47 protein-coding genes and 1 riboswitch (2 of these 48 cut by a window edge) are annotated in these 57671 nt (G+C 37.5%); of the genes, 25 read left to right on the forward strand and 22 right to left on the reverse strand.

What is annotated here, in order from left to right; genetic code table 11:
• The 3 genes from Q763_RS17495 to Q763_RS11030 all read right to left on the reverse strand — a co-directional run.
• Positions 1-502 carry the 5' portion of a response regulator gene (locus Q763_RS17495; RefSeq protein ID WP_198133464.1) on the reverse strand. 2504 nt of this gene lie to the left of the window's left edge, so 502 of the gene's 3006 nt are visible here — the first part of the coding sequence; its start codon is at positions 500-502; the stop codon falls past the left edge of the window.
• A 670-nt stretch (positions 503-1172) separates the two neighbouring features.
• Positions 1173-1775, reverse strand: coding sequence for a hypothetical protein (locus Q763_RS11025; RefSeq protein ID WP_035134201.1), 603 nt, complete (start codon positions 1773-1775; stop codon positions 1173-1175).
• 590 nt (positions 1776-2365) lie between these two features.
• On the reverse strand, positions 2366-3136 hold the full coding sequence (locus Q763_RS11030; RefSeq protein WP_035134203.1) for a M90 family metallopeptidase: 771 nt from the start codon (positions 3134-3136) through the stop codon (positions 2366-2368).
• 374 nt (positions 3137-3510) lie between these two features.
• On the opposite strand from Q763_RS11030, the gene Q763_RS11035 reads away from it, so the two are divergent.
• The 8 genes from Q763_RS11035 to Q763_RS11070 all read left to right on the forward strand — a co-directional run bounded on the left by Q763_RS11035 (position 3511) and on the right by Q763_RS11070 (position 10946).
• Positions 3511-4947, forward strand: a complete 1437-nt coding sequence (locus Q763_RS11035) for an anthranilate synthase component I family protein (RefSeq protein ID WP_052123399.1) — start codon at positions 3511-3513, stop codon at positions 4945-4947.
• On the forward strand, positions 4922-5491 hold the full coding sequence (locus Q763_RS11040; RefSeq protein ID WP_035134205.1) for an anthranilate synthase component II: 570 nt from the start codon (positions 4922-4924) through the stop codon (positions 5489-5491). The genes Q763_RS11035 and Q763_RS11040 overlap by 26 nt, the downstream gene beginning before the upstream one ends.
• 94 nt (positions 5492-5585) lie before the next feature.
• On the forward strand, positions 5586-6572 hold the full coding sequence (gene trpD / locus Q763_RS11045) for an anthranilate phosphoribosyltransferase (protein ID WP_035134206.1): 987 nt from the start codon (positions 5586-5588) through the stop codon (positions 6570-6572).
• Position 6573: 1 nt separating this feature from the next.
• Positions 6574-7392, forward strand: a complete 819-nt coding sequence (gene trpC, locus Q763_RS11050) for an indole-3-glycerol phosphate synthase TrpC (protein ID WP_035134208.1) — start codon at positions 6574-6576, stop codon at positions 7390-7392.
• Complete coding sequence (locus Q763_RS11055) at positions 7382-7999, forward strand: phosphoribosylanthranilate isomerase (protein WP_035134210.1); 618 nt, start codon at positions 7382-7384, stop codon at positions 7997-7999. The genes trpC and Q763_RS11055 overlap by 11 nt, the downstream gene beginning before the upstream one ends.
• Positions 7996-9195: a tryptophan synthase subunit beta gene (gene trpB / locus Q763_RS11060; RefSeq protein ID WP_035134212.1), complete on the forward strand. Its 1200-nt coding sequence runs from the start codon at positions 7996-7998 to the stop codon at positions 9193-9195. The genes Q763_RS11055 and trpB overlap by 4 nt, the downstream gene beginning before the upstream one ends.
• Positions 9179-9970 (forward strand): tryptophan synthase subunit alpha, encoded by a 792-nt coding sequence (gene trpA, locus Q763_RS11065; protein WP_052123401.1) that lies wholly within the window; start codon positions 9179-9181, stop codon positions 9968-9970. Before trpB ends, trpA begins: the two co-directional genes overlap by 17 nt.
• Positions 9948-10946, forward strand: coding sequence for a bifunctional 3-deoxy-7-phosphoheptulonate synthase/chorismate mutase (locus Q763_RS11070; RefSeq protein ID WP_035134214.1), 999 nt, complete (start codon positions 9948-9950; stop codon positions 10944-10946). The genes trpA and Q763_RS11070 overlap by 23 nt, the downstream gene beginning before the upstream one ends.
• An 89-nt stretch (positions 10947-11035) precedes the next feature.
• Here Q763_RS11070 and Q763_RS11075 read toward each other — a convergent pair whose 3' ends face one another.
• Entirely contained in the window at positions 11036-11902 is an 867-nt protein-coding gene (locus Q763_RS11075) for a DUF808 family protein (RefSeq protein ID WP_035134216.1), read from the reverse strand.
• 227 nt (positions 11903-12129) lie between these two features.
• On the opposite strand from Q763_RS11075, the gene Q763_RS11080 reads away from it, so the two are divergent.
• The 4 genes from Q763_RS11080 to Q763_RS11095 are packed head-to-tail and all read left to right on the forward strand — an operon-like array spanning position 12130 to position 17236.
• The gene (locus Q763_RS11080) at positions 12130-12801 is read left to right on the forward strand and encodes a TetR/AcrR family transcriptional regulator (protein ID WP_035134218.1); all 672 of its coding nucleotides are present in this window, start codon (positions 12130-12132) and stop codon (positions 12799-12801) included.
• Positions 12802-12808: 7 nt separating this feature from the next.
• A complete protein-coding gene (locus tag Q763_RS11085) occupies positions 12809-14482 on the forward strand; it encodes a peptidase domain-containing ABC transporter (protein ID WP_035134220.1) in 1674 nt (557 codons plus the stop codon).
• Positions 14475-15842, forward strand: coding sequence for an HlyD family secretion protein (locus tag Q763_RS11090; RefSeq protein ID WP_035134222.1), 1368 nt, complete (start codon positions 14475-14477; stop codon positions 15840-15842). Before Q763_RS11085 ends, Q763_RS11090 begins: the two co-directional genes overlap by 8 nt.
• A 2-nt stretch (positions 15843-15844) precedes the next feature.
• Positions 15845-17236: a TolC family protein gene (locus tag Q763_RS11095; protein WP_035134224.1), complete on the forward strand. Its 1392-nt coding sequence runs from the start codon at positions 15845-15847 to the stop codon at positions 17234-17236.
• Here the strand turns inward: Q763_RS11095 and Q763_RS11100 are convergent.
• Positions 17233-18339, reverse strand: a complete 1107-nt coding sequence (locus tag Q763_RS11100; RefSeq protein ID WP_035134226.1) for an NAD(P)/FAD-dependent oxidoreductase — start codon at positions 18337-18339, stop codon at positions 17233-17235. The genes Q763_RS11095 and Q763_RS11100 overlap by 4 nt on opposite strands.
• Complete coding sequence (locus Q763_RS11105; protein WP_035134228.1) at positions 18339-21425, reverse strand: LodA/GoxA family CTQ-dependent oxidase; 3087 nt, start codon at positions 21423-21425, stop codon at positions 18339-18341. Before Q763_RS11105 ends, Q763_RS11100 begins: the two co-directional genes overlap by 1 nt.
• 243 nt (positions 21426-21668) lie before the next feature.
• Between Q763_RS11105 and Q763_RS11110 the strand changes: the two genes are divergently transcribed.
• From Q763_RS11110 to Q763_RS11130, 5 genes are all read left to right on the forward strand, one after another.
• Positions 21669-22943: an MATE family efflux transporter gene (locus Q763_RS11110; protein WP_035134230.1), complete on the forward strand. Its 1275-nt coding sequence runs from the start codon at positions 21669-21671 to the stop codon at positions 22941-22943.
• Positions 22944-23538: 595 nt separating this feature from the next.
• Positions 23539-24357 carry a uroporphyrinogen-III C-methyltransferase gene (cobA, locus tag Q763_RS11115; RefSeq protein WP_035134232.1) on the forward strand — a complete coding sequence of 273 codons (819 nt, stop codon included), beginning with the start codon at positions 23539-23541 and terminating at the stop codon, positions 24355-24357.
• A complete protein-coding gene (locus Q763_RS11120; protein WP_035134234.1) occupies positions 24347-26059 on the forward strand; it encodes a diflavin oxidoreductase in 1713 nt (570 codons plus the stop codon). Before cobA ends, Q763_RS11120 begins: the two co-directional genes overlap by 11 nt.
• A 12-nt stretch (positions 26060-26071) precedes the next feature.
• The gene (locus tag Q763_RS11125) at positions 26072-27721 is read left to right on the forward strand and encodes an NADPH-dependent assimilatory sulfite reductase hemoprotein subunit (protein ID WP_035134236.1); all 1650 of its coding nucleotides are present in this window, start codon (positions 26072-26074) and stop codon (positions 27719-27721) included.
• Positions 27722-27723: 2 nt separating this feature from the next.
• On the forward strand, positions 27724-28311 hold the full coding sequence (locus tag Q763_RS11130) for a precorrin-2 dehydrogenase/sirohydrochlorin ferrochelatase family protein (protein ID WP_035134237.1): 588 nt from the start codon (positions 27724-27726) through the stop codon (positions 28309-28311).
• A 17-nt stretch (positions 28312-28328) separates the two neighbouring features.
• Here the strand turns inward: Q763_RS11130 and Q763_RS11135 are convergent, their stop codons facing one another.
• Positions 28329-29021: a response regulator transcription factor gene (locus Q763_RS11135; RefSeq protein WP_035134239.1), complete on the reverse strand. Its 693-nt coding sequence runs from the start codon at positions 29019-29021 to the stop codon at positions 28329-28331.
• Entirely contained in the window at positions 29014-30501 is a 1488-nt protein-coding gene (locus Q763_RS17500) for a sensor histidine kinase (protein WP_052123403.1), read from the reverse strand. The genes Q763_RS11135 and Q763_RS17500 overlap by 8 nt, the downstream gene beginning before the upstream one ends.
• A 234-nt stretch (positions 30502-30735) precedes the next feature.
• On the opposite strand from Q763_RS17500, the gene Q763_RS17505 reads away from it, so the two are divergent.
• The 4 genes from Q763_RS17505 to Q763_RS11160 all read left to right on the forward strand — a co-directional run bounded on the left by Q763_RS17505 (position 30736) and on the right by Q763_RS11160 (position 36521).
• Complete coding sequence (locus tag Q763_RS17505; RefSeq protein WP_052123405.1) at positions 30736-31557, forward strand: GLPGLI family protein; 822 nt, start codon at positions 30736-30738, stop codon at positions 31555-31557.
• 17 nt (positions 31558-31574) lie between these two features.
• Positions 31575-34283: a TonB-dependent receptor gene (locus tag Q763_RS11150; RefSeq protein ID WP_035134241.1), complete on the forward strand. Its 2709-nt coding sequence runs from the start codon at positions 31575-31577 to the stop codon at positions 34281-34283.
• A 12-nt stretch (positions 34284-34295) separates the two neighbouring features.
• The gene (locus tag Q763_RS11155) at positions 34296-34709 is read left to right on the forward strand and encodes a hypothetical protein (protein ID WP_035134244.1); all 414 of its coding nucleotides are present in this window, start codon (positions 34296-34298) and stop codon (positions 34707-34709) included.
• 120 nt (positions 34710-34829) lie between these two features.
• On the forward strand, positions 34830-36521 hold the full coding sequence (locus tag Q763_RS11160) for a carbamoyltransferase family protein (RefSeq protein ID WP_035134246.1): 1692 nt from the start codon (positions 34830-34832) through the stop codon (positions 36519-36521).
• Between the two features lie 5 nt (positions 36522-36526).
• Here the strand turns inward: Q763_RS11160 and Q763_RS11165 are convergent, their stop codons facing one another.
• The 14 genes from Q763_RS11165 to Q763_RS11230 all read right to left on the reverse strand — a co-directional run bounded on the left by Q763_RS11165 (position 36527) and on the right by Q763_RS11230 (position 52525).
• Complete coding sequence (locus Q763_RS11165) at positions 36527-37219, reverse strand: aspartyl/asparaginyl beta-hydroxylase domain-containing protein (protein WP_035134248.1); 693 nt, start codon at positions 37217-37219, stop codon at positions 36527-36529.
• A 119-nt stretch (positions 37220-37338) separates the two neighbouring features.
• A complete protein-coding gene (locus Q763_RS11170) occupies positions 37339-37920 on the reverse strand; it encodes a PhnA domain-containing protein (protein WP_035134250.1) in 582 nt (193 codons plus the stop codon).
• Positions 37921-38022: 102 nt separating this feature from the next.
• Positions 38023-38928, reverse strand: coding sequence for a hypothetical protein (locus Q763_RS11175; protein ID WP_035134252.1), 906 nt, complete (start codon positions 38926-38928; stop codon positions 38023-38025).
• Between the two features lie 80 nt (positions 38929-39008).
• Entirely contained in the window at positions 39009-39719 is a 711-nt protein-coding gene (locus tag Q763_RS11180) for a HesA/MoeB/ThiF family protein (RefSeq protein WP_035134254.1), read from the reverse strand.
• A gap of 9 nt (positions 39720-39728) precedes the next feature.
• Complete coding sequence (gene thiH / locus Q763_RS11185) at positions 39729-40847, reverse strand: 2-iminoacetate synthase ThiH (RefSeq protein ID WP_035134256.1); 1119 nt, start codon at positions 40845-40847, stop codon at positions 39729-39731.
• An 8-nt stretch (positions 40848-40855) separates the two neighbouring features.
• The gene (locus Q763_RS11190; RefSeq protein WP_035134258.1) at positions 40856-41626 is read right to left on the reverse strand and encodes a thiazole synthase; all 771 of its coding nucleotides are present in this window, start codon (positions 41624-41626) and stop codon (positions 40856-40858) included.
• On the reverse strand, positions 41614-42240 hold the full coding sequence (locus Q763_RS11195) for a thiamine phosphate synthase (protein ID WP_035134312.1): 627 nt from the start codon (positions 42238-42240) through the stop codon (positions 41614-41616). The genes Q763_RS11190 and Q763_RS11195 overlap by 13 nt, the downstream gene beginning before the upstream one ends.
• Positions 42230-42835, reverse strand: coding sequence for a thiamine phosphate synthase (locus Q763_RS11200; protein ID WP_035134260.1), 606 nt, complete (start codon positions 42833-42835; stop codon positions 42230-42232). Before Q763_RS11200 ends, Q763_RS11195 begins: the two co-directional genes overlap by 11 nt.
• A 4-nt stretch (positions 42836-42839) precedes the next feature.
• Positions 42840-44660: a phosphomethylpyrimidine synthase ThiC gene (gene thiC, locus Q763_RS11205; RefSeq protein ID WP_035134262.1), complete on the reverse strand. Its 1821-nt coding sequence runs from the start codon at positions 44658-44660 to the stop codon at positions 42840-42842.
• 31 nt (positions 44661-44691) lie between these two features.
• On the reverse strand, positions 44692-44898 hold the full coding sequence (gene thiS / locus Q763_RS11210; RefSeq protein WP_035134264.1) for a sulfur carrier protein ThiS: 207 nt from the start codon (positions 44896-44898) through the stop codon (positions 44692-44694).
• Between the two features lie 71 nt (positions 44899-44969).
• Positions 44970-45067: riboswitch (TPP riboswitch) on the reverse strand.
• A 102-nt stretch (positions 45068-45169) separates the two neighbouring features.
• A complete protein-coding gene (locus tag Q763_RS11215; RefSeq protein WP_035134266.1) occupies positions 45170-46489 on the reverse strand; it encodes an efflux RND transporter periplasmic adaptor subunit in 1320 nt (439 codons plus the stop codon).
• Positions 46490-46495: 6 nt separating this feature from the next.
• Positions 46496-50836, reverse strand: coding sequence for a CusA/CzcA family heavy metal efflux RND transporter (locus tag Q763_RS11220; protein ID WP_035134268.1), 4341 nt, complete (start codon positions 50834-50836; stop codon positions 46496-46498).
• Between the two features lie 91 nt (positions 50837-50927).
• The gene (locus tag Q763_RS11225) at positions 50928-51245 is read right to left on the reverse strand and encodes a DUF6660 family protein (RefSeq protein WP_157499413.1); all 318 of its coding nucleotides are present in this window, start codon (positions 51243-51245) and stop codon (positions 50928-50930) included.
• Between the two features lie 191 nt (positions 51246-51436).
• Positions 51437-52525 (reverse strand): formylglycine-generating enzyme family protein, encoded by a 1089-nt coding sequence (locus Q763_RS11230; RefSeq protein WP_035134272.1) that lies wholly within the window; start codon positions 52523-52525, stop codon positions 51437-51439.
• A 262-nt stretch (positions 52526-52787) separates the two neighbouring features.
• On the opposite strand from Q763_RS11230, the gene Q763_RS11235 reads away from it, so the two are divergent.
• The 4 genes from Q763_RS11235 to Q763_RS11255 form a co-directional block, all read left to right on the forward strand.
• Complete coding sequence (locus Q763_RS11235) at positions 52788-53393, forward strand: hypothetical protein (RefSeq protein ID WP_035134275.1); 606 nt, start codon at positions 52788-52790, stop codon at positions 53391-53393.
• A 634-nt stretch (positions 53394-54027) separates the two neighbouring features.
• The gene (locus Q763_RS11245; RefSeq protein ID WP_052123407.1) at positions 54028-54798 is read left to right on the forward strand and encodes a sensor histidine kinase; all 771 of its coding nucleotides are present in this window, start codon (positions 54028-54030) and stop codon (positions 54796-54798) included.
• Positions 54791-55462: a response regulator transcription factor gene (locus Q763_RS11250; RefSeq protein ID WP_035134279.1), complete on the forward strand. Its 672-nt coding sequence runs from the start codon at positions 54791-54793 to the stop codon at positions 55460-55462. The genes Q763_RS11245 and Q763_RS11250 overlap by 8 nt, the downstream gene beginning before the upstream one ends.
• Positions 55463-55579: 117 nt before the next feature.
• On the forward strand, positions 55580-57671 hold the 5' portion of the coding sequence (locus Q763_RS11255; protein ID WP_157499414.1) for an FAD-dependent oxidoreductase. It continues 1679 nt past the right edge of the window; 2092 of the gene's 3771 nt are visible here — the first part of the coding sequence; the start codon lies at positions 55580-55582; its stop codon lies off the right edge, out of view.

Consider the following 57671-nt stretch of genomic DNA (forward strand, 5'->3'; position numbering starts at 1 on the left):
ATAATATTAAGTATGATAATAGTAAACTGACAACCGTAAGTTGGAAAAACAACCTTCGTATCATATAACTACCTATTCTTTTACTGGTAAAAAGTTCTGTTATACCATGTTTAGGAATAGTTAGTGTAATTGCAAGCCCAGCTATAAAAAAGCCTATAGCGGTATGAATCGCCATTGATGATATAAACCTTACTTTATCAAAAGCAGGAATGTTATATATAAACGTAACAATAGCAAAAAATGAAATTACAATTACTATTAAGGACAAATAGGAAGCGCCCTTTTTTGCCTTATCATTATTAAACTTTACTAAGCCAAGGGAAAAACTTAAAAGGGAAAAACATAATGAAGTTGCCATTGACATCCTTCCGGGTGTAGGGTTTCCTTTAGCAACACCTTTATGGTCTGTAGCTGCAAGTTGGTCAATTCCTAAGTTAAAATCGCCTGCATCCTGCAAAAATGTTACAAAAGCAATAGTAAAAAGCAGCAGGTTTAAAACCATTGAAATTTTAGAACACCTACCCTCCCTTGTACAAAAAATAACAAATGCCAATAGGAAAAAACAAAAGGCAGTGTTGAACTTCATTGTAGGTAACTCGCTGTGAATCTGTGTAAAGATTTCTATATGAAAAATCCAGCCTAATATTGCCAATAATGAAACACAACAAAGTACAAAAGCAATATACCTGATAAACTTTTGATAAAGATTCACTTTTACCATACCTAAACTTAAAGCGGAATTTAATTTTAAAGATAGTAATTTATTTATTACATCTGTTAAAATTTAAGCGCCAACCCTTAAAAATAAAGACTTCTTTTTAAGCTTATCAAAAACATTTGTCTATTCAAAAAATAATTAACTGATTTTATGAATAATACAGAATGCTTACATAATTAATATTTTCTATTTAATAAGACCTGGTTACATGTAAAGGTTTTGCCGTCCATGATAATTTAATAATCGTAAACGATAAAAGTAATCCTCTACTAATCTCTTTTATATTTTTGAATATTGTATAACTTAAATGAACTCATAAGTATCTTCATCAAGAGTAATAAACGATTGTGAGAAAACAGGAGTAAATATTAGTAGAAATAAAAGTGAATAAATTATTTTTATAATACTATTTTAAATTAAGCCCGGGCTCAGAATTTTGCCCGGGCTTAATGTTTTATGGATTATATGTCTCTCCACATGGAACCTGTGCCTGAACATAATTCCCATTATCATTAACTATCATTGTAGGTCTTGTTTTACCTAATTTAATACCTAAAAAGTAAGGTGTTTGATAAACTCCCTGAGTACATCCATCAGGACCATATACAGGAGATCCATAAGAGTATCTGCTACCCATTGTAACTGGCTGTCCCGGATCTGGTTCCTCAAAACCAGGTTCCTCAATAACTCTTATAGGATCAAAATCATCACCATCGTAATATTTATTAAAGCCTTCTAAATCAGCAAAACGACGAACACTTTGCCTTTCCTCATCAAAAGTAGTAACCTCAAATGTTGTCTCTTCAATATTCATAAAGTAAAGCGCATCATCTGAAGCTGTCAGACTAACCATATAGCCTAAAGGTCTATTATTTTCTCCTAAAAACACTTCCGTCAGATAATACTCATCAACAGTTGTAGATTTTAGAAAACTAGTTGTATTAATACCAGATACAGCATTATTATCTGTTTCATTGTCAGCAGAACAGCTAACTAATAAATTTCCGCCCATAATAAGGGCAAATGCAACTAAGCATGTTGTTTTTAAAAATTTCATTGGAATTGGAATTGGTTATAATTTTGCCTACTGTCGTTACTGGGTGTCTTTTCGGCTTAATCCCCAAATACAGCTTTGTTATCTTCAAAAGAATTTGAATAGTAAAACTATATTCGAAATTTCTAAGATCGTGAGAATAAAATTCTTAAAAAATTATCATAATAGTTTTGCTTAATCAAACAATACTTCTGGCTATAATATGGCTGTAATATTTTAGTTATGTAGAATTGTAAATAATTTAGAAGTAATGATAAGAGCTTATAGCCAAACTAATCTCCTCCAAATTTGTAATTAAGTAGCCTTAAAAACAATTTTAGTTTGTTCTTCAGATTTATATAGCTTTTCTTATCATCTATTTTATCAAACTTAACAAAACTGTTATTGAAATTGATATTTTGAATAGTATCCATAAAGGAAGGTGTGTGTTAATTTCACAAAACAAATATAAATAAAATAGTTAAAAAAACACATTAAGCTAAAAAAAATACAATAAATGATAAACATTATTTAAAAACCAACTTCAATCCTTCCTTTATTAGTAGTATTGTAAATAATTAAATATTATTTAATTATTTACATGTATTTTAATACTATTTTTTGGTATTAAAACACATTTCCATCATTTTATACAATTCCGGGTGCTTACGTTTCAATAAATCAGGACGTTCAAAAAAATACTCTGATGCTACCGCAAAAAACTCTGCCTGATTTGTACCTCCATACTGGCGAATATCTGACTTGTCATCATTAATAGCTTCCATTTTTTTATGTATCAAATCTAACCACGGTATTGAATATTGATGTCCCAGTAGTTTTTCGGGAACTCCGTCTACAAGTCCGTCCATTTTATCAATTAAGTGCACAAACTCGTGTATACCTGTATTCCCTTTATCTGTAGTATTAGAAAAACCGTGATATAAAGCTTTTCGGGACAAAATCATTTGGTTTTCAAACCTACCTGTACCTACCAGTCCGCCTATATTACGTGATTGGGCAGTATCGGCAAATTCAAGGTCTTCATTAAAATAATCAGGATACAGCAATACACCGCTAAGGTTATAATAATGCCATTCGGTAAAACCAAAAACAGGAATAACCGCACTACAGGCTACCAGTATTTTATCTAAATCGGTTACCTCAAGCTGTACACCTTCAATATACACCTCACTAAGAAACTGCATAATACGCTTTTGAAATTCGGCTTGTCTCTCAGGTGTCAGATTACGATAAAACAATACATTATCCAGTAATAACTGATGCCAATGTGGCGGAAAAGGTTTTGCAACTGCCTTTTTAGGCTTTTTAAGAATAAAGAAAAGTGCGATGATTATAATTATCGCAACAGGTATGATGTAGTTCATGAATGCTTATTTGCCATAAAGATAATATTAAGATTTTATATAGGATTAAATTTATCAATATGGCATTAAGTAAAAAACCATTCCTTATTTTAAAAATTGCCATTATAGTAAAAGTATTACAAATCACTTTTTTCGACAGGATTATTACTTTTTCCCACCAAAAAAATAATAAAGTTTTTTGATATGTAATTTATTTGTTTTAATGTTGCATTAAATATGACAACAAATATCCTAAATAATAACTGGTGGTGGTTTACAATAAATATTGTGAACAGCTAAGTTATTATATACACTCAAAGGATACCAATATACACGGGCCCGCTGTTCACTAACAGCGGGCTTTTTGTTTTTAATTCACTCCTAAATCTAACGATATGAACACAAAAAAAATGTATTCATGCTATAAAAAAATTTCTTCAGATACGCTGACTCCCATACAGGTATACCTCAGGGTAAGGGATAGTTTTGAGAAACCGTTACTGCTTGAAAACTCAGAAATACTAAACAGAAAACACGGTTATTCCTACATTTGCCTTAATCCGCTTTCCAGTATCCAAATTGAAGATAAAGCTTTTTATATAGACAATGAAAAGGTTGATAGTAATCAAAGTATTACCGACTTCATTTCTAACTATATCAAGTCTTTCTCTGTTGAAAAATTCAATTTCCCTTTTACCTCAAACGGACTGTTTGGATATACCGGATATGACACAATACAATATGCCGAAGATATTAAACTGAATAAATCGGGCGAAAGCATACCTACCCTTTTCTATGCTATTTATCAGTATGTTTTGGTTTTTGATCATCAGTATGACGAACTTTATATATTCTCCCACCATACAGAACAGGAAACAGCTGAAAGTAACCTTGACAATATCAGCTCACATATAGTAAACAAGCCTGCTAACGTATACGACTTTTATACCATAGGCACTGAAGAAACCGAGATTGATGACAACAGTTTCAAAGACATGGTTAGTACTGCAAAAAAACACTGCCTGCGCGGAGATGTTTTTCAAATGGTACTTTCCAGAAAATTTACCCAACATTTTAACGGTGATGAGTTTAACGTATACAGGGCTTTGCGTAGTATAAACCCTTCACCATATCTTTTTTACCTGGATTACGGTAGCTTTAAACTGTTTGGTTCATCTCCCGAGTCTCAAATCATTGTAAAAGATAATAAGCTTACAGTACACCCTATAGCAGGAACTGTAAAGCGAAGTGGTGATGAAACCGAAGACTTACTTGCTGCCGAAAGACTAAAAAACGATCCTAAAGAAAATGCCGAACATGTTATGCTTGTAGATCTTGCCCGTAATGATCTTAGTAAAAATGCTACCGGTGTTACTGTAAATTATTACAAAGAGCTTCACTCCTACTCCCATGTTATTCATATGGTGTCGGAAGTTTCGGGAGAGCTGAGAGAAAACCATCAGGCATATAACGCCTTACTAGATGCCTTCCCTGCCGGTACATTAAGCGGAGCTCCTAAACACAAGGCTATGCAGCTTATCCATGAGTATGAAACATCCGGGCGTAGTTTTTACGGTGGCAGTGTGGGGTACATCGACTTTAATAATCAAACCCAGCATGCTATTATTATCCGTTCGTTTTTAAGTAAAAACAACATACTGCACTATCAGGCAGGTGCAGGTATAGTACATTCATCCAATGAAGAAAGCGAACTACAGGAAGTAAACAATAAGATAAATGCATTAAGGAAAGCTATCCAAAATGCCAATTCAAACAATAATTTAAAAATGATTAATAAAACAGAAGATGAAACGGTTGCTAATATTAGATAATTATGACAGCTTCACTTACAACCTTGTTCAGCTTATAGAACAGGTAAGTGATATGGAGTTTGAAGTACACCGAAACGATAAAATTGCCCTTGAGGATATAAATCGTTTTGATAAAATACTTCTGTCTCCCGGTCCCGGTATTCCCCGTGAAGCAGGTTTACTGCCAGATATTATTAAAACCTACGGTAAAACCAAAAGTATTTTTGGAGTTTGCCTTGGGCTACAGGCTATTGGTGAGGCTTATGGGGGGAAACTTAAAAATCAGGAACAGGTATTTCATGGTATTGCTACAAACATTACTATCACTAATACTGATACTATTTTTAACGACTGCCCTAATAGCTTTTTAGCCGGACGTTACCACTCATGGACCATAGATAACAACTTTTTACCCGATACTCTTGAAGTCACAGCTACAGATGACAAAGGGAATATTATGGCCATAAAGCACAAAACACTTGATGTTCGCGGTGTGCAGTTCCACCCTGAATCGGTACTGTCTCAATACGGTAAACAAATACTTCACAGCTGGCTTAGCGCCTAACTCTACCCTTCCATATAACTAATTGGCTCAGCCAAAAAAATAAAGGTGATTTACTCACCCAGGATAACTATTGCCTAAACTTAAATGAAATAACATGAAAACATATTTGGAAAAACTATATCAATATCAAACGCTTAGCAGCAACGAAGCCTATAATGCACTGGAGCAGATTGCTACAGGGAAGGTAAATCCCAGCCAAATTGCATCGTTCATTACCGTATACCTAATGAGAAGCATGACAACAGAGGAACTTAACGGATTTAGCAATGCCTTGTTACAACTGTGCATCCCTGTCTCCTTTGAGCAGGAAGTAATGGATGTTTGCGGTACAGGTGGCGATGGTAAAAATACTTTTAACATCTCTACCATTACGGCACTTATAGTGGCTACTTATGGGATACCTGTAGCAAAACACGGCAATTACGGAGTTTCATCTGTAAGCGGTTCGTCAAATGTATTGGAATATTTGGGGTATTCATTCACCAATGATCTTGATGTGCTAAAAAAGCAAATGGACAACTACAACATCTGCTTTTTACATGCCCCTTTGTTTCACCCTACACTTAAACATGCTGCTGCGGTAAGGAAAGAACTGGGGATAAAAACCTTTTTCAACATGCTGGGTCCTTTAATTAATCCGGCGTTTCCTGAAAACAGAATGATTGGTGTATACCATGCCGAAATAGGCCGTAACTACCACTACCTGCTACAACAACAGGAATGCAAATATGCCATAGTACACTCTATTGACGGTTATGATGAGATCTCTACCACGGGCGATTTTAAACTGTTTAGCCGTAAAGGTGAAGAGCAAATCAGTATGCGCGACCTTACCATTCCTACCGCTTCTCCAGAGGCATTATTTGGAGGGCATAGTGTAAAGGACGCCGCCGATATTTTCATCAATATCATTAAAGGCGAAGGGACATCTGTACAAAACAATGCCATTGCAGTAAATGCGGGTATAGCGATTGAGTCGGCTACCGGGAAAGACAGGCTTTCAAGTATTGCCCAAGCCAGGGAAATTATAGAAAGCGGGAAAGCATACCACACATTTAAACAACTTATAAACAGTAATTAACATGGATATTTTAGATAAAATAATTGAACATAAAAAGAAAGAGGTTGCAGAGAGAAAAGGTCTCTTTCCTATAAAACTACTGGAAAACAGTATCTACTTTAACAGCCCTACAGTATCCTTAAAGCACTATTTACAGTGTAAGGACAGCGTTGGTATTATAGCCGAAATTAAACGTAAATCTCCGTCAAAAGGTAATATAAACCCTTATGTAGATGTAGAGAGAACATCTATTGGCTATATGCAGGCAGGTGCCAGTGTTTTATCTATACTTACTGATAATACTTTTTTTGGTGGGAATAATAGTGATTTGACAACCGCCCGTAAGTTTAATTACTGCCCTATTTTAAGGAAAGATTTTATAGTTGATGAGTACCAAATTATTGAGGCTAAATCTATAGGTGCCGATGCCATACTCCTACTGGCAAATGTTCTGACTAAAGAAGAATGTAAAGCATTTACAACCCTAGCCCATCAGCTTGGTTTAGAGGTACTATTGGAAACTCATACCCTTAACCAACTGGAGTATTACTTACCGGAAACAGATGTTTTAGGAATCAACAACCGTGATTTAAAAACCTTTACGGTTAATATTGAGCGTTCGTTAGAACTTGCAGTTCATCTACCTAATAGTGTTGTAAAAGTATCTGAAAGCGGAATTAAAACAGCCGATGATATACTACTACTCAAAGAAAACGGATTTCATGGTTTCCTTATGGGAGAGCAGTTTATGAAACATGCCAAACCCGAAAAAGCCTGCTACGAACTTATCCTTCAGGTACAACATGCTTTAAACCTTAAAACTGTAAGTCATGAAAATTAAAGTATGTGGGTTAAAAGACCCGACCAACGTAGCACAGGTAACAGGTTTGGAGCCTGACTATATGGGATTCATTTTTTATAAAGAATCTAAAAGGTATGCTGCACCAACTATTAATGAGAAAGTGATGGCTAAAATCCCAAAAAATATAACCAAAGTGGGAGTATTTGTAAATGAAACGGAAAAAAACATTATCAACCTTATTAAAAAATACAATTTGGATAGCGTTCAGTTACATGGTGATGAATCGGTAGAGATGTGTGACAAAATCCAAAAGTATGCCCCTGTAATAAAGGCCTTTGGGATAAACAGCTCGTTTGATTTTAATAGCTGTAAGGAATATGAGGGAGTAACCGACTTATTTCTGTTTGATACGTCCACAGAAAATTATGGCGGTAGCGGAAAACCATTTGACCACAACCTACTTAAAGGATATGATTTAGAGACTCCGTTTTTAATAAGTGGCGGACTCGACCTTAAAACAGCCACAGCACTTATTGAAACTCCTATTCATCCCAAATGCATAGGTATAGATGTAAACAGCAGGTTTGAACAGCCAAACGGTATGAAGGATATAACACTTTTAAAACAATTATTCAGCAGAGTATGAAAACACAATATCATATAAACGACAAAGGTTTTTACGGCGATTTTGGCGGTGCCTATATCCCCGAATTGCTGCACAGTAATGTTGAGGAACTTCTTCAAAATTATAAGACGGTACTAAATGACGATAAATTTAAAGAAGAACTTAAAACCCTGTTAAGGGATTATGTAGGCAGGCCAAGTCCGCTTTACTATTCCAATAGGCTCTCACAAAAATATGGTGCACAAATCTACCTGAAACGTGAGGACCTTAACCATACCGGTGCCCATAAAATAAACAATACTATAGGGCAAATACTACTGGCAAAGCACCTTAACAAAAAACGCATTATTGCAGAAACCGGTGCAGGACAGCATGGTGTTGCCACCGCTACGGTATGTGCTTTACTGGGACTTCCGTGTATTGTGTATATGGGAGAAACAGACATTAAAAGACAGGCCCCTAACGTTGAGAAAATGCGTCTACTGGGCGCGGAAGTCCGTCCTGCCCTTAGCGGAAGTAAAACCCTTAAGGACGCTACAAACGAAGCTATTAGGGACTGGATAAATAACCCGGAAGATACTTATTACATTATAGGATCGGTAGTGGGACCGCATCCCTACCCTGATATGGTAGCTCAATTCCAGTCGGTAATAAGTGAGGAAATAAAACAACAGCTAAAAGAAAAAACAGGAAATGAAAATCCTGATTATGTAATAGCCTGCATTGGTGGTGGTAGTAATGCTGCAGGGGCTTTTTATCATTTTATTGATGAACCTAGTGTAAAACTAATTGCTGCCGAAGCCGCAGGAAAAGGCATCGATACTAATCATACGGCTGCTTCCATCTCCATAGGTACTACCGGAATCATTCATGGGAGTAAAACCCTGATGATGCAAACCAGCGACGGACAAATAGTTGAGCCTTACAGTATATCTGCCGGATTGGATTATCCCGGTGTGGGGCCTATGCATGCTCATTTAGCCGAAACAGGCAGGGTTAAAGTAATTGCTATAACCGACAGCGATGCGCTCTCAGCAGGATATGAACTGTGTAAACTGGAAGGGATTATCCCTGCTCTGGAAAGTGCTCATGCCCTTGCCTGCCTTAACCACATCTCTTTTAAGGAAGATGATGTAGTGGTTATTAACCTATCTGGTCGTGGCGATAAAGATTTAGAAACTTACACAAAACACTTACCTCATGGAAAACAGAATTGATTCATTATTTAAATATAAGTCGGGAACCGTACTATCAGTGTACTTTACGGCAGGTTACCCCAACCTGAACGACACCCTTACAATAGCAAAAGAACTGGAAGCTAATGGTGTAGATATGCTTGAAATTGGCATCCCGTTTAGTGATCCGTTGGCAGATGGTCCCATTATACAAAACAGCAGTAAAATAGCTATACAAAACGGAATGTGTATTGAACTGTTACTGGAACAATTAATTACACTAAGGAAACATATCTCTATTCCTGTACTACTTATGGGGTATTACAATCCTATGCTGCAATATGGAGTTGTCTCTTTCTTAGAAAAAATAGCTGCTATTGGTATTGACGGACTCATACTACCCGATATGCCCATAGAGGAATATCAGGAGAATTATGAAGCTGATTTTAAACGGTTAAACCTAAAAAACATTCTGCTTATTACCCCACAGACTTCTGACATCCGAATAAGATACATCGACTCTGTTTCGGGAGGTTTTATCTATGTGGTATCATCATCAGCAACAACCGGAGGACATACTGATTTTTCAGAAAAACGTGAAGCCTATCTCAGTAAAATCAGCTCCATGAAATTAAACAATCCTTGTGTTGTAGGTTTTGGTATTCAAAACAAAGAAGATGTAAAACAGGTAGGTAAGTATGCTGACGGAACAATTATAGGTACGGCATTTATTAATGCCATAGCACAGGGAGAGCTCAAACAACAAATTAAAAATTTCATTAAAACAGTAAGCCATGATACTGCAGTTAGAACATAATACAGAACCAAAAGATATACTCTCCTTAACTGAAACCATAGCAGGACTGGGGTATAAATCTACTCATGTAAAAACACAGCGGGAAAATTACCTTATATGTATTGGTAACAAAGAAATAGACATAAGGCAACTGGGGCATTTACCGGTTGTGAAAGATATACATCGTGTTTCCGATCAATACAAACTGGTTTCCCGTAAATGGAAAACCAACTATACATCAATAAACTTAGGGGATGATGTATATATTGGTGGCAAAGAGAAAACTATAATAGCAGGTCCCTGTTCTATTGAAAGCGAAGATCAGGCTGAAAGTATTGCCGAACACCTTTCACAACAAGGTATTAAAATAATGCGTGGAGGTGTATTTAAACCCCGAAGCTCTCCATATGCTTTTAGAGGATTAGGCCTTGAAGGAATGAAACTATTTCACAACGCCTGTAAAAAAAGGGGTATTAAAATTATTACCGAAGTAATGCAGGCCTCACAAATTGAGGAACTCTATCCGTACATAGACATTTTTCAGGTGGGTGCCCGTAATTCCCAAAACTACAACCTGCTGGATGCACTTGGGGAAAGTGACAAGCCTGTTATGATAAAAAGGGGAATTAGCGGTAGTATTGATGAGTTGTTGTATTCTGCCGAATATGTGTTTAGTGCCGGTAACGAAGATATTATTTTATGTGAAAGAGGTATAAGAACCTTTGAAACCAGCTATAGGAATACCTTTGATATTAACGCCATACAGGTTTTAAAGGATAAAACGCATTTGCCTGTACTTGCCGATCCTTCTCACGGTGTAGGGATAAGAGATTATGTTCCGGGTATTGCACTTGCCGCTATTGTTGCCGGAGCAGACGGAGTGATATATGAAGTACATCCTTCTCCGGAAAGAGCACTGTCTGACGGACAGCAAACACTTAATTTTCAGGAATCAGAAGCTTTAATACAAAAAATTAAAGTCTTAGAAAAACTGTAACAGGTTAAGGGTGTTCCAAATAAAAAAACATCTAAACCATAGTGATTTAGATGTTTTTTATGTTTAACCCTTAAAGTTAAAAAGGATGATTATTTCTTTTTAAAAAGTGATATTACTTTCTTAATACCGGTAATAAGTGCTACAGTCACCAAACCGGCAATCAAACCTGCTGCTGTTTCTTTCACTATCGATGGCAAATCCGGGTATATATGGTGAAGGTAATCTATATTATGAACAAATATACCTCCTGCAACCAAAACAAGTGCAATAGTACCTATTACAGCAAGAAACCTGATGGTTAAAGGTAAAAGCTTAATTAAGGTTTTACCAATAGCTGTAAAAAAACTACTTCCCTTAGAGTATTTTATCAGTTTATAACCTGTATCATCCATCCTTACAATAACAGCTACAAGTCCGTACACACCAACTGTTGCCAAAAACGCTACAATAGTAACTGTTACAATTTGTATGGTAAGGCTTTTGTCTAAAACAGTACCCAATGCAATTATCACAATCTCTATAGAAAGAATAAAATCGGTAGTAATGGCTGCTTTAATTTTGTTTTTCTCCATATCAACAGGAGCAACTTCTTTCAGTTCGGCAGCTTCTTTATGATCTGAATGATGGAAAAAATACTCTATTATTTTTTCTACCCCTTCATAAGCAAGATAAAATCCGCCTAGTATCAAAATTACTTTAATGGCTATTGGGAAAAATGCATTTAAAAGTAAAGCGATAGGAATTATTATCAGTTTATTGATAAACGATCCCTTAGTTATAGCCCAAAGCACAGGCAGCTCTCTAGACGATACAAAGCCTGTAGCCTTCTCGGCATTAACCGCAAGGTCATCACCTAATATACCTGCCGTTTTTTCTGTCGCTACTTTACTTGCAACAGCAACATCATCCATAAGGGCAGCTATATCATCTAAAACTGCAAAAATACCTGAAGCCATAATTTATCTTTTAAGAGGTGCAAAAATATAAATTTAGTAGTGCATTACTTAATTATTTTAATACTACAGTAAAGAAATTTAAATCAAAATGAGTAACTTAAATCATGTTATTAAAAACAAATTCAATAATTTAACCTTTACAAAACCAACTAAATAAACGTTAAAATTAAATTTAAAATTCATTTTTAAAAGTATTACTATTATTTTTGCATGTAAATATTTCAAAAATGAGAATAGTACTATCCAATGTAAAGCTTATGATAAACGAAAATGTTTATCTTAAAGACCCTGAAAGCTCGGCACTGGGAAAGAAAATATTAAATGAAAGTATACTCCTTATTAAGGAAATAGGCTTTGAGGCATTTACCTTTAAAAAGCTGGGGCAGCGTATTGAAAGTAACGAAAGTTCGATATACAGGTATTTTGAAAACAAACACAAACTGTTGGTTTATCTTACTTCATGGTACTGGAGCTGGATGGAATACCGCCTTGTTTTTGAAACGGCTAACTTAACCGACCCTAAAGACCGCCTTAATAAAACCATTGCATTATTTACAGAAGAAACTAAAGATGATGAATCTACCGAACATATTAATGAAGCCCTTTTACAGCAAATAATTATATCTGACTTTACTAAAACCTTACTTACCAAGGAAGTTGATGAAGAGAACAGAAATGGTTTTTTTGTAATTTATAAAAGGGTAATACACCGTATCGCAGGTATAATTAAAGAAGTGAACAGTAGTTACCCCTACCCTGATTCTCTTGCCAGTACAATAGTTGAAGGGGCATTGCATCAGCATTTTTTAAAACAGCACCTAACATCCATCACCAACTGTAGTGATGAGATTTCACCAAGTGATTTTTACCTTGATTTGATTAATAAAGTTTTAAACTAAAAAATATATGACCCCATTAAAACGCTTCTATAACCTTTTAAAGCTGGATAAGAAAGATATATACCAGATTGTTTTCTATGCAGCTTTCTCAGGACTAATAAGTATGTCATTACCTCTTGGTATACAAGCCATAGTTAATTTTATACAGGGAGGACAAATAAGTGTTTCCTGGATTGTACTTATTATTATTGTAACCCTGGGTGTAGCATTGGTTGGTATACTTACCCTAATGCAGTTAAGAATAACAGAGAACCTTCAGCAAAAAATATTCATCAGGTCTTCTTTTGAATTTGCACACCGCTTACCCAAACTTACTTTTGATTCCCTTTATGATAAATATCCGCCCGAGGTTGCCAATCGTTTTTTTGATACACTAACCATTCAAAAGGGTACATCAAAACTATTGCTTGATTTTACAACCGCTATATTACAGGTTGGACTTGGTTTGGTACTGTTATCGCTTTATCATTCCTTCTTTATAATATTTGGCGTACTGCTGCTTATATTACTTTATATCATATTTAAGTTTTCGTTTCAGGATGGTTTAAATACCAGTTTAAAAGAATCTACCTTTAAATATAAGGTTGCCTACTGGTTACAGGAGATAGCAAGAAACAAAAGTAGTTTTTCACGTAGAAACAATTTTGAATATGCTCTTGATAAAAATGATAAACTGGTAAACAACTACATTTCTTTTAGAGAAAAGCACTTTAATGTAATTAAAAGGCAGTTTTCACAACTTATCGCTTATAAGGTATTCATAACCGCCGGACTCCTTTCGGTTGGAGGTTTCCTTGTACTTAACCAGCAAATGAATATTGGTCAGTTTGTTGCTGCAGAGATTATTATACTTTTAATTATCAACTCTGTAGAAAAACTTATTTTAGGATTTGAAACCCTTTATGATGTACTTACAGCGGTTGAGAAAATAGGTGTAGTAACCGATCTTGAAATTGAAAAAAGTACAAAAAACACTAACATAGATTGTGTAGAAACCGACTACACCTTAGAGACTGAGGATATGACATACAGGTATCCTGATAATGATAAGGACATTATTAAAAAGGTAAACATTAAAATAAATCAGGGAGAAAAGGTATTCATAACAGGTGCTAACAATTCAGGTAAAACAACATTAGTAAGACTGCTATCGGGTTTCCTTTCTCCAAGCTCTGGTGTATTGTACATTAATGATAACATAGTAAAAAGATCTGAGGGTGAGTGTTACAAAAGCCATATAGGTGTTGTAATGCAGGAGGATACTCCGTTTGAAGGGACATTACTGGAAAATATAACATTCAACAACCCTAATATAAATGGTGAAGATGTAAAATGGGCGCTTAATGCCGTAGGTTTAACAACTGCTACAAAAAGGCTGCCTATGGGGCTGGATACACCTGTTAACGCTGACGGCAGACAATTAACCCGATCAATTATTCAAAAAATAATGATTGCAAGAGCTATTGTAAAGCGTCCTAAAATTCTTTTCCTGGAAGAACCTACTATCAGTATGGATCCGCAATCGGCTAAAAAAATAATCGACTTTTTAATAAGCCCCGAAAACAAATGGACAATAGTTATTTCTTCGGTTGATGAATACTGGAAAAAAGCCTGTAAAAGGCAAATTGAAATGGAAAACGGACAAGTGATTAACGACATAAACATAAACGGCAATGCTTAATATATCTAACAACAATCCGGTACGTGTAGAAAACCCAACCGGATATGAAACCATTAAGGTGCTTAACAGCAGGCCTCATTATAAAATCCTGAACAGGATAATAGTACTTGTATGCCTTTTATGTTTTATTGGCCTGTTTTTACCATGGACGCAAAATATAAGAGGTACAGGTTCGGTTACTACATTAAAGCCCGATCAGCGTCCGCAAACCATTCATTCAGCTATTGCCGGAAGGGTTGAAAAATGGTATGTACAGGAAGGTGATTTTGTAAAGAAAGGTGACACTATTGTATTTATATCTGAAGTTAAGGAAAACTACTTTGACCCTAACCTTGTAGAAAATACAAAGCAACAGGTAGATGCTAAAAAAATGGCTCGTAAGTCGTATGACGGAAAAGTACTGGCGCTGGAAAATCAAATAGTCTCCCTAAACAACGAGTTAAACCTTAAACTGGAACAGGGACGCAATAAAATAAAACAGGCACAGCTAAAAGTAAAAAGCGACAGTATGGACCTTGCAGCGGTAAACACTCAGTTAACCATTGCACAAACCCAGTTTGACAGGGCTGTTACCCTAAATAAAGACGGACTGAAACCGTTAACCGATGTAGAGGAAAAACGTCTCAAATTACAGGAAGCACAGGCAAAAATCATAACTCAGGAAAACAAACTTTTAGGTTCGCGAAACGAGCTTATCAACTCACGTGTTGAAATAAACCGTATTAAAGCTGAGTATACCGAAAAGATTGCAAAAGCAAACAGCGACAAATATACTGCTATGAGCAGCCTTTATGATACCGATGCTCAGGTTACAAAACTGGAAAACCAGTATGTTAACTACAGCATCCGTAACGGATTGTATTACATAAAAGCACCACAGGACGGCTATATAAACAAAGCCTTACTTAGCGGTATTGGAGAAACGATTAAAGAAGGGACTTCTGTTGTGAGTATCATGCCGGCAGGTTATGATATTGCTGTAGAAACATTTGTAGATCCTATTGACCTTCCGTTAATTAAAAAAGGTTCTAAAATAAGGGTATGGTTTGACGGTTGGCCTACAATTGTATTTTCAGGATGGCCGGGTATTTCATACGGTACGTTTGGCGGACGCGTAGTTGCCATAGAAAACTTTATTAGCCCTAACGGAAAATACAGGGTACTTGTATCTCCCGATGCCGATGAACAGGCTTGGCCGGAACAGTTGAGTATAGGTGCAGGAGCACAAACCATCGCATTGCTTGATAATGTACCCGTATGGTATGAAGTATGGCGAAACCTTAACGGATTCCCTCCTAACTATTATACTGCAAAAAATACAGATAAAGCCACAACAGCAAAGGATAACGAAAAGAAATAGGAATGAGGCATTTATTCTATATAATACTAATTTTAATCCCGGTTTGTGTTTTTCCACAGGAATTTAATGAGGAAACACTAAGCTACAGGGAATACCTGGGGTATGTAAAAAAATTCCACCCTTTGGTTAGTCGTGCTAACCTTGAAATAGACAGAGCCGAAGCACAATTAATGCAGGCTCGTGGTGGGTTTGACCCTAAAATTGAAGTTGATTTTGATAAAAAACAATTTAAGGATACCGAATATTATTCTTTACTAAACAGTAGTTTTAAAATCCCTACATGGTATGGTATTGAAATAAAAGCTGCTTTTGACAATAGTGAAGGCTATTATCTTAATCCGCAAAATACTACTCCTAATCAGGGACTAACATCACTCGGTATTACTGTACCTGTTGGACAGGGACTTTTTATCAATAAGCGTATGGCCGATTTAAGAAAAGCCAAGTTACAGATAAACCTTAGTAAGTCACAGCAAAGGCTTGCTGCTCTTGATGTTTTGTATGATGCGTCGGCAGCTTATTTCTCATGGCTTAAACATTACAACGAAATGGTAATGTATAAAGAATACCTAACCGCTGCAGAAGAACGTTACACAGGAGTGTTAAGACTTATTGAACAGGGAGATAAACCGGCTATAGATAGTGTGGAGACAGGTATTTCGGTTAAGAACCGAAAGCTGAGTCTGGAAAACTCCATACTTAAACTAAATAAGGCAAGGCTGGAACTGGCTAATTATTTATGGATAAATGAGACTCCTGTAGAGCCATCGGAAGATTTAAAACCTGAAGTGGGGCTTCTTACAGAAATTGAAGATATACTGAATACCGGAGGAATTAATGATACTGAGGCTATAATTTCAGCACATCCTAAACTTAAAATGCTGGAAACTAAAGTTGAAATGCTTGATATTGAGAGAAAACTCAAGGCAAACTACCTGCTTCCTAAAATTGATTTAGGGTATTATTATCTTTCAGAGCCTTCCTATATTGATAATTTCCGTACGGATGATTATAAAATTGGGATTAATTTCTCTTTCCCTATATTTTTAAGGAAAGAAAGAGGTGCGCTTAATATGGCTAAAATCAAATTACAGGATACAAAATTAGAGCTACAGCAGGAACAGCTTCAAATTAAAAACAAAATTGATGCACAGCTAACCGAAATACAATCCCTTAAAAAACAGTCTGATTTACTAAACGGACTGGTACAGGATTATCAAACTATGCTTAATGCCGAAGACCGGCTTTTCTCCTTCGGGGAAAGTTCCATCTTCATTATCAATTCACGCGAAACTAACCTTATATCGGCCAGAATACAGCAAATAAACATGGAAAACAGTTTATTAATGAGTAATGTAGGACTTTATAGAATTATGGCTAATTCTGACAACTAAAAAACACGTCTGGCTTTCCAATAGGGTTTATTAAAGTACCTCATCTCTGTTGAGTAGAAGTACTTTCTGGACTTTTGGTTTTCCATAAACACGCGGTCTATGAGCTGCTGATAATGATTAAGGATACTATCTTTTTGTAAAGGAGTATCCAAACAACCAATAACAGACTCGGCAGCTTTTATACCGCTATACAGCGCAAAAAATATTCCTTGTGAAGAAAGCGGATCAAAGGATAAGGCAGCATCGCCTACACATAAAACTCCGTTATAAATAACCGATTCGGGCTTGGAAACACCTGCTTCCACTGCATTACTGTGAAGCAATGATTTTGTAGTCAGCTTATATGGCAATATAGCTTCACTATTAAATTTTTGCAGTAACAGCTCAGGATTTTTATATAGCGTACCTATATCATCTGAAAGCCCCTGAAAACTTATAACTCTTTTCCCTCCCGGTAAAAGTGAAGTATACCACCAGCCTTCCTGCACTGATTTTATTCGGGTACTACTGTCATTATCCTGCTTAGGGACAGACACCCAATTAACTACCGCCATCTGGTTATCTACCTTAGTCCGTTTATAACCCAGTTTTTTCCCTATAACAGCTTTACGACCTGTAGCATCTATAAGCCAGTTGGCAGAAACTTCCTGTATCTCCCCTTCCCTTAAACTTACTTTAAATATTACACCACTGACATTATTCAAAACAACATCATCAATGATAGCAGAATATACCGGTATACCTAAAGCTTTAGCTTTCATTAATAATGCCTTATCAAACATTACCCTGTCTACATGGAAACCAGCCCCTTCAGGATTTAACATACCACTACTGTATACCCAGTCATCGCTACCCCACGATGAAACATTAGCACTGCAACGTTTATATTCGGTATCATCAAGCAGGTCAGTAATAGTATCTATGCCTAATCGTTTTAAAAGGCGCATGGTAGCCCCGGGGATGGATTCCCCTGCCTTATAGGGCATATTATATTCTTTGTTTATAAGGCAAACATTAAGTCCTGCCTGCTTTAATACAATTGCAGCGGCACAGCCCGAAGGGCCGCCACCTGCTACAATTATTTCAAAAACATTGGTACTCATTAGTTACCTCTGCGTTTTATGTTTACAAATTCATTACGTTGTTCTTCACTTATCCAGCCTGCTTCAGCCAATTGGCGGTTGTATAATCCAAGCTCACTAAAGGCTTTTTCATACATGCTGTGGTCTGATTTAAGATTAGCCTGCTGTGCTTTGGTAAGGTTCTCCACGTATATATTTTCCGGTAACCAGTCCATATCTTCAGGTCTTGGCTTTGCTTCCAGTATCCCCATACTGCCAAAATGCGCAATCATATACATCATTTGTTCGGGAGCCGGATTTTGTAACGGTAACTGCCTTAACCATTGTGGTCTGTTTTGGAAAGCAGCAATACGAATTTCCATTGGCTGTTTTGTATCACAAAGGGTATTGTAGTCCACTTCGGTTAAAACCTGATTTGGCACCCTTGCAGGCCAGAATGTTGGTAAATACGGATCGTACTCAAAATCGTATCCCGAACGACAGAAGGCTGTATCTCCCTGCCATGGCAGTGCCATCCAGCGGGTTAGATCACCGGCAGCCTGACCGTATAAAGGTCCGTTAACTTTCATTACCGAATTATTATCCAGCGTAGCACCATAATTAGGTTCTGCTAAGCCTTCCTCACGCTCCCTGATTCTGTAAGGTGCCCTGTACATAGAAGCATTTCGCATAGGCCATGTAAGCTCTGCTCCCGGGTGGAAAGCATCAGCAAGGCAATAATGCATTGCTGTTCTGTCCAGCATTTCAGGTTGTTTTTGCAGGTCTACATCTTCAATTTTATGAGGTTCTTTATCGTCAGGATTATAATCATTAATAAACAGTCCGTTTACCCAGTTGGTAAGCACATAGGTATAAAATGGCGGAAGCTGTAGATAAGTAGACGGAGCCGGTGGCACATTAGGATTAGGATTGGTATATCCAAACGCATCGCCATAAATAGGCGGCCATGCAGCTACCTCGGCTATCTTAGTATTCGTAGGCCTGAAGCTGTTGTATATACCTCTGCGCAGTTCTGCATAAGGATCAGGATACATAGAGTTATCTAAAGGAGCGTAAGACAGCTTTTTCATAAACTCAGTATCCTTAAAGTTTAGAGGGCCTCCCGCACCAAACATAGAAAGGAATCCTTTATTTACCCATTGCAGTTCGCTAAGGCGTTCCAGTATAGGCCTCACATGATCATTAAATGATATTTGCTGAGGCACTTTTAGCATACCTACTTCCATATACAGGTTTTGCAGCAAATCGTCCATAGTTCTCCACCCTACTAAATCAGGTGCAAAGTTAGGCGGCGCCGAAGCTACCCAAGCCGGATCGGCGTCATAATCAACGCCTCCTATGGTTACTTTCGCATAAACAGGCCCGTCAGCAATATCATCATACCATCCGTTAGCATTATTAAAACTATCCGGATCAGCAGGTCTATATACAGGTTGGTTAGACGGACTTGCAGAAACCCCAAAGCCCGGTAAAACCAACAGGCGCCCTACAGCGTCTGTCCTTAATTCCCCTAAAGTAACCGGTGTTCCTTCAAATTCACCCGACATTACATAGCTGGAATCTTTCATCTCAATACCCATAATAGATTTTTTACCGGTATCAACACAAAGAGCACTCCTATCGTCTCCTTTAACATCTGCATTTCGTAAAGGTACACTAAGGCTTACGGTTGCAGGTATATCAAGCGCTGCATTAAACTGATACCAGGCTGCTTTTTTATTAGCAAGATGTACTGACCATTGAACACTTGATTTCTTGGTTTGCTGTACTTCGCCCACCACATTGCCATACTTATCGTAAGCATATATACGGAAACGGGCTGCCTGTCGCTTAATAGCACCTCCGGCATCCCTGGTACTTCCAAATTTTGTAGGTTCAGGTTTAAATACTTCCGGACCAATATAATATCCGTCAGGACTATCACCTACACGGGCAATACCAATACCAGGGTGTATCCTTACATGGGTTATTCTTTTTATCTGGTCATCAGTCAATTCTTTTGGGTTTTCCTTGTCTGACGGGCTATGCCCCGAAAACGGACATTTAGGATTTTTAATAACAGGCTTACCCGGTTTTTTAGGCTCGGTTACAGGCTGTTTGTTCATTTCCCTGCGGTAATTAGCACTGGTTTGATATACGCTCATCCTGGCTTCGGCAACACTACCTACCGGCTGATTCTCTAACGGAACACGACCAATGTTAAACGACAACCAGTCGCCATAAATTTCCTGTTCATCAATAGTAATATCCTGTTGCGGCAGGTGTATAGTAGCCACTTTTAGAGGTACGGCAACCGTTTCGTCCCAAACTACAGTAGCCCTGTCTAATGGAAAATGCTGTTCTATATAAGCCTCACCATATTGGGCTACATCAGGTCTTTTTTGGATAAGGATATCCAGTGTAACAGGTCCTGCTGCCAGTCGTGCAGCAAGATCTTTACCCATAAAATCAGGGTCGTTTATATCTACCTCTCCCGCAAAAGTCGATGTTCCCGGGCGCAGTATGTATTTACAGTAATTATCTGATCCAAGCATAAACGGAACCACACTCCAAAGCTGTGTCTCCAGTACCGAATGTATCGGTTTTGCCATTTTATCCAATAACTCGTTGGTTTTTGGAGCATGTTGCTGTACCCAATCGTCACCCCAGCCTTCAAGACTGGCTTTTGTGAAATTACACATATCAGAAGCGTTATCCACAAAAAAGAAAGGTACATTTTGTAGTAGCAAATCCGCTGTATCTGCTTCGTCATCGCTTACCTTTTTCTCTCCCGGAATTCCGAAAACCTTAATTCCTATTCCAATAGTACTTAGCCAGTCGGGTCTGCCATCGGCAAGGTCAGACGAATAACGTACATATACAGGAAAATCCCCTCCTTTTTTAAACATTCCGTGTTTATAATCTTTCGGAAGATCTTCCTGTATGGTTATATTTCCTTTTATGATACCGTGTGTACGTAAAAATACAGGTCTGCGCACAGGGCATTGCCCCTGTTCTACCCTCTTTTTCTGTACAAGGTCACAGAACATGTGCCTAAGCCCCTCTATAGGGTTTTCGCATCCGCAGGATGTATTATCCTCACTCCTGTTCTCAATAATACTTTTCATAATCAGTGATTTATAAATTGGTTTGTTCTCAAATGTATTCCAAAAAATAAACCTGACTATACGTAAAACTACCTGATTAAGCTACCCGTAAAAACTACAATTGAAAGAAAGCTAATCATAATTTAACTATACAAAAGCTCCGTTAATCGAAATATCTGCTAAAAATCAATTAGTAAAATGAAATTTGTATATACAAAACCACAAAATGTTTTGCGTGTATCATTCTAATAAAACCAATGCATTATGAAAGCTACAACTACTACTCATTCAACAATTGTAAAGAGGCTTAGCCAGGAGCAGGTATTTATGTTATCTGTACTTTTGGTAAATGCCGGAAATTACTTTTATAATCTTATACTGGGACGTGTTTTAGGACCTGCTGCATTTTCTGATGCTGCAATTCTTATTACGCTGTTATTAGTGCTTTCATTTGCGGGTATGACATTTCAAATTGTTACCGCAAAATATGCTGTAGTACTCAAGTACAATAAATTATTTTCCTTTAAACGGTTTATTGTAAGGCTGGCCTTTGCTGCCGGATTGCTTTTAGGTATCAGTGTTATTATGATGGCCGATACACTACAGCAAATATTTAATACCCAAACATCTGTTATGTTTACCATTTTCGGGATGGGGCTTCCCCTGTATTTCATAATGAGTATAAACAGAGGGTTGTATCAGGGACAAAATGATTTAAAGAGATTATCTGTTACGTACCAAACAGAAATGCTGAGCAGGCTTATTATTACATTAGCTCTTGTATTACTTATTCCCTTTGGAACATCTTCGGTTTTTGTTGCTATGGGTATTGCCATCTCACTTTTATTCGGACTAATACCTTTTAAAAGTAATCTGGTTCATGATGCTTTTACTTTTGCATCTGTAGAAGATAAGGCCGATGCCAAACCTATAATGACATTTTTTATGTTAACGGGCTTTTATGAGCTTTCGCAGATTATAATAAATAACAGCGATATACTATTAGTTAAGCATTATTTTAATGATGTTGAAGCCGGACTGTATGCATCACTGGCACTTATAGGCCGTATGGTTTACTTTGTAGCCTGGATGTTTGTAATGATGCTTTTACCTAAGGTTATTAAACTGCATAAAGAAGATGCCGATACTACACGAATACTTTTTAAATATGTTAGTTATGTAACATCGCTTTCGGTCCTAATTGTTTTTGCTACGTTTCTGTTCCCTGTAACAGCCGTTAAGTTACTTTTTGGTAACGAATATATTAGTGTAGCTCCGTTATTATGGAAATATGCTGTAGCGACTTCTATATTCGCCGTAGCAAACATTTTTGCTTACTATTTCCTTTCCATAGGTAAATACCTTCCGGTTGCTATATCTGCCTTATTGGGCTGTACACAAATATTATTGATTGTATTATATCATAGTTCTTTAGAGCAGGTTATTAATGTACAGATAATTGCAATGTTATGCCTGCTGAGTTTCCAAGTTGGATACTTTTTTTATCATAAACTGAAAAACAGATTGCTAAACACTTAACTAGAATATATAATACAAACACACAAACAAAATATCAGTAAATTTTTTTCATAATGTTGATTTGGTTTTTATGATGACACCCATAATGCGCAATTATGGGTGTTTTTCGTTTATTTCTGGTCTTTTTAAGGTGATTTTCATTCAAACTGATTAAAAAACACACCTTTTTGTTTGTTGGATAAAAAAAATAATTACATTTGCCCTTACAATTCACAGAGTGATTATGAAAAATTTATTTACAGTTTGTATGCCATGTAACTGCTGCGCTAAATGTGGGGAGGTTACTGCTATGGTATAAATTGTAAAACACAATATACTTTTAGTTAAAAAGCCTTCCGTTTCGGGAAGGCTTTTTTTATACCCATATTTTAAACAACAACAATGAAAATAGTAACAAACATAACGGCAAATACAAATACAACTAAGTGTTGTATGATGTGTTGTATGCAGAATCCTGCAGAGAGCCGTATGCTTTGTTGTTGCTGTTGTTAATTACTTCCGCTTGTTAAAACAAAAAAAGGCCTCTTTGCAAAAAGGGGCCTTTTTTGTTTGCCGTCATATCATTCTTTTCTCATAAACCATAATTAAATCGATTATGAACACTCAAAGTTATCTGGGCAGGGTAATACTTGCCGGAGCGGGTCCGGGCGATCCCGATCTAATTAGCGTTAAGGCTTTAAAATACCTGCAACAAGCAGATGTAGTACTAACAGACAGGCTTGTATCTCCCGAGCTTATTGAAAAAAATGCAAGGAAAGATGCACTTGTAATTTACGTTGGTAAACAGTGCTCAAAGGGTATACACACCCCACAACAGGATATTAACCAGCTTATAGTAGAGTTTGCACAAAAAGGCAAACTGGTACTGCGCCTTAAAGGCGGCGACGCTACCCTGTTCTCAAACATACTTGATGAACTTAAAACAGTGAAGCTACATAATATACCTTATGAAATTATCCCCGGGATTTCTGCAGCACTGGGAGCCGCAAGCTATACCGGCATCCCGTTAACGGCAAGAGGGTATTCTCGCGGGGTACGCTTTTTAACGTTATATGACCTTAGTAATGTAAAATACCAGCAATGGACCGAATGGGCCGATACAGATGATACACTTGTTTTCTACATGAGTGGGCAAAAGCTACTGGAACTTACCCAAAAGCTATATTCCTTTGGTATAGATCCTGAAAAAGGTATTGCCATAGTACAGCAGGCTACTACCCCAAATCAAAAAACCACTATTCTATCCTTTAGTGATATAAGACATAAAAAACTGCCTGAGTTTCAATATGTACCTACCCTTATAATTATAGGAAATGTAGTAAACCTACATGAACACTATGCCTGGATAAAGGAAGGAGCTACAAGTACATCTTATTTTGATAATCACAAAAACATATACCAAAATGCTGTCTGAAAACAAATTAACACTACTACAACAGTTGGTTGCAAATGCAACTGATACCGAGATTATATGGACAAACGGTTACCTTACAGGTTACCTTGAGGCTGTAAAGGGTACTACTACTGCCCCATCCATTCCTGCCTTAAATAATGCTGAACCTAAAGTTACACTGAAACCTACCATTTTGTATGGTACCGAAACCGGTAACTCTAAAAAAGCAGCATCGTCATTACATGCTGCATTTAAAAAGAGTAAAATACAATCTAAATCGACCGATATAGTACAATATAGTGTATCTAAACTGGAGAAGGAAGAACTATTATTGTTTGTAATCAGTACGCAGGGAGAAGGAGAATTTCCTTTAAATGCTATTGCTTTTTATGAAGAGCTTGTTGCCTCAAACATTAAACTCGATAATTTAAAGTATGCTGTTTTCGGGCTGGGTGATACTTCCTATCCTCTGTTTTGTAATGCCGCTGTATTGCTTAATGAGGCATTACAGGAAAAGGGAGCAGAAAGTATTTTGCCTCTTGTAAAATCTGATGTGGATTACAGTGAAGAGTTTGCAAACTGGCAGCAACAACTCTTAAACTTACTTCAAAACAATAGTACTGCTATCACTGTTAGTGAAGCTCCCGTAAAAACTACTGTTCCGCATAAAAAGGACTATAAAGGAACTGTTAGCCACAAGGTAATATTAAACGACCATGGCTCTAACAAGCAAACGTATCATATTGAAATAACCGGTGACGAAGACATTATTTATGAGCCTGGTGATGCGCTGGGAATAATTCCTAAAAACAGTTATGAGTCGGTTATTGAGATAATAGGATATTTCACTGATAGTCCCGACAGGAAAGTTACTTTTAAGGATAAAACCGATACCTTACTTAACTGGCTTACACAGCTCAATATTAAAGGGCTTAGTAAAAAAACATTAAGCAGCATAGGTGAGCTTCTTGGAGTAAACATATCTTATGAAAAAGCCGATTTACTTGATGTACTTATCGAGAACCCTGTACCTGTTAATATTAAAATTGAAAGTCTTTTAGAATTACTTCTACCTATAGCACCAAGGCTTTACTCCATATCATCATCGGCTGAAGCACATGAAGGTCAGGTACACCTAACAGTAAACCTTAACCGGTTTGTAGCTAACAATAAGGTTAAAACCGGACTGGCATCTCAATATATAACTGATATACCTAAAAAGGGAGAGATTGACTTTTACATACATCGTAACAATAACTTCAGGCTTCCTGATGCCGATACTGATATTATTATGATTGGTCCGGGTACAGGTATAGCACCTTTCAGAAGCTTCTTGGCAGAACGTGATATTACAGGTGCCGATGGCAGGAACTGGCTGTTTTTTGGTGAACAGCATTTTACACTCGATTTCTATTACCAAACAGAAATACAGGAATGGCTTAATACCGGAGTTCTTGCTCGTTTTGATGGTGCTTTCTCCCGCGATCAGGAGCGAAAAATATATGTTCAGGACAGGATTAGGGAAAATGCCGCCGAGTTTAACCAATGGTTACTGGATGGTGCCTCAATATACATTTGCGGACAAAAAGCACCTATGAGTCTGGATGTGGAAAATACTATCATTGAGGTAATTGCCAATGAAAGAAGTATACCTGTAGAAGAAGCAAAACAAGTACTGGAAAGTCTTGAACTGGAAGGTAAATATCAAAAAGACGTTTATTAAAATCTGAAAAAAATGAGCAATAAAAAACTATCGCCTACCGAAGGCATTAAAATAAATAGTGACGGATTAAGGGGTACCCTTAAACAAAGTTTAAAGGACGGACACACCGGTAATGTAAGACCTGACGATGAGATACTGGTAAAGTTTCATGGTATGTATGTTCAGGATGATCGTGACCGCCGTGCCGAAAGAGCTGAAAAAAAACTGGATAAGTTTTATTCGTTCATGATACGTCTTCGTATACCGGGAGGTATAATCAATGCACAGCAATGGCAGTCGTTACACGATATATCTGAACAATATGGTACCGGTACTCTAAAAATTACCACAAGGCAAACCGTACAGTTACACGGTCTTTTAAAACATCAAATAAGGCCTACCATACAGGCTTTTAATACCGCTGCGCTCGATTCTATCGCTGCCTGTGGTGATGTAAACCGCAATGTAACAGTAAGTGCCCATCCACAGGTTTCGCCTATCCATCAGCAGGTATATGAGTATGCCGATAAAATATCTACACTACTGTTACCTAAAACACAGTCGTACTATGAAGTGTTTGTAGATGGTGAGAAAATATACGATCGCTCATCTGAAGCCGATCCGTTGTATGAAGACCGTTACCTGCCACGTAAATTTAAAATAGGGATAGCTATTCCGCCATCAAATGATGTGGATGTTTTTACTAATGATATTGGCCTTATTGCCGTTATTGAGAATAATGAGCTTAGAGGGTTTAATATCGCCGTAGGTGGCGGACTTTCAACCACACACGGTAACCCCGATACTTATTCAAGACTGGCAACGGTAATAGGTTTTACCGATACCGAAGAAAAAACACTTAAAGCAGTATATGAGGTTCTTACCATACAAAGAGATTACGGTAACCGCAGTGACCGTAAACTGGCCCGTTTAAAATATACGGTAGACCGTATGACTGTACAGGGCTTTAAGGAAGAACTGGAAAAACGTATTGGTTTCCAATTACAGGAAGAGCGCCCTTATACTTTTACCGAGCGTAACGACCGCTACGGCTGGGAACAAAACAGTGCGGGCAAATGGTATTACAACCTGTTTATTGAAAATGGCGTTGTACAACCGCATCAAAAAGAGTTTCTGTATAAGGTTTCAAAACTGGAAATTAGCAATTTTATATTCACCACTAACCAAAACCTTATTATTGGGGAAGTTGAAAGCGAAAACAAACAAGCCATACAGGCACTGATTGATGAATATGCTATTGAAACCAATCAAAGCGGAATACGAAAAAGCTCTATGGCTTGTGTGGCTTTACCTACATGTCCGCTTGCACTGGCCGAAGCACAACGTTACCTGCCTGAACTGGTTACCAAAATTGAGCCTTTACTTGCCAAACACGGAATAAGCGAAGAGGAAATATCAATAAGGATGACCGGGTGTCCTAATGGCTGTGGGCGATCGTATGTTGCCGAACTAGGCTTTGTTGGTACAGGTCCCGGACAGTATAACTTTATGCTTGGTGGTGACCGCTACGGATTACGTCTTAACAAAATATACAAAGAGAAATTAAACGAACAACAAATACTTGAAGAAACAGATAACCTGTTACTACAATATGTTAACGAACGTACTAACGGAGAGCTTTTTGGAGATTTTACCTATCGTAAATTTTTTAGCAATAATTAATTATGAGCAATACACTTTTCCCCATATTTCTTAAAACAGAAACCGCCCGCTTTTTAGTGGTGGGCGGTGGTAATGTAGGTCTTGAAAAGGTTGAGACATTACTGCGCCAAAATCCCAAAATACATATTAATCTGGTAGCAATTGAGGTTCTTCCTCAATTGCGCCTTATTATTGATAATCACACAAATATTAACCTATATGAGAAACCTTATGAGGAAACCGACCTCAACAGGGCAGATTATGTAATTGCAGCGACAAACAATCGTGATGTTAACCGACTTATAAAACAACAGGCTAACTCACGAAACATATTGGTAAATGCTGCCGATCAGCCGGAACTGTGCGATTTTTATCTGGGTTCAATAGTAAATAAGGGGGATTTGAAAATAGCCGTTTCAACAAACGGTAAATCTCCCGTATTGGCAAGGCGCATAAGGGAATATTTGGAACAGGAAATCCCCGATGATGTAAATGTAATTATTGAGCGCCTTAATGAAATAAGGAAACATTTAAAAGGAAACTTTGCTGCCAAAGTAAAAGAACTGAATGCAATTACAGCGTCTTTCACAAAAAGCATACATGAAAAATAAATACGTTGCAGATTTGGTTAACAAATAAGCTTGTAGCCAAATCCGCGACTGTTTATAATTTGTACCGCCGGATCGGCACTTAGTTTTTTACGAAGTTTTGAAATAAAAACATCCAGGCTTCTTCCGCTAAAAAAGTCGTCATTACCCCAAATATCATTAAGGATAAAAGAACGGGTAACCATTTCGTTTTTATTTTGATACAAATGTTTAAGCACCTCTGTTTCCCTATGGGTAAGTACTTCGCTCTCATCCTTATAAGTTAACGTTTGTTTGGTAGGGTTAAATACATAACTCCCTATAGCAATATCGTCATCCTTTTTTATTTCCTCACTACCACCCACTACCCTATTAAGCAAAGCATGTATCCTTACAATGAGTTCTTCCATACTAAAAGGCTTTTTAAGGTAATCATTACCCCCATGTTGAAAGCCTTCAACAACATCTTTAGTTTGTGATTTTGCCGTAAGAAATATTATGGGTGTCCTCTTATCTGTTTTCCTAACCTGTTCGGCAACAGCAAAACCATCTGTTTTAGGCATCATAACATCCAGCACCAGTAACTCCGGTTTCTCTTCGTTATATTTTTGCAGGACTTCTTCACCGTCAGCACAAACTATTACTTCAAAGTCTCGGGTTTCAAGGCTTTCTTTTACAATAAGTGCTAACGATGGCTCGTCTTCAGCTAATAATATTTTAATGGTATCAGGCATAAGGCAGGGTAATTTTAAATGTGGTTTCTTTAGTATCTGGTAACAGGGTTAAGCTTCCTTTGTGTTTTTCCATTATGGTTTTAGAATAGTATAGTCCTATACCATAACCTTTTACATCGTGTTTGTTTTGGGTAGGTATCCTGTAAAATTTATCAAATATCTTTTCTCTTTGGCTTTTATCTATCGGTTTTCCGTTATTAGTTACCAGTATATCGGCATTAAGATAATTCGCTTTTATGCTTACCGTAATTTTATCACCTCCATACTTAATAGCATTCTCGATAATATTGGAAAGTACATTTTCAAAATGAAACAAATCGGCCATTGCTTTTAATTCGTCCCTGTCGGCAACAAAAAGTATTTCTTTATCCGTGTTTAACTGATGTTTCTCAACTGCACTCTTAACCATATCAATAAGGTTAAACTCCTCCTTTTCAATAGCAAGCCTATTGGTGTCCAGAGATACGGTTTCTAATATTTTCTCTACCATTATATTCAGTTTACCTAGCTGACCTGATGCTATAGACAAATACCTGTCGGTCTTCTCTCTGTCTTCATCATTATTAAAACGCTGAATAGCTTCAAGAGCACTCATGGATGTTGCTATAGGTGTTTTTAACTCATGGGAAATATTACTTATAAAATCATTTTTACTAAGCATAATCTGTTTTTGCTGACTGATAATTTTTAACAGATACAACAAACATGCAATGATAAATACCGAAAGTAAAAATGACAGAAACAAACCTGCAAAACTTTCCTTTAATACCAATAACGTAATATTAGGGAAGAATATATTTATGGCACTGTTACGCGCCAGGTAACCTGATTTTGCCTCAACCGACAATTTAAATTTACTGTCGTCAGGGTTATTGTATGTATTAATAGTTTCCTGATTTGTTGTTTGCGAAAGAGCATAATCAAAATGAAATCCCTTCCGTTCAAACTCATCCTTAACATAGCCTGATAGCTTATCCAGCTCTACATCCTGATTAAGCATGGATACCACAATTTTTGAAGCCATCTCCGTAAGCTGAGTCAGGCTGTCTATAGGCATAATATTATGTCCTAATATAGTATTAAGTCCTTTAGTTCCGGCTTCTGTTTCAGATGTAATAGTGATATTCCTGTTATCTCCCATACCAGACTGGGCAAATACCATATCTGAATCCTCAAAATTGTATTTTGTTTTAAGGCTGTCCAACAAGTCATCAAGATTTTCGTCAGATGTTGCTTCAATAGTAATAGTACGTCGCTCTCCCGAAGTAGTATCTGTAGAGGCTCTGCCTTTAATGTCGGTTTTTACTAAATCGGCATAATAAGCATCAATACTATTGTTTAACCCCGAAAGGACCTCATTAGTAAGCACAACTTTATTGGCTTTGTAATTTTTTACATTCCAATAGGCTTGGATAGATAAAGTTATCAGGATAACTATACCTATAAAATAGATCAACCTTGTTTGACTGCTTCTTTTCATAACTTCAAAAATAGCAACAAAAAACCATTTTTCATGCCGGTTAACATACGTTAACTTTCATTATACAAAGTAGTTATCCCAAACTCCCTTTTCTGCTGTCAAAACTCCCGATATCCCTTGTTAATAAAGGATTTCCTTCATTTTTTAAGAACGGTAACACTCGTTAACCTTAGTTAACTCAATAAAAAAACAGGCTGAACTTACTTTGTACCATAACAAAAAAATATTACAACCATGAAAAAATTAATAATCACATCGGTAGCCATTTTGGCTTTATTATTAAGTCTGCCTACACAGGCACAGGACTTTTTCGGAACTGTTACTTATGAAACTAAGCTAAGTATGCCTGATTTTGATATTCCCGAAGATCAGGCTCAAAAAATTCCGGAAGACATGCAAGCCCTCATTAAAGAACAGCTTGAGGCAGTAGGACAAAATACCTATACACTTAACTTTAATAAAACAGAGTCTTTGTATGAGAAAAAAGAAACTCCAAAATCGGTTGATCTAAACAGCAGCATAATTATTCAGACCGAAGGTGGTGAACAGGTTAATTATACCAACCTAAAAGAAGGGATAAGTATTGCACAGGTAGATTTGTATGACAAGCTTTTCCTGATAACCGATTCTGTTAACAACTACAAGTGGAAAATAACTCAGGAAACTAAAAAAATAGGTGATTACACGGCTTATAAGGCTACTTATATTTTAAAAGGAGAAGAGGCAAAAACCGCTTGTAATCAAACTCCTAAAGACAGAGAAATAACTGCCTGGTATACTCCACAAATTCCGGTTCAGTTTGGTCCTGCCAATTATGGCGGACTACCCGGACTCATCCTTGAGTTAAACGACGGAGCCCAAACCATACTTTGTTCCCAAATTGTACTTAATCCTAAAAAAAGACCTGAAATAAAAGCACCTAAAAAGGGTAAAAAGCTTACTGCTAAGGAGTTTGAAAAAATATCTGAACAGAAAATGAAAGAGATTCAGGAAGATATGAAACGTAAGTACCCTAACGGTAATGGTAGTTTCCAAATTGAAGTAATAGGTAATTAATTAAAAACTAAACAACCATGAAACGTTTTATTTTATTGCTGGTTCTTATTGCTGCTACAGGCTTAAAAGCTCAAAGTATAAAATTTGAAGGCTTTGTGAAAGACACCTTGGGTCAACCTCTGGAAATGGCTAATGTACTTGCTTTAAACAGCAGTAACAATGAGACGGAAGCATACAGTATAACCAGTGAGAGCGGAAAGTTCTCACTGGGATTAAAAAAGAACACTACATATAGGATACAGGCTTCCTTTATAGGTTTTGAGCCAGAAGAGTTTGAACTTACAACTAGCGACAGGCCTATTTTAAGGGAAATAAAACTTAAGGAAGGGGTATTACTTGAAGGCGTAGAAATTGTACATGATATCCCTGTAAGGATTAGCGGTGATACTATTGTATATAACTCTGACTCGTTTACTAACGGTACTGAAAGGAAACTGGGTGACGTACTTAAAAAACTACCGGGTATAGAGGTTACACCAGAAGGCGATATTATTGCCGAAGGTAAGCAGGTTACCAAATTGATGGTAGAGGGTAAGGATTTTTTTGACGGCGATACCAAAATTGGTACTAAAAATATTCCTGCTGATGCGGTAGATAAAATTGAAGTGCTAAAAAACTATAATGAGGTAAGCCAGCTTAAATATGTAGAAGACAATAAGGATAACGTTGCCATGAATATTAAACTGAAAGAAGGTAAAAAGAACTTTTGGTTTGGAGATATTACAGCAGGCGCAGGTCCGGACGAACGCTTTGCTATTAACCCTAACCTGTTTTATTACAGCCCAAAATATTCGGTTAATCTTATTGGAAACTATAATAATACAGGAGAAATACCTTTTACGTTTGAAGATTACTTTAAGTTCTCCGGCGGGTTAAAACAGTTTATGAAAAAAGGCGGAAGTAACTTTTTTGTAATCCCTCCCGAATTAGAGTCGCTTATCATGCAAAATAATAAGGCAAAACAAGTCACATCGCGTTTTAATGCTGCTAACTTTGGCTATAACCCAAACAAAAAATGGAGTTTTAACGGTTTTGGAATCCTTTCTAATAATAGTATTGATACTCAAAATAACACACTAAGCTCCATACTGAATACCCAAACCGGAGAGGCTGTAACAACCCAGTACAAAGAAAGTACTGCCAGTAGTAAAAACACTTTGGCACTGCTTAAACTGAATGGTAATTTTAAACCTAATAACCGATTTGAGGCAAACTACGATTTGTTTGTAAAGGGCTCCAAACTAAACACCCGTAATTACAGCAATACCACTGTATATCCCAATACTGAACAGGGACAGGAAATAACCGACAGTAACTCAAAAAATCCGTTTTCCCTAAGTCAGAATCTGGATATATACCATACCTCAAAAAACGAGAAAAATGTATTTGCGCTTAACGTACAACAACTGTATCAGGATGAAGATCCGTTTTATAATGCCATACAGCAACAAACTCCCTTTGTATTCCCTGAGTTTATTGCAGGGCAGGAAAGGAATAATCTTAATCAGGAAAAATTTGTAAAAACAAGTAAACTGGATGCCAAGCTGGATTATTACTATCTTATTAATAAACAAAATCAGCTTAATTTCACTTTTGCTAATACTTATGCCTATCAAAATTTTAATTCACACATTTTCCAGTTACTGGACAATGGTACTAAAAACGATTTTAATGATGCTACGCTAAATAATAAGGTAAGGTACAGGTTTAATGATGTCTTTGCAGGTATTCACTATAAGTTTGTATTAGGTGATTTCACTTTCAATCCGGGAGTTACTTTTCATACTTACAATACCACCAGTAATCAATTAGGTACTGATTATGAAAATAATTTCACAAGGTTGCTACCTGATTTTAATGTTGACTATACAATTGGTAAAAACGAATCCATACGTTATGATTTTGCACTGGTAAACAACTTTACCGATATAACCTACCTGGCAGAAGGAACCTTTTTAAACAGCTACAACAGTCTTTACAACGGTAACAGGGCGTTAAACAATTCGGTTTCACAAAAACATTCGCTTTACTATCAAAACTTCAACTCGTTTAACATGAGTCATCTTAACGCCAGTATTAATTACAGTAAAGTGACTGATGCTGTTAATGCTAAAGCCGACTTTGATGGTATAAACAGTGTACAGACATCATTCAATTCGGCGTATGCCAATCAGGATCTCACAGCCTCAGTTGGTTACGGAAGATCGGTGTTTAGGAACTATAAAATAAATCTCGGAGCAAACTTAGGATGGTCTAAAGCTTATAATATTCAGAAAAATGACCAAACCGGAGAGTGGACAGAATCACCATTGGAGTCATACAACCAAAAATACAGTGCTGCCATTACTACCACATTTAACGACTTACCCTCACTAACGCTTGGATACTCATTAAACGTAAGTAATTACCCTAATGATACTTATTTAACCCACAGGCCAAATGCCAAATTGGAGTATTATTTCCTTAACGGTTTTAGCTTAGTATCTAACTATCAGTTGTACAACTATAGCAACCACTCTAAAACCATTAAAAATAAATATGATTTTCTTGATCTTTCATTATCCTACCATAAGCCAGACAGTGCCTGGGATTACAGGATAAGTGCTACTAATTTACTTAATACAAAAACTATAAACAGCGACAATTTCAGTCAGTTTTCCAGCAGTACCTCATTGTATACTGTACAACCAAGATACCTGCTATTCTTTTTAACATATAAACTTTAATTCATTACAGTTATGACCACAAAAATTATTTATTTCGTATTTGCCCTGTTGGTGTCTGTAGCAGGCACAGCACAGGACAGCAGTAAGTTTGAGCCACAACTCAATACTGTACTAAAAGCATTTCAAAATCAGGATGTTTCAAAACTAAATACTGTTTTAGCAGAAAACTTTACCATAGCCGGTATGCCTAAAGGTTTTGAAAAACAAATACTGCCTCAACTTATAGAGCAGCTTCCTCCTTTTGATTCTTATAAAGTAACAAAGGTTAAAGAAGAGACTAACGGTACAAGGGTTTACCTTTATTTTGTTGAACCAAAAACTAAAGAACAGGTAACAAGTAACTTCCTGTTTAACAAAAAAAATAAAATACAAGAATTCAATCTGCTCGATGATAGTGAAATAACCACACAGGTAATAGGGCAATAAAATTGACAGTTAGGTTGGAAACACCTGTTTTTACCTTTCAGGTACTTATACCTGCAAAAAAAATCTAGGTTTCGGGTATATTTACAACCTAACAATACCCCCATTAATACAAGCTTTATAATGAGTAAACCTGTTTATGTTTTAGGTACCGGACTTTCACACAACGGATCGGCAGTTTTATTAAAAGACGGACATATTTGTGTCGCTATTGAAAAGGAAAGACTAACCCGCATAAAACATGATGGTGGTAATGATACAGAGGCTGTTCAGTACTGTCTGGATGCCGAAGGTATAACACTAAAAGATGTTACGCTTGTAGTACAATGTGCCAACTTTGAAATTCCTGAAAGAGACCGTTATAAAGGAAAAAGAGTATTTGCCGAAACCGATAAACCCGAAATCGTAAATATATCCCATCATTTGGCACATGCCTACAGCGCTGTGGGTACTTCTCCTTTTGATGAATGTGCTGTAATGGTTATTGATGGCTGTGGCAGCCCTTTAGAACAGTTTTTAGAACTACACCCTGATCAGCAAAAACATGTTCCAGAAGAAATACTTAATCCAATGGAAATGTTTTGTGAAAAGGATAGCTTTTATCACTATAACGGTACTGAGCTTATCCCGTTAGTAAAGGATTTCAGTCCTATGTCTAAATTACAGGAAACTGCTTTTACTTTGCCAACAACACAGCACTCCATAGGCGGATTTTATTCTACTATTAGTAAGTATGTTTTTAGTGATATGGACGATGTAGGTAAACTAATGGGATTAGCCCCTTTTGGAGAAAGCGGAATTTTTGATTTTGAGGCTTTTGAATTTTTAAATGGTAGATTATTTGTAAAAAACGATTGGAAAAACAGGTTTACCAATCCGTCACAGGGATACGAGTATTTTAAGGAGTATTTTAACTACTATGCTAATGTTGCACTATGGGCACAACAACAGGTTGAAAAAGCAGTAATACAATGTATTACAAACAGACTGGAACAGTTTCCTCATAAAAACCTGTGTTATAGTGGCGGTGTGGCTCTTAATGCTGTAGCCAATGCCAAACTGGAAGACAGTGCTGTAACTGAAAACATTTACTTTGAACCTGCTGCAGCCGATAACGGACTGGCATTGGGTTGTGCTTTTTACGGTTGGCTTGAACACCTTAAAATGCCCAAACAAAAACACAACGGCAGTACCTGTTTTGGTAAACAGTATACAGATGCTGAAATAGAATCGGTTTTAAAAGATTACTCTCAGTATACTTTTAAAAAGTTTAGTACCAAAAATGAAATGGTTCATTATGTGGCTGATAAACTTAATGAAGGTAAAACCGTAGGCTGGTTTCAGTCGGGTTCAGAGTTTGGACCACGTTCATTGGGGAGGCGAAGTATACTTGCGCATCCGGGTGTAAACGGTATGAAAGATCATATTAACAGTAATATAAAGTTTAGGGAGGATTTTCGCCCCTTTGCTCCTGCTGTGCTTAAAGAACATGTAAATGAGTATTTCTCCAAAGGACGATACAGCCCTTATATGATTCTGGTTGACCAAACCAAACCGCAATATATGGAACAACTAAAAAACGTTACTCATAAAAATGGTTCGGCAAGGGTACAGACTGTAGAAGAAAGCTGGAATGCGGTATTTGCAGAATTGCTCGAAGAGTTCTACAAACAAAGCGGAATTGCGGTACTACTAAATACCAGCCTAAATAAAAAAGGTATGCCAATAGTAGAAACACCACAGGAAGCCCTTAACCTGTTTGATATTACCGCCCTAGATATTATGGTACTGGAAAATTATGTAATAGAAAAATAGCTATGTTATTGCTCCAGTTCTTTAATAAGCTGTAATGCTGCAGGAGTGTCCATTCTTTTCAATTCTGCTATCATAAGCTGTTTCTGTTCGTCGCTAATAACAGGTTTCGGCTTATCAAAGTTTTCTTTTGGAGCTTCTTTATAAAACATTTCATCGGTCCAATCGTTTTGAAGTCCGTCAATAACCAAATGCACACGGTTTACGGTTCCTCTATTCGCTACAGAATGGGTAAAATTAGCATTGATATACCAGCATTCGCCTTCTTTCATTTCAAGCCTCTTTCCGTCTAAAATAAACTCAACCTCACTATTAGTTACAATAGGGATATGTAGCCTGAAACTACCATCTTCATACCCAAGGTCGTTATCGGTATGTGGTTTTATCTCAGCTCCTGCTTCAAGCTGTAAAAGGCGTACTGCGGTTTTCTCAAACGGAAACCTATCTAAAACCTCTTTAAAATAATCACATATTTCAAGAGCATCGGTAGCTATAAGCTTACCATCGTCTGACGGTACGGCATAAATAGAATCTGATTTTCCGTTTTGTGACATCAGTGCAACCGATGTCCAGTTCCCCGAATAATTATCCGTATTATAATGGGCTGTCCATTTCTTATACAAAACCTTATCAAGGTCTTCCTTTAGGCGAAGTGTATCAAAAGTAAGAGGAAATTTTATATAGCGTACCGGTTTATCCATGGTATAAGTAAGGTTAGATTGGTTATTACTGCTAAGATAATCAAATTATACCTGTATTATATTTATACAATAACCTTAAAAACAAAAAAGAGCCGGATTAACCGACTCTTTATAATGTGTTATTGTTTTTTTACGTATTTGGTAAGTATCACAATCATTTGTCCCTCTACTTTTCCTTCAATCTGTTCATGATTATCGTGTACAAGCCTAATGTTTCTAACCGCTGTACCAATCTTGGCATTTAGAGATGATCCTTTTACGTCAAGATCTTTAATAAGGGTTACAGTATCGCCATTTTGCAGAATATTTCCGTTACTGTCTTTATGAAGTTGGGCATTAACATCACTTAAATGATCTCCGGTTTCTTTAGCCCATTCCAGGTTATCATCTTCCAGATAAATCATATCCAGAGCATCGGCAGCCCAGCTTTCATTTCTAAATCGGTTAAGCATTCTCCACGACATAACCTGTACGGCAGGTACTTCGCTCCACATTGAAGTAGGAAGTATGTTTTCCCAAAAAGAACCATCAGGCTCTTCCCTTCTTTCAATCTGGTCAACGCATTTTTGTGTAACTAAAATCGTATTGTCAATTCCTTTTTTATGTATAGACTGAACCTCATACATTACAAGGTCGTTTGTAGCACCACTTAATTCACATTGATTACCACTTCGTTGCTGAAGCTGTTCTTCTATTTTCATTATTCTTATTGTTTAGGACTGCAAAAATAGAAATTCCAAACGATTTTGAGGTTTTTGAAAGATTAATTATTAAAAATTTAAAATTTGTTATGAATCCCTAAACTACTTTTTTGAAAAACGAATTCGGTTACCAAAGGTGTAAGTCGCTGTTAATGAGGGTCCATTGTAGCCCCATTTAAAAAATCCGTTAAGTCGTTCTTTTTCTATATCTACACGTATATTTAGTCCGGTATATCCAGCTGTAAGGCTAAAGTTACGGTATATATTGTAGAGTATTGAAAGGTTATAGCTTATTATACGTCCCCTGATGTTATCTATTTTCAATGCCAGATAATTTATATTAGTATACAGTCCGAACTTTGGAGAAAGTACAAATTCCCCCCACGCACCAATATCAGGCAACGGAGCCGTGAAGCTGAAATCATCTTCAACCCCTACCGATCCTATATTGGTATCCAATTGAAGTCCCATATCGCCAAACACAACGTGGGCACCAATAAGGAGTCCTGCTTCATACTTAGGCTTGCTTAAAATGGCATAACTATATGCCAAACGGGCAATATTTGTATCAAAATAAGCCGTAACAGCAGCATCAATAGGATACGTATTATCACCAAACTCTATTTCCCTGTCTAACACATAAGAAGACTCCCTCCTCAGATAAAAGTATTCCAGTACCAGTCTTGATCTTCGTGATATACGCCATTGAAAATCTGCCATGAATGAAGCACTTGTTTTGGTAAAACCCAAATCGTCTTCAAGATCTATGGTAGTCCCCAAATTTCCGTTATTATTACCAACCCTTACCTGAGTATTGTTCAACGGAAAAAAGACACCTAAATTAAGCCTGAAACGCCTTGCATACCAAGCGGGTAAATCATCCTGATAAAACTGAGGCAGTTCCTCCTCTGTTTGTACCGCTATAGTTTCAAGGTAAATTTCACTGTCAACCTGCGCTGATAAAGAAAACCAAACACAGCACATAAAAAATAATAAGGCTCTTTTCATTTTGACAATCGTGTTGGTTAGTACTATTAAAGTTACATAAAAAACAGTAAACCAATATATTAAAAACAAAAAAGATACCCTTAAAAGGTAAGCTTAGTAAAATTCCAGTGTAGCGTATTAAATAATACCAGTTCGTTATTAAGAGTAGACAATCCTGCAATTACCTTAATAGTTTCATGCCCCATCATAGTACCTATTATTCCGGGTAACGTACCTATAACACCATTTAAACTGCAATTTGGCACATCTTCAGGATTAGGAGGTTCGGGGAAAATATCCCTTAGGTTTTTACTACCGTTATGGTTGAATAAAGCCAGTTGCCCCTCGTTTTTAAAAATACTTCCATATACCAACGGCTTGCCCAATTTAACACAGCAATCATTCACTATATAACGGGTAGTAAAATTATCACATCCGTCAACAATCACATCAAAATCAGCCATTAGGTCTTCACAGTTTTCGGCAGTGAGTTTTTCGTTATAAACAATCAGGTTTGTAGCGGGGTTTAACTGCTGTAAAACAGCTTTAGCGGTTTCCGATTTATAACTCCCTACATGAGTTTCATTATACAAAATCTGCCTGTGCAGGTTGTGTAATTCTACCCTGTCAAAATCAACAATACCAAGGGTTCCCACACCTACCGCACTCAAATACTGTAATACCGGGCAGCCCAGCCCGCCTGCACCAATAACCAATACTTTGGCATTAAGTAATTTTTCCTGACCTTCCTCCCCTATTTCCGGCAATTGCATTTGCCTGCCGTAACGTAAAATATTTTGTATTGATATCATTATTCTATTTTAAACAGATGTGTAAGCTCTATCCCAGTCTTTCCAAACAGGCTCATAACCTACTGATTTTATTATGGATGCAATTTGTGCCGGAGTACGTTCGTCACTGGTTTCAAACTGCTCTAACGACTGCTGGTCTACCACATACCCTCCCGGATTAGTTTTAGAACCCGCACTCATACTCGTAGCACCAAGTGCAATTATATTATCCCTAAACTTTTCATTCTCTCTTGTAGAGACTGATATTTCAAGGTCTTCGTTCCAAAGCCTGTAAGCACAAATTAGCTGAACCATATCCCTGTCGTCCATAATGAAATTAGGTTCGATAATACCCTCGGCAGGACGCAGTCTTGGGAAAGAGACCGAATACTTGCTTTGCCAGTATTTTTTTTGAAGATAATCCAAATGCAGTGCGGTAAAAAAACTGTCTATACGCCAGTCTTCCAGTCCCAGTAATACACCAAGTCCTATTTTATGGATACCTGCCGTACCAACCCTGTCGGGCGTTTCCAGCCTGAAATCAAAGTTGGATTTCTTTCCTTTTGGATGGTATTGTTTATATACCTCCTTATGGTAGGTTTCCTGATATACCAGTACCGTATGTACTCCACTTTCATGCAGCGCTTTATACTCCTCTGTACTCAATGGCTGTACCTCAACCGAGATATTGGCAAACTCATTTTTAAGTAGTTTTACAGCGTTTAAAAAATAGTTTATGTTTACGGTATAATTAGCCTCTCCCGTTACCAGTAACACATGCTCAAACCCCTGCTTTTTCAGGGCTTCAGCTTCAATAAGTATTTCTTTGTCGGTAAGGGTTTTTCTTTTTAGCCTGTTGTCAAAACTAAACCCACAGTAAGTACATATATTCTGACATTCGTTACTCAGGTACATAGGGGCATACATCTGTATAGTTTTCCCAAAACGCTTTTGGGTTGACAGCCTGCTTAACTGTGCCATTTGCTCCAGATACGGAGTGGCTGCAGGAGAAATCATAACCAGAAAATCGTTAATATCCTTTCTTGGTTTTGCCAATACCCTCTCCACGTCTCTTGCCTTAACCTGATTTAGCCTACTGCTTATAGTATTCCAGTCGTAGTTTTCAAAAACTTCCTTAAATGTTGTCATCAGTACTATTATTCGTATAAAAATGAAGTAAGCGGACTCGATGCCTGCGCATTTTGTAAAGTACCTGCCAGTTGGGCTTCATATGCCTTTCTTCCGGCAATTACAGCCTCCTTAAAAGCCTCAGCCATCAGTTTTGGGTTTCCTGCTACAGCTATAGCTGTATTTACCAAAACGGCATCGGCACCGATTTCCATTGCCTGTGCAGCATGTGACGGCGCACCTATACCGGCATCTACAACAACAGGTACATTACTTTGTTCCAGTATTATTTCAAGAAAATCGAGTGTTTTCAAACCTTTATTAGTACCAATAGGTGCTCCTAATGGCATTACTGCCGATGTCCCTGCATCTTCAAGACGCTTACACAAAACCGGATCGGCATGAATGTAAGGTAGTATCACAAACCCCAGTTTGGCCAGTTCTTCGGTAGCTTTTAGGGTTTCAATAGGATCAGGTAATAAATATTTGGGATCCGGATGTATTTCCAGTTTCAGCCAGTTGGTTTCGAGTGCTTCCCTTGCCAGTTGAGCAGCAAATATGGCTTCCTTAGCATTTCTGGCACCCGATGTATTAGGCAGTAAATTAATACTGTCATGGTTTAGGCAGGATAGTAAAGCATCTGTATCGGTTTCCCTATCAATACGTTTTAACGCAACAGTTACCAGTTCACTGCCTGATGCCAGTACAGCTTCTTCCATCTGAACATTGGAACCGAATTTTCCTGTTCCTAAAAACAGTCTTGACGTAAAGGTTTTATCTGCTATGGTTAGTGGCTGCATAGTGTATATAGTTGATTTAATAGTTGTTTTTTATTTTCATGTTGGGTAATATACCCTGATAGGGCTACCCCATAAATTCCGGTATTGAGTATGGGCTGAATATCTTCCTGCTGTATTCCGCCAATGGCAAAAACCGGAATGTTTATTTCCATTTCCTGTAGTTGGGTCATAATAGTACTATAGCCTGACAGCCCCAGTACCGGACTCAGTTTCTCCTTAGTTTGGGTAAAACGAAACGGCCCCAGTCCTACATAATTGCACTGTTCTCTATGTCTTTGTAAAACATCTTCCAGCGTATTAGCCGTACCACCTATTATCTTATCTCTTCCAACAATTTTTCTTGCCTGTTCTATTGGCGTATCGGTTAAGCCCAAATGCACTCCGTCAGCACCTGTTGCTTCTACAAGTTCAGGATAGTCATTTATAATAAAAGTGCAGTTGTAGTTTTCGATAAGTTTTTTGGTGGCAATAGCAAGCTTACGCATTTCAGCCTCTGTACCCTTTTTATAACGTAACTGTAACCAGGTACAGCCCGCATCAAGAACCTGCTGTATATTATTAAGCTGTTCGGTTATCGAATTCCCCTGAGATATATACTGAATTTTATCGTACATAATCATTACTTATTTTTAAACATTTTCTAAACTCCTCCATTGGGTTTTCTGCCTGCCAAAAACCTCCCAGCAAAGCAAAATCATCAAACCCTATAGTAAGCAGGGAAGCACAGTTGTTAGCTGTAATTCCCCCCAATGCTACCAGTTTTGTATCAAAAGAAGTACGTTGATTTAACTCTTCTCCCAAATCATTTTTAGACTTATGTCCCGGCTTGGATATACTGTTATACACCGGACTGAAAAAGGCATAATCAAATCGCAATGGTAATTGATTAAAATCAGGCATGTTATGTACCGATGCCGAATATATCATTTCGGCATCGGTTTTTAATTCTTTCAAAATATTTTCAAAACTTTCCCTGTTCCTTTCTGTGAAATGCAGCCTGTTTATATTGTAATCTGACGCTATTTCATAGTTATGGTGCAACACCAGTTTGGAATGGTATTTACTGTCTACACTTTCAATAAGCCTTCTTAATTTAGAAGTATATATTTCGGGCTTCCTGAGGTGCAAAAGCGGTAATCCCTCTTCAAACAGGTTATTAATGGTTTCGGCCTCATTGGCTATACTATGTGTAGGTGTGATTATAATCATGGTTTTACAGATAAATTTCCTTGCCTGTTTCCACAAACTCATCTGACTTCTCTTTCATCCCTTTTTCTGCTACTTCTCTTATCTCCTGAGATATTTTCATGGAGCAGAATTTAGGTCCGCACATAGAGCAAAAGTGTGCCACCTTAGCGCCATCTGCAGGCAGGGTCTCATCATGGAACTCACGTGCGGTATCTGGGTCCAGGGCTAGGTTGAACTGGTCTTCCCATCTAAACTCAAAACGCGCTTTACTCAAAGCATTATCCCTGTATTGTGCCCCGGGATGTCCCTTTGCCAAATCGGCAGCATGGGCAGCAATTTTATAAGTGATCACGCCATCCTTAACGTCTTTTTTGTTAGGTAATCCCAAGTGTTCTTTTGGGGTAACATAACACAGCATAGCAGTACCATACCAACCTATCATGGCAGCACCAATAGCAGATGTAATATGATCATACCCAGGAGCAATATCGGTAGTTAATGGTCCAAGTGTATAAAACGGAGCCTCACCACAATGCGCTAGTTGCTTGTCCATATTCTCTTTAATCATGTGCATTGGTACGTGTCCCGGTCCTTCTATAAATACCTGTACATCATGTTTCCATGCTATTTTTGTAAGTTCACCTAATGTTTCCAGTTCGGCAAATTGGGCAGCATCGTTAGCATCAGCTATAGATCCCGGACGTAATCCGTCACCAAGAGAAAAAGCTACATCATACACTTTCATTATCTCACATATTTCCTCAAAATGAGTATACAGGAAATTTTCCTTGTGATGGAACAAACACCACTTAGCCATAATAGAACCTCCCCTTGATACTATACCTGTAACACGACTGGCTGTTAAATGAATATAACGTAAAAGCACCCCGGCATGAATGGTAAAGTAAGATACTCCCTGTTCTGCCTGCTCGATAAGGGTATCCCTGAAAATTTCCCAGGTAAGGTCTTCAGCCTTTCCTTTTACTTTCTCCAATGCCTGATAAATAGGAACCGTACCGATAGGCACAGGGGAGTTACGTATAATCCATTCTCTTGTTTCGTGAATGTTTTTCCCTGTAGAAAGATCCATTATAGTATCGGCACCCCAGCGGCAGGCCCATACAGCTTTTTCTACCTCTTCTTCAATGCTTGATGTAACAGCGCTATTACCTATATTGGCATTGATTTTCACAAGAAAGTTACGTCCTATAATCATAGGCTCACTCTCAGGGTGGTTTATATTATTTGGAATTACGGCACGTCCGGCAGCTACTTCGCTACGAACAAACTCGGGGGTTATTTTATTTTTTGGGGTATTGGCACCAAAGCTGTTACCCGGGTGCTGCTGGCACAGATTATTGTTTTCCTTTTCGAAAGCTTCCAGTTTTTGATTTTCCCTAATGGCAATGTATTCCATCTCTGGTGTTATTATCCCTTTTTTGGCATAATACAGCTGTGAAACATTCGCTCCCTGTTTTGCTTTTAATGGTTTATGCAGGTACTCAAAACGCAGGTGATCCAAACCTGAATCATTAAGGCGTTCTTTTCCATAATTTGAAGATATTTCAGTCAGTTCCTCCACATCTCCCCTGTCCAGTATCCATTGCTCTCTTATTCGGGGCAGTCCTTTCCTTACATCAATCTCAACATTTTCATCAGTATAAGGCCCTGATGTATCGTAAACCGTAACAGGAGGATTTTTTTCCAAACCGCCGTTTGCCATTCTTGTATCGTTAAGGGTAATTTCCCTCATGGCTACTTTTATAGGATGAATTTGTCCGTCTACATATATTTTTTTTGAATTAGGAAACGGGGTTCTTGATATTTGATGCTCTTTGTTTTCCATAATGATAGTTTTAAAAATTGGGTATAAAGGATTAGCCGCCCTGAGTGGCAGAAATGATTAGGATTTGATGTGAAGGGTGTAACAGAAAAGAATCCCAGTTGGTTTTTGGGATAACGGTATTGTTTATGGCAACAGCAATACCTTTTTGCTTTTGGGGCGACTCAATATCAAGCAATGCCTGAATAGTAAGCGTTTCCTGTGCAAATTGTTTTTTTTGATTGTTAATGAGTAATTCCATTCGCTCACAGTATATTAGGTTAAATAATATACTTTAGGAATGGCTGCAAAAAGTGCATAACGGCACTATTAAGAAGTCATCTTACTTTTCCCTACGCCAGTATGAACTGTATCAGGTTCAGAGGGTAAAATCTCAGCCTGCAAAAGTGCAGACACCCCTAAAGTAGATTACAAATCTATAGTTTTTTTATTAAAACCTACGGTTACCTCTGTTAAAAAAATAAAGCCTCCCTAAACAGGAGGCTTTATTTTTATGAAGTAGGTTTTATTTTTTAATGAGCATGACCACCGCCACCATCACTCTTAATAAGATGGCTTTGAATATAATAAGCACCTTTAAGTACTATTTTGGCATGGTCGTCTATTTTTTGAAGTACGGTAACCTGAGTATACCCTAATTGAGAGGTACCGGTTTTCACCTCTATACGCTGAAAATGGTACATTTCTCCCTCTTCATCATGGTCATGACCAGCATCATGAGAATGCCCTTCCGCAGCATCATGGTTATGCGTATTCTCATCATCATGATGGTGTCCGTCATCATGTGAGTGACCTTCTTTTTCATCATGATGATGTTCCTCTTCCAAAACAAAAATGTACTCTCTGCCGTCTGCTTTTATAATAGCATCATTAGGTAAAGCCTGTACCGTTATTTCTCCAACATCTATAAGTGCATTTACATACATACCTGCTATTAGTTTCTCTCCCTTATTCACAATATCGGCATGAACTGCAACCGACTTAGTATCATTTTCAAATGATTTGCCTATGTTGAATACCTTACCTGTAATCTCTGTATTACTCTGATTGGTAAGTACAAAGCGAACGTTTTGTCCCGGTTTAATTTTATACAGGTCTTTTTCATAAACCAAAAGATCCACATGCAGTTTTGAATTATCTACAATGGTAAGCAGTGGTTTACCAACCTCAGCATTAGCACCAAGTGTGATATTGATTTCAGTAACATGCCCTGAGATTGGCGCCGTAATTGCCATAATGGAATTTACAGAGCTTTTACTCAGGTTAAGCATGCTAAGCTGCTTATCAAGCGAATTGAATTTTGCTTTTTCGATTTCGTAATCCGACTTGGTACGCTGAAATACCTTTTTGGAGTTTACATTCTCTTCGCTTAATATTTTTTGTCTTTCGTATTCCAGTTCAAGGAACTGCAGATTGTTTTTTGCCGTAAGGTAAGCCTCCTGCAAACGGGCAAACTCCGGACTCTCCAACACCGCCAGTACCTGACCTTTTTTAACCTCCTCGCCTTCTATTACCTTGATTGCTGTAACAATCCCCGTCATATGTACCGATACATCAGCCTGATTTTGTGGCGGAAGCTTTGTATATCCATTAGCATTTATTACTTCACTAAGGTTTTTCATGGAATAGGTTCCTAACTCTATATCGGCAGCCTTAAACTGAGCCTCGTTAAGTTCTACCTCCTTAACTCCTGCTGCTTCCTCTTCATGGTTGTGTGCCTCTTCTGTCTGAACATCGTTACTGTGCTCATCATTTGTTTTCTTACCACAGCCTGTAAACAAAAAAGCGGCAGTAAGAGTATAAAGGGCTATATTAAATTGTATCTTTTTCATCTTATGTTACTGATTTAATAGGTATTGCAGGTTAATCACTGCATTGTTGTGGTTGTTAATAGCGTTAATGTAGTTTATCCTGATGTTAAGAGCCGTTTCCAGTCCCTGTACATATTCTACATAAGAAATATCTCCGTTAAGGTACGCCTTAGACGAATTGTTAGAAATCACCTCTGCATTAGGCAACGCCGTAGTAATATAATAATTTACAAGCGACTGGAATGTTTCCAACTGATCCATTTGCTGGGTATACTGGCTGCTTATTTGTTCCTGCAGGTAATCGGCCTGTATTTGTTGCATTTCGGCATTGGTTTTTGCCGCTTTTATCTTAGAGATATTATTACCTGCAAAAATAGGAATACCTACACCTACAGAGAATCCTTGAAACCTTAAAGCTCCGTCATAATTAACCTCTGTACCGTTTACATCCTGCACTCCTCTCATAGACTGGATAAAATAACCCGCTGTAAAATCAGGCCATAATACCGAACTCTCCACTCGTTTATTAGCCTTGGCTATTTCTACCTGTTGTAATGCCAGTTTGATATTAGCATTATCCTTTATACGTGCCGAATCGGTCACCTTAAAGGCAGGCAAAGCAGTGAATGTAGTATCAGCTATCATAAAATCTTCTTTAAGGTTAAGCAATACCTTTAGCTTTGATTTCTCTACTTTAAACATCGCCTCATATTGCAGTATCTGTTGTTCCAGTTCCTGTTGTTTGGCGAGTGCCGTAGTACTTTCCAGCGAACCGGTTTCACCTACCCTGAATTTTAAATCAGATGCCTTCACAAAACGCTGCATGTATTTGTTATGTTCCTGCAATACCTTGTTCAGTTCGTTATAATACAACAGGGCATTCCACGACTGGCGTATATTATATATTACCTGCTGTTTTGTTACACCAAGCCTCATTTCTCCGGCTGTGGCATTTTCGTTTAGCAGTTTACGCTTTGCACCATACTGAAACGGACTAAACGTTTGGGATATGCTAAAATACTTATCTTTTTCATTAGTATTTACCTGCCCAAAGGTACCTGTAACCTGTGTTTTAGGTAAGTCGTAAGCCGTACCTCTTAACTGTACCTGCATTTCACTATCCAGCACTGAAGCCTGTATTCCCTTATTGCTCTCCAGTCCTATTGCTATAGCCTTATTCAGGTCCATTGGCTGGGTTTGTGCATTAACTCCCGTAATGGAAAGCAGTAGTACCAAAACCGTTATAGCTGTATCTTTATGCTTTGATGAAAAACCTTTTTCAAAGTAATAATACAATATTGGCAGTACGATAAGGGTAAGTAAAGTAGCGGTTATAAGTCCGCCAATAACTACCGTTGCCAGTGGTTTTTGTACCTCGGCACCAGCTCCTGTACTCAAAGCCATAGGAAGGAATCCCATTGAAGCTACCGAAGCCGTAAGTATTACAGGGCGTAACCTAACTTTAGTACCTTCTTTAATTCGTTCATAAATATCATCCATACCCTGTTCTTTTAACTGATTAAAGTAAGCTATCAATACAATTCCGTTTAGTACCGCAACACCAAATAAGGCTATAAAACCAACACCTGCCGATATACTGAACGGCATACCGCGAAGCCAAAGGGCAAATACACCTCCAATAGCCGAAAGCGGTATGGCTGTAAATATTAATACCGACTGTTTAACCGATCTGAATGTGAAATACAGCAGAATAAATATTAATCCCAATGCTATTGGTACGGCTACCATAAGGCGTTTGTTAGCCTCTACGAGGTTTTCAAACTGTCCGCCATAAGTGATATAATAACCTGCCGGAAGTTTTAGGTTAGCATCCAGTTTTTCCTGAATTCGGTTAACAACAGATTCCACATCGGCACCACGAACATTAAAACCAACCACAATACGTCTCCTTCCGTCTTCACGGCTTATCTGCATTGGCCCTTCCTCATATTTAATTTCGGCTACCTGACCTAAAGGTATCTGGTTACCCGATGGTAGCGGAATATAAAGTGATTTGATATTGTCTATATCCTGCCTGCTCTCTTCAGAAAGGCGAACCACAAGATCAAAACGTTTCTCTCCCTCATATACCCTGCCTGCGGCTTCTCCGGCAAATCCCATACGGATAGCCCTGTTTAGATCTCCAATGTTTAACCCATATAGTGCTAGCCTGTCCTTATTGTATCTTACGGTTATTTGAGGCAGCCCTGCAACTCTTTCAGCTCTGGCATCGGTTACACCTTCAACACCCTGTATAAGTTGCATTATATCTTCTCCTTTGCTTACAAGCATGTCGATATCCTCACCAAATATCTTGATGGCAACATCGCTTCTAACCCCTGTCATCAGTTCGTTCATACGCATTTGAACCGGTTGGGAAAACTCGGTTATAGCTCCAGGTATATTTTCAAGAACCTCTTCCATTTTTTCCATCAGTTCCTCTTTTGTATCTGCCGATGTCCATTCGTCCCTGTCTTTAAGTATGATCATCATATCTCCTGCTTCAATAGGCATTGGATCGGTAGGGATTTCGGCACTACCAATTTTGGTGACAATCATTTTAATTTCAGGAAAATTAGCTTTAAGGAGTTTCTCAGCTTTAGTGGTCGCCTCCACTTCCTGCGAAAGTGAACTACCCGAAGCTATTATAAGATGAGTAGCTATATCGCCTTCATCCAGCGTAGGGATAAACTCCCCTCCAAGAGAATTGAAAATAAACAGTGTAACTGCAAACAGGGCAACTGCTGCACCTATTATAATTCCTTTTATTTTCAATGCCTTATCTAAAATCGGGCGGTAAAAACCGTATATGGCATTTATAATTTTATCACTAAAGTTAGGAGTGTGCCCCGTTACTTTTTTAAGCACCAGCGAACTCATCATAGGCACATAGGTTAACGACAGTAAAAATGCCCCTAATATGGCAAAGGATACTGTTTGTGCCATTGGCCCGAACATTTTACCCTCGGTACCTACAAGGGCAAGTATAGGTAGGTATACAATAAGTATTATGATTTCTCCAAAAGCAGCACTGCTTCTTATTTTTGAAGACGCCTCATACACCTCAACATTCATCTCATCTGTAGTAAGTACGCCTTTTTTCCTGGCTTCGAGCCTGTGAACAATGGCCTCTACGATAATTACGGCTCCGTCTACAATAATACCGAAGTCAATAGCCCCCAAGCTCATCAGGTTGCCACTCACCCCGAAAATGCGCATCATGGTTATGGCAAAAAGTAATGACAATGGTATTACCGAAGCTACTACAAGCCCTGCGCGCCAGTTACCTAAAAGTAAAACCAGTACAAAAATTACGATTAATGCCCCCTCTATAAGGTTAGTACGTACGGTACCTATGGCATTATCTACCAGTTTTGCCCTGTCTAAAAACGCTTCGATAGCTACACCTTCAGGAAGTGATTTTTTAATCTGCTCCATCTTTTCCTTCACACGTGCAACTACTTCTCCACTGTTTTCGCCTTTAAGCATCATTACCATACCGCTTACCTCTTCGCCGGCACCATCTTTAGTAACAGCACCATAGCGAATACCGCTTCCTATTTTAACTTCGGCAACATCACGCACGAGTATGGGAATACCGTTTTTGTTCTTTATAACTATTTTTTTTATGTCTTCTATACCGCTAACCATACCTATACCCCTAATAAAATAGGCATAAGGTTTTTTATCAATATAGGCACCACCCGTATTTTCGTTATTGGATTCCAATGCGGCAAAAATTTCCGAAAGGGTAACATCCATACTCTTTAGCCTGTCAGGCTCCACAGCAATTTCATACTGCTTTAAAAAGCCTCCCAGTGTATTTACTTCGGCTACCCCAGGCGTACCTGTTAACTGTGGTTTAATAATCCAGTCCTGTATGGTACGAAGCTCGGTAGCATCATATTTATCTTCGTATCCTTTTTCTGGAAATACCACATATTGGTAAATTTCTCCCAGTCCCGTACTAATAGGAGCCATACTTGGAGTACCAAGGCTTTTAGGGATAACGTCCTCTGCTTCCCTTATCCTTTCGGATATCTGGGCACGTGCCCAGTATAAATCCACATCTTCCTCAAATACAACAGTTACAACACTCAACCCAAAACGGCTTATGGAACGTAACTCTACTATATTAGGAATAGACTTTACCGAAAGTTCTATAGGATAGGTTATAAACTGCTCTACGTCCTGCGTGGCAAGTGAGGGCGACGTGGTTATTATTTGTACCTGATTATTAGTAATATCAGGCAGAGCATCGATAGAGAGGTTTTTAAGTGAAAAAACACCTACCACTATTAATGCTAATGTAAAAAGACCAACAATAAACTTATTGTTGATGCTAAAATGAATAATCTTATCTAACATCGATTTACTTTATTACTATAATGATTATAAAACAGCCTTAAAGGTTGGGATAAGGCCATGCTGTTATAGCCGGTTCATCACCGGCACATCATTATACTAATTGGGGCGGCTGCCAGATGGAGCCAAAAAAATCGTGTTTAAGTGACTGATAAAAATTAGAAATAAGCCTATTTCCCTGTTTTGGGATAAAAAGAGAAAATTCTGCAATCTGATGTATAATTACAGCTGCAACACAGCTCCCGCATACACAAAAAGGAGTACAAACTTCTATGCCTATATGGTAATCGTCTGTAGCCTGAATAACCTCTGTAGCCTGTTTACTGTATAAGCTTGCATGCTCGTCACTACACGGTATGAACATCAGTATAAGAAGATATACTGACAGAACCCTCGTTAATATGTGTCTCATGCGCTGCATAGGGGTAAAAGTAAGAAATAATTTTTTTTGACTGAATTAATTATTCTTAAGAATCAATTAATTAAAAAAATCTAAAAAGTCTCTATAACCTCTTTTTGTAACTGGATGGTTGTATCGATATACATATAATAAAAAAGCCTGTAATAATATTACAGACTTAAAAGTAAGTATATTTCTTTAATTTACTCAATATCCTTCACACAACGGAAGCCCACATGCTCCTGCCCACTGTCTTCAGAATTAGCCATGCGGGCATCTGGCCTGTAACTGGAACAATATTGCTCACTACATAAAAAAGAACCTCCCTTAATAACCCTTTTTGGTGTATAAGGCTCATTAGGATCGTAACTGTCTTTAGGCCCTGTAGGGTTACGGCAGCAGCTATCATCTCCTTTTTTGTATGACGAATAAGTATCTGGCCTGTACCAGTCACTGGTTAACTCCCACACATTACCAATCATATCATAAAGTCCGTAAGCATTAGCGGGGAAACTTTTTACCGGAGCTAGTGTATTAAAACCATCGGCATTGGTATTATTATAAGGAAAATCCCCCTGAAAGAAATTGGCCATATATACACCTCCCGGGTTAAGTTCACTACCCCATGCATAATTGGCCTCTTTATTACCGGCTTGAGCTGCATATTCCCATTCGGCTTCAGTAGGTAGTCTTTTACCTGCCCATTCGGCATAAGCCACAGCATCGCCGTAAGCTATCTGGACAACCGGATAATTGTCTTTTCCTTCAATATTGGTATTTGGTCCTTCAGGATGTTTCCAGTTTGCTCCCGGTATCCACGACCACCATGCTGTATAATCATTTAAAGGAACCGGCTTAGATGGCGGTGTAAAAACCAATGAACCCGGTACCAGTAACGAATCATGTGGTTTTGGCGTTCCCGGAGGTAACTGTTTTTTTATATCTTCCCAGTTTATTTCCCTTTCGGCAATTGTTTTATATCCTGTAGCCTTCACAAAAGCTGCAAACTGCGCATTTGTAACCTCAGTTTCATCAATCCAAAACCCTTTAACCTCCGTAAGTACGGCGGGTCCTTCTGTTTGTCGGGAATCGGTATTATTATTACCTAACATAAAACGACCTCCCTTTATCCACACCATTCCTTTTGGGTTTTCGGTAGGTATGGTTTCAGTTAAATTATCACTACTATTTGCTGTAGTATTAACATCAGATAAATCTTCGTTCTGTTTTCCTGCTTCCTTACAGGAAAACAACAGTAAACTTAAAACCGCAATTAAATACTTTGTTTTCATTTATTTGGTGATTTGGTTGGTTCACAAGAAGTAAAGCGAATATTATTTAATTGTATTTAAACAATATTCACTATCTATTTCAAATAAAGTTAAGATTATTTTTTTACTTTCATGAGAGCTTAACAGCATTTTATTCCCTAATTTACTTTTTTTAAGAAAGGGATTGTTAAAAATATTTTTAATTACTTTAGTACTGGACTTGGTTACTTAGCTACAAAAAAGTAATTTTGGTCCATTGTATAACCACAACCAAAACCACATTATGGCGACAATTAACTCATTAGGTGATGTACAGAGATGCATCAAGAACTGGCAATCAATTTTAACAGATGAAACTAAGATAATGAACTGTTTCAATCAAGGAAATGCTATTATTTATGAAAACCATTATAACCTTGCACAACTTGGAAATACTAATATACACGTATACCCCGGTGTAGACAATGACGGAACATTTTATATGTTTTTACTACCGGCCGCACTTGATGTACCAAACACAAGTAGCATAGCATTTAATTCTTTTACTGTGTGCCAGGTACAACCTAACCTTGGTGACTCTAACCAAATACCTGCACAGGAAGCTATTTTAAGAATAGACACATGGAAAAAAGATTATCCTAAATGGACAAAAAATCAAATTGAGAAAAGATCTCTTACAGGTGGTATGTTTGAAGCTTTCCTTATGCCGGCTTCATACATGATTCAGGGAGACAGATACATAACTTACTTAGGCTTACAAACAGATGCTAGTGCAGCTACTGGCTTAACTGCCGATCTTATTACTACAGATACAAAGTATGCTAATGTATATTATGATACAGTAAGACCGGTTCCGCCATATGGACAAGGAGATTTTCATCTACTGTAAGACTCTTATAATATATGACTTTTACTAATTTTTCAGATATTCTTACATACACAGCTCCTGTTTTTTTAAGCATCTCCATTGTTATAGGATTATTCTATTATAAATTTATTAAAAGTGAAATGCGTTTTCTCCTGCTTTATCTGCTAATGTGTCTGTTCATAGACGTCGCAAGCCGTATAGCAGGAGAATACTATAATAACAACCTTATATTTATAGTCATATTCGGTTTTCTTGAGTTATTATTTTTTACTCTATACTATCAAATATACTTTTTTAAAAGAATTGTATGGTCATATGCTTTATCTAGTAGCATAGGACTTGTATATATTGCTTGGGAGATAATTTCCCTATGGAATGTATCTCCTAGTGAATTTCAAACCTACTCCAGAGTGATTAGTGCATTTTTTACTATTACAATGGCTATTAGCTATCTTTTTGAAAAAATTGAAAATAAAGAAAAACAGAATAACCTAATTAAACTAAACTCTGTTTTCATTATTTTTTTCTCCTTACACCTTATATTTTTTCTGCCGCTTAACTTTCTGATTAATGTTCCTTCCAAAATAAAATTTTATTTCTGGTTTATAAACCTATTGTTAACATTAACATTTTATGTATATTTAGGCATAGAGATATGGAAAAATGGCTTGACCCAAAAACGATTGCACTCTGGATTATAATTGTTCTTGCAGTTATATCCCTTTTGGCAGTTTCATTTATCAGACTTGTAAGAATTAATTTTAGGCGTATGGTAGAACAACGCCTAAAAGAATCACGCATGCAGTTAGAACACCAAAAACAATTACTTGAAACCAGTGTGGTAGCACAGGAACAGGAAAGGACACGCATCGCAGCAGATTTGCATGATTCACTTATAGGTAAGCTAACCGTACTACGCATAAAGAATCAAACCCAGTGTGATATTCAGGATATAGACCACTTACTGGGAGAAAGTATTGCAGAGGCAAGAAGAATATCGCACGATTTGAGTCCGCCAATGTTAGATCATGCCACACTGTATGAACTTTTAAAAAATACCATTGCTCCCTGGAAAGAACAGTTTAAAATTCATTTCCACAAAAACATTAATCAGGAAACAGAAGTTCACGTTGATTTAAAAATACAGATAATACGTATTGTGCAGGAAATAATAATCAATACTCATAAGCATGCGGAAGCCACTGATATATTTATTAATTTGAGGGTTTCAAAAAAACATCTTTCAGTATCTGTAAGAGATAACGGTAAAGGGTTTGATATTAATAAAGGTAAAAAAGGTATTGGCCTTAAAAATATTGAATTAAGAATGCTTTACCTGAAAGGAAAATATAAAATCAAATCGGGAAATAAAGGAACAACAACCATTATTGCTCTAAACCTTACAAACTTTATATCCAATGAGTAAAAAACTGATTGCCATTACCGACGATGATAACCTTATCACCACACTCCTTAAAGATTATTTAGATAGTATAGAAAACTATAAAGTACTACTTACAGCATCTAACGGTCTGGACCTGATTGAAAAACTTAACGCATCAGACATACTTCCTGACATCCTGCTTCTTGATCTTAAAATGAAGGAAATGGACGGTGTGGAAACTACAGAATATCTTAAAAATAATTTCCCCACCATAAAAATCATTATAATATCATCTCATTACCAAAGCTCATTTTTAGGCTTTATGTTTAAAACAGGAGCATCTGCATTTGTACCTAAAGGTATTTCACCTGTGGTATTAAAACAGGTAATAGATAAGGTTTACGACTCTGGCGTATACTTCATGGAAGACCAGATTGAAAGCGTTAGGGAACAAATATCCTCAAAAGCACCTAAACCTGAACTTAGTGATGATACTGATCTTTCTGAGCGCGAAATGGAGGTACTAAAGCTTATTTGCATGCAAAAAACAGCAAAAGAGATAGGTGAAACACTTTTTATTACTACCAGAACAGTTGAAGGACACCGAAACAACCTGTTCACCAAAACCGGTGCAAAAAACATTGCCGGACTCGTAATATTTGCCATAAAACATAATATTATAGATGTAAATAACCTTGTTTTATAAACACAGGTAAAAATACGTGTTTTGTTAAAACACGTAAAATCATCCTAACTTAACAAATATATGTAAAGTACTTTGGTAGCTGAAAATAAGCAGCTTAACCAACTAAATATTTTACATATGCATCCTTTTCTTAAAGTATTGAGAACTACCGATGAGCAAAGCCAAAACGGCATTGTTAACGGTAAAATTAAGGAGCTCATTCCAACTGCAATGGTAGACACCCCGGCGATGGACTACCAAAAATGGCTTGAAGCTTCAAACAACAGGCTTGCCGATTTATCTAACGCTCCAAAAGATGCTAAAATAGCAATCATAGGTGCAGGTATGAGCGGACTTGTTACAGGTTTTGAACTGCTAAGAGCAGGTTTCACCAATTTTAAAATTTATGAAGCTACAGACAGAGTGGGCGGACGCTTCTACTCTTATGAATTTCCTAATGATGAAACCAACTTTGCCGAACTGGGAGCCATGAGGTTTCCTCCTTCAGAAAACTGTTTGTATTGGTATATCAAATACATGCAGGACAACCCTGAAAGAAACAAACATAACATTGAACTTAACGGCGATTTCCCAGATCCGGGACTGGTACCAACTCTTGTTTGCTACAAAGGGGAACAGTACAACATAATGCCAAACCAACCCATACCCGAAATTTTTAGGGACATAAATGAAAGCTGGGCAGGTTTTGTTACTACCCTGGAGCCTATTTTACTACCTAATGGTGTACAGCTGGATGCTCCTGCAAGAATCATGGAGTGGCTTGATATTTCTAACCCTCAAACTTATAATCCGGCAAAGGCACAAAATGCATGGCAGGGTTATGTAAACTACTTTAAAGACAAGTCGTTTATTGAAGGAATTATTGAAATTTTCTGTCAGCCAAATGCTCCAAAAAAATACAATGCAATTACAAAACAATGGGGCGATCGTTACCAGTGGCAATACCCTGATGACATAGAAAAATTCGGAACGGTTGGTACAGGTATTGGCGGGCAGTCTCCCCTATTCCCTATCAGTTTTGTATGCATGATGCGTTTTACCCTTAATAAACTGGAAGAAAACCATGCCCTTATTGTAACCGGAACCGACTCTGTAGCAAATGCACTGGCCGATTTTGATATTAACGGTAAAAAAGTAAGAGACTTTATTGTTACTAATACTCCGGTAAAAGTTATAAACCCTGAAAATAATGGTGGTAACGTAAGCCTTACTGATAATAAAGGTAATGTAATTGAAAGCGATATAAACCACCTGGTAGTTTGTACTACTACACGTGCTGCCGAAATAGAACTTGGTATTGATTCATTATGGCAGGCTAATCAAAAGGTTGTAGCGAATAACCTTATTGACATGAACAAGCGCGAAGCGGTAACTAATGTTCATGTAGCACAGTCCAGTAAATTCTTCTTAAAGGTAAAACCATGGTGGATAGGTGATGCTAATAAAGATAAGGTAAGATGTATCACTACTGATACCGCAATGGCAAACTTCTATACTCTCGATTACAATCCTAACGACACTGAGGCTGTTTGCCTTATGAACTACGTTTGGGAAGATCTTTCGGAAAAAGCAGAAGCACTGGGTGAACTGGATGAAAGATACCAACGCTTTTTAAGAGACTTAGGTAAAATTGAAGGTATAGATTATATACTGAATGCCATGCCTAAAAATGTAGACGAAACAAATGCCGTAATGATAGACTGGCAACTACAAAAATACTACAATGGTGCTTTTGCCTTAACCCAGCCTACTCAGGAAGATTATTTAAGTCAGCTATACTACAACTTCACTAACCTTAACAGCAATGCGGCAAAAATTTACTTTGCCGGCGACAGTTACTCATGGGTTGGCGGATGGGTAGAAGGTGCTCTTCAAACAGGTCTTAACGCATTTTCATCTATCGTGAAAAATCTAAACGGAACTTTTACAAGTCCTGCCCTATCACCTCTTGAACATCATAATCCAAAATCTATTGTTTACAATAACCCGAGTTCAATAGGTACTGTTATGTCTTTTGGTCCTTATGGCGGAGCTTCAGTAAAAACCATTTACTATCAGGAGCAAATCCGGTCGGGTTCATCATTTGCCATATACACAAGGGGTGGCGACTGTATAAGTGCCATTACAGTAAACGGTAAAACATACGGTTCGCCTGATTCTAATCCAATAGTGATTAACCTTATCGAACCAATAGACCAGTTTGAAATTT

Source organism: Flavobacterium beibuense F44-8, assembly GCF_000769915.1.
In the GTDB taxonomy this organism is placed as follows: Bacteria; Bacteroidota; Bacteroidia; order Flavobacteriales; family Flavobacteriaceae; genus Flavobacterium; species Flavobacterium beibuense.

Coding starts and splice junctions, on each gene's coding strand:
- Q763_RS11025 (WP_035134201.1), bottom strand. CDS start 1,775: ATGAAATTTTTAAAAACAACATGCTTAGTTGCATTTGCCCTTATTATG.
- Q763_RS11030 (WP_035134203.1), bottom strand. CDS start 3,136: ATGAACTACATCATACCTGTTGCGATAATTATAATCATCGCACTTTTC.
- Q763_RS11035 (WP_052123399.1), top strand. CDS start 3,511: ATGAACACAAAAAAAATGTATTCATGCTATAAAAAAATTTCTTCAGAT.
- Q763_RS11040 (WP_035134205.1), top strand. CDS start 4,922: ATGAAACGGTTGCTAATATTAGATAATTATGACAGCTTCACTTACAAC.
- trpD (WP_035134206.1), top strand. CDS start 5,586: ATGAAAACATATTTGGAAAAACTATATCAATATCAAACGCTTAGCAGC.
- trpC (WP_035134208.1), top strand. CDS start 6,574: ATGGATATTTTAGATAAAATAATTGAACATAAAAAGAAAGAGGTTGCA.
- Q763_RS11055 (WP_035134210.1), top strand. CDS start 7,382: ATGAAAATTAAAGTATGTGGGTTAAAAGACCCGACCAACGTAGCACAG.
- trpB (WP_035134212.1), top strand. CDS start 7,996: ATGAAAACACAATATCATATAAACGACAAAGGTTTTTACGGCGATTTT.
- trpA (WP_052123401.1), top strand. CDS start 9,179: ATGGAAAACAGAATTGATTCATTATTTAAATATAAGTCGGGAACCGTA.
- Q763_RS11070 (WP_035134214.1), top strand. CDS start 9,948: ATGATACTGCAGTTAGAACATAATACAGAACCAAAAGATATACTCTCC.
- Q763_RS11075 (WP_035134216.1), bottom strand. CDS start 11,902: ATGGCTTCAGGTATTTTTGCAGTTTTAGATGATATAGCTGCCCTTATG.
- Q763_RS11080 (WP_035134218.1), top strand. CDS start 12,130: ATGAGAATAGTACTATCCAATGTAAAGCTTATGATAAACGAAAATGTT.
- Q763_RS11085 (WP_035134220.1), top strand. CDS start 12,809: ATGACCCCATTAAAACGCTTCTATAACCTTTTAAAGCTGGATAAGAAA.
- Q763_RS11090 (WP_035134222.1), top strand. CDS start 14,475: ATGCTTAATATATCTAACAACAATCCGGTACGTGTAGAAAACCCAACC.
- Q763_RS11095 (WP_035134224.1), top strand. CDS start 15,845: ATGAGGCATTTATTCTATATAATACTAATTTTAATCCCGGTTTGTGTT.
- Q763_RS11100 (WP_035134226.1), bottom strand. CDS start 18,339: ATGAGTACCAATGTTTTTGAAATAATTGTAGCAGGTGGCGGCCCTTCG.
- Q763_RS11105 (WP_035134228.1), bottom strand. CDS start 21,425: ATGAAAAGTATTATTGAGAACAGGAGTGAGGATAATACATCCTGCGGA.
- Q763_RS11110 (WP_035134230.1), top strand. CDS start 21,669: ATGAAAGCTACAACTACTACTCATTCAACAATTGTAAAGAGGCTTAGC.
- cobA (WP_035134232.1), top strand. CDS start 23,539: ATGAACACTCAAAGTTATCTGGGCAGGGTAATACTTGCCGGAGCGGGT.
- Q763_RS11120 (WP_035134234.1), top strand. CDS start 24,347: ATGCTGTCTGAAAACAAATTAACACTACTACAACAGTTGGTTGCAAAT.
- Q763_RS11125 (WP_035134236.1), top strand. CDS start 26,072: ATGAGCAATAAAAAACTATCGCCTACCGAAGGCATTAAAATAAATAGT.
- Q763_RS11130 (WP_035134237.1), top strand. CDS start 27,724: ATGAGCAATACACTTTTCCCCATATTTCTTAAAACAGAAACCGCCCGC.
- Q763_RS11135 (WP_035134239.1), bottom strand. CDS start 29,021: ATGCCTGATACCATTAAAATATTATTAGCTGAAGACGAGCCATCGTTA.
- Q763_RS17500 (WP_052123403.1), bottom strand. CDS start 30,501: ATGAAAAGAAGCAGTCAAACAAGGTTGATCTATTTTATAGGTATAGTT.
- Q763_RS17505 (WP_052123405.1), top strand. CDS start 30,736: ATGAAAAAATTAATAATCACATCGGTAGCCATTTTGGCTTTATTATTA.
- Q763_RS11150 (WP_035134241.1), top strand. CDS start 31,575: ATGAAACGTTTTATTTTATTGCTGGTTCTTATTGCTGCTACAGGCTTA.
- Q763_RS11155 (WP_035134244.1), top strand. CDS start 34,296: ATGACCACAAAAATTATTTATTTCGTATTTGCCCTGTTGGTGTCTGTA.
- Q763_RS11160 (WP_035134246.1), top strand. CDS start 34,830: ATGAGTAAACCTGTTTATGTTTTAGGTACCGGACTTTCACACAACGGA.
- Q763_RS11165 (WP_035134248.1), bottom strand. CDS start 37,219: ATGGATAAACCGGTACGCTATATAAAATTTCCTCTTACTTTTGATACA.
- Q763_RS11170 (WP_035134250.1), bottom strand. CDS start 37,920: ATGAAAATAGAAGAACAGCTTCAGCAACGAAGTGGTAATCAATGTGAA.
- Q763_RS11175 (WP_035134252.1), bottom strand. CDS start 38,928: ATGAAAAGAGCCTTATTATTTTTTATGTGCTGTGTTTGGTTTTCTTTA.
- Q763_RS11180 (WP_035134254.1), bottom strand. CDS start 39,719: ATGATATCAATACAAAATATTTTACGTTACGGCAGGCAAATGCAATTG.
- thiH (WP_035134256.1), bottom strand. CDS start 40,847: ATGACAACATTTAAGGAAGTTTTTGAAAACTACGACTGGAATACTATA.
- Q763_RS11190 (WP_035134258.1), bottom strand. CDS start 41,626: ATGCAGCCACTAACCATAGCAGATAAAACCTTTACGTCAAGACTGTTT.
- Q763_RS11195 (WP_035134312.1), bottom strand. CDS start 42,240: ATGTACGATAAAATTCAGTATATATCTCAGGGGAATTCGATAACCGAA.
- Q763_RS11200 (WP_035134260.1), bottom strand. CDS start 42,835: ATGATTATAATCACACCTACACATAGTATAGCCAATGAGGCCGAAACC.
- thiC (WP_035134262.1), bottom strand. CDS start 44,660: ATGGAAAACAAAGAGCATCAAATATCAAGAACCCCGTTTCCTAATTCA.
- thiS (WP_035134264.1), bottom strand. CDS start 44,898: ATGGAATTACTCATTAACAATCAAAAAAAACAATTTGCACAGGAAACG.
- Q763_RS11215 (WP_035134266.1), bottom strand. CDS start 46,489: ATGAAAAAGATACAATTTAATATAGCCCTTTATACTCTTACTGCCGCT.
- Q763_RS11220 (WP_035134268.1), bottom strand. CDS start 50,836: ATGTTAGATAAGATTATTCATTTTAGCATCAACAATAAGTTTATTGTT.
- Q763_RS11225 (WP_157499413.1), bottom strand. CDS start 51,245: ATGAGACACATATTAACGAGGGTTCTGTCAGTATATCTTCTTATACTG.
- Q763_RS11230 (WP_035134272.1), bottom strand. CDS start 52,525: ATGAAAACAAAGTATTTAATTGCGGTTTTAAGTTTACTGTTGTTTTCC.
- Q763_RS11235 (WP_035134275.1), top strand. CDS start 52,788: ATGGCGACAATTAACTCATTAGGTGATGTACAGAGATGCATCAAGAAC.
- Q763_RS11245 (WP_052123407.1), top strand. CDS start 54,028: ATGGAAAAATGGCTTGACCCAAAAACGATTGCACTCTGGATTATAATT.
- Q763_RS11250 (WP_035134279.1), top strand. CDS start 54,791: ATGAGTAAAAAACTGATTGCCATTACCGACGATGATAACCTTATCACC.